This window comes from Amycolatopsis palatopharyngis (genome assembly GCF_003385185.1).
In the GTDB taxonomy this organism is placed as follows: Bacteria; Actinomycetota; Actinomycetes; order Mycobacteriales; family Pseudonocardiaceae; genus Amycolatopsis; species Amycolatopsis palatopharyngis.
This window is the reverse complement of sequence record NZ_PQHZ01000042.1, coordinates 1-57,383: the sequence shown is the minus strand read 5'-3', so window position 1 is coordinate 57,383 and position 57,383 is coordinate 1. Positions and strand designations below refer to the sequence as shown.

The following is a 57,383-nucleotide window of genomic DNA, read 5'->3' as shown; positions in this document are numbered from 1 at the left end:
CTCGGGGGCTGGGAGATGTGTGTAAGGGGCAGGCCCCGGCCAGGCCCCTCGCACTTTCCCGGGAAAGTGCGAGGGGGCGGGCCGGGGACGGACGCGAGAGCGGAGGCAGGAAAGGGCGAGGGGCGGGACGGAGACAGGGCGGGGCGGATCAGCAGGTGGATGTGGCGGGCTTGCCTGCGAATCGGTCGGCGAGGAAGGCGAGCGCGTCGGCACTACCGGTGTGCACCAGGGTGATGTGGTCGGTGTCGTAGGTCTTCCAGGTCAGCGACGTCCCCACGGCGCAGTAGTCATCACGCAAGGACTCGGCTTGGGCGAGAGCGACCAGTTCGTCGTTATCGGCGTGGTACTGCAGCACAGGTACCGCGATGGGGGAACCACCGAGCTTGTTCTCCCCCACCCTGGCCAGCCACGGCGGGGTGAGCACGGGGCTGCTGGTCGTGTACTCACTCAGCGAGTCCCCCGCGTAGTCGACTAGCAGTTCCAGGGTGCAGGCGTGCTGCTCCAGCTTCGCGAACTCCGTGCGACCCCGTTCGTTGAGATAGGCGTCGAGATCCAGCTCGGGATAGGCGTTGTCCAGGCCGATCAACGCGTATGCCAGTAGGCCGAAACCAGACTCGCCCTCCAGCGGCAGCGCCACCTGGACCAGGTCGGCCGGGACACCGCCGCCTGCCACACCGACCAGGTCGAGTTCGGGCGCGTAGCCGGGTTGCTGCTGTCCAGCCCACATCACCGCTCCGCCTCCCTGCGAGTAACCGCGCAACGCGACGGGTGCCTGATCCGACAACCCTGCCTCCGGCAGGCGCAGCGCGGCGCGGACGGCGTCGAGCACCGCGTGACCCTCCGACCGGCCGACGATGTAGCTGGTGTCCGGTTCCGGGGAGTAGCCCTCGTAGTCCGTCATCGCGACGGCGTAGCCGCTGCGCAACAGGCCGTTGAGCGCTGGCTGCTCGTAGAACGATTGCCCCTGAAGCATTTTGGACGGCGCGCAGCGGAATGCGGGACCCTGTGTTCCGGCCGCGAACCCGACTACCGGCACGGTCGCCGGATTCGCGTTCTTCGGCACCAGCACGGTGCCGGTCACCGCGTTGGGTTCACCGAGCGCGTCGGTGGACCGGTACATCACCTGCCAGGCATCCGCCAGGTCTTTCGCGGTTCCCGGCCGTGAGGGGCGCGACCGGATGATGTCGCCCGGCACACCCGGAAGTTCGGCAGGCGGGACATAGAAGCTGTCGTCGAGTGACGCCGCATCGGCCGGAACGGCGCCGACGGGCGTCAACGACCCCGCGACCACCGAAAGAACGACGACTGACGCTGCGGCCCAGATATGCCGGAAACGGCGCGGAGAATTGAACATGCGGCATAAAGTAATAGCAAAAAGTTGCTGCGGCAAAAATTGTTATTCCATTAACGGATTCTGGATTAGTGACCATGAACCAGGTGACAGAAGAATGCGCGACCTCAGCGGACGAGCATCTGCACGACCGCCGCGAGCCCGACGACGATGATCACTCCGCGCAACACCTTCGGCGAGAGCTTGCGGCCGATCTTCGCGCCCAGAATCCCGCCGATGACCGAGCCGACCGCGAGTAGCCCGACGACGGGCCAGCTGATCGGTGCGATGAACGCGTAGATGGTTCCCGCGACGACGTTGACGATCGCCGAAAGGACGTTCTTGATGCCGTTGAGCCGCTGAATCGAGTCGGACAGCAACATGCCCATGACCGCCATCAACATCACGCCCTGGGCAGCGGTGAAGTAGCCGCCGTAAATGCCGATGAGGAAGATCAGGAACAGCAGCAGCGGACCATAGCGGCGCACCTGCCCCCCGTTGCGGCCCGCGACCCATGCCGATACCCGCGTCTGCACGATCACCAGGACTACGGCGAGCCCGATGAGCACCGGAACGACCGCCTCGAACGTGTCGCTCGGCAACGAGAGCAGCAGAATGGTCCCGCCGATCGCCCCGAGGAACGACGCGCTGCCGTAGACCAGCAGACGTCGCGCCTCGCCCTTGATCTCGTGGCGGTAGCCGATGGCACCGCTGATCGTCCCCGGCGCCAGGCCGATGGCGTTCGAGGTCGTCGCGGTGACCGGCGGGTATCCGAGCGCCACGAGGACCGGGAACGTCACCAGGGTCCCCGAGCCGACGACGGTGTTGATCGTGCCTGCCCAGATACCGACCAGGCCGATCAGAACGGCGTGCCACCAGATCATCGCGCAATCACGTTAGCGAGCCTAAGCAACGGCAATGGAATCGCAGAAGGGGGTGTGGCGGGACAGACAGTGGGTTTGGTCACCGTTCATGTACAGGCAGTGACGGGCCGGTGGATCGGCTGGGGAAGTTTCGCCGCGCCACGCTCGGGGTACACGGCCGTGCACGACAGGGCCGGAAGCGAGGAGGATCTGTGCAAACTACGGGGTTCCGCGACCTGGTGAACATCGAAGGACCGTTCGACTCCGTGTACTTCGAGGACACCTACCAGACGGAGGACGCGGAGAAGCAGCTCGAACTGAAGTGGCGCGAGCTGCGGGAGCGCCTCAGCGAACAGGGAGCCTCAGAGTCCACATTGGACGCGCTTGATTCGGCTGTGCGGCAGGGCGAACGTCCTGTCGGACAAGGCGGTAGAGCACTCATCGCGGCGAATGACCAGATCCTGCTCGATCGGCACCTGCAGGTCCCACCCGCGTTCGCGGAGGCCCGGCACTCGGAACTGCCGTTCCTGCTGCCACTTGCCCGCTACGGGGAAGTGGCACCACCGCACGTGGTCGTCGTTGTCGACAGCGTCGGTGCAGAGATCACGGCAGTGGACCGGTTCGGTTCCGTGGTCGCCCAGCGCACCACCGAGGGCCGGGAACACCCGGTGCACGCCGTGACCCACGCCGGCCAGGTCATGGCCCACCTGCAGGAGCATGTTGACGAGATCATCAAGCACAACATCAATGATGTCGCCGAGGAGGTCGCCAAGCTCACCCAGAGCACTGGGGCCCAGCTGGTGATCGTCGCGGGCGAGGTGCAGTCCCGCACCAAGCTGCACGAAGCGTTGCCCGAGCAGGCACGCAGGCTGGCCACTGAGGTGGAATCGGGTACCCGAGCATCCGGCTCCGACCCGGACCAGTTGCGCGCGGCCGTACGTGAGGTCGTCGGACAGGCCCGGCGAGCCCGGCTGGACGACGTCGTCGATCGGTTCAGGGCCGAAGAAGGCCGGGACCAGGGCCTTGCCGCGCAGGGTTTGCGGGCCGTGGCCGCGGCTTTGCGCGAGCGGAAGGTGGACACACTGCTCGTGGGCGACGTCACCACCGCCGACGTGCTCATCGGGCCGGACCTCACCCAGATCGCCACGAAATCCGGCGAACTGGCCGGCTCTGGGGGCGCTCCGGCAACCAGCAGGCGCGCCGACGAAGCGCTGGTGGTCGCCGCTGTCGCCACCGGCGCTGACCTGGTGGACGTGCACGACCGCCTCGAACTCACCGACGGAGTCGGCGCTCTGCTCCGGCACACCTGATGCGCGTGCGGCAGGTGCACACGCGGCGAAAACCCGGGAAAGGGTCGACAATGTCAGAGAAGCAACGGGAACGGGAGCTTGACAAGTGACCGCGAGGTGCACTGGGGTCTGCTCGCGAGACATCGACCAGTCAGCAGAGGTGACGCGTGAACGAGATGGGTCCGCCGTCGCAAGGCATCGCAACTAAGGACGACATCGAACTGCGCCTTGGCGCCGAGCTTGAGCACCTGCCGCTGATCCGGTCGCTGGCCTCCAGCATCGCGATGCGGGCCGACTTCGACCTCGACATGATCGCTGACCTCAAACTCGCCGTCGACGAGGCGTGCTCCACCCTGATCATGCGCGCCGTGCCGGAAACTCGGATGGTGTGCCGGTTCGGCCTCGACAAGGGTGAGCTGCGGTTCACGGTGTCGGTCGTTACCGCACGCGACACCCCGCCGAGCACCAATTCCTTCGGTTGGCAGGTACTGACGACATTGACCGACTCGGCTTCGTCGTGGATCGAGGGTCACACGGGAAACGGGCAGGCATCGTGGGTGTACGTAGAACTGACCAAAAGGCGGCCGGAGACCAGCGGGTGACGGTGGCCGAATCCGGAACACCCCCGTCACCCAGAACGCCATCGTCTCGCTCCTCTTCGGACGACTACGGCTATCTGGCACCGCTGTTCGAGAAGCTCGCCGCACTCGGCGAGGACGATCCGGAGCGCTCGCGATTGCGCGATCGCCTGGTAACGGGCCATCTTCCGCTGGCCGAACACATCGCTCAGCGGTTCTCCGGGCGAGGTGTGGCCAAAGAGGACCTGATCCAGGTCGCCAGGGTCGGACTTATCAACGCGGTCGACCGGTTCGACCCGGCCCGTGGCTCGGACTTTCTCTCCTTCGCCGTACCGACGGTCATGGGCGAGGTGCGCCGGTACTTCCGGGACACGGGCTGGACGGTGCGCGTCCCGCGCAGGCTCAAGGAACTGCACCTGTCGATCAGCAGTGCCAGCACGACGCTGTCCCAGCGGCTCGGGCGCGCGCCAGCCCCGAGTGAGATCGCACAGCACCTCGGACTCACGGAGGACGAGGTCTACGAAGGACTGGAGGCAGGCAACGCCTACAACTCGATGTCCTTGGACGAGGTGCTCTCCGCGGACACCGAAAGCCGTTCTCTCGGCGACACCCTGGGCGAGGAGGACAGCGCGCTCGAGGGAGTCGAGAACCACGAGGCGTTGCAACCGCTGGTCCAGCAGCTGCCGGAACGGGAACGCAAGATCCTGGCGCTGCGGTTCGTGCACAACCTGACCCAGACCCAGATCGCCGAGCGCATCGGAATTTCCCAGATGCACGTATCCCGATTACTGGCCCGGACACTCATGCAGTTACGCGAGGGCCTGACCGAGTCCTCGGACTAGTACTGGCGAGTGGTTGGTCGTTCCGGGCCGCGGGAAAACCCGGAACGACCAACTCGCATTCCTGCACGACCAGTTGGCTGAGGGACGCCGATCAGGGCACGGACAGCGCCTCAACTAGGTCCCCCACCTTTGGCTCCTTCAGTGCACGAGCCGCGTCGGCCTGCGCGACTATCCCGACGAGGGTGTGCCCGTCGATCACCGGAAGCCGGCGGACCTTGTGCCGCGACATCGTGTTCAGCAGCTCCTCGACGTCGTCGTCGGCCCCGATCGTCACAGCTTCACCCTGCGCCAGCTCGCCTGCGTGCACCGCGCGCGGGTCCTTGCCCTGCGCCAGCACCTTCACGACGATGTCGCGGTCGGTGAGCATCCCCTTGAGCTTGTTGTCCTCACCGCAGATCGGCAGCGCCCCCACCGAGAGATCGCTCATCCGCTTGGCGGCGTCGAGCACTGTGTCGCTTGCCGAGACGCAGGCGGCGTCCGGGGTCATGATGTCCCTTGCCTTGGTCATGTCCGCTCCTTTCTTGATGGCCGCCTATGGCTTACCCGCGGGACGACCGGACAAACTTCGCCCGCCCGCTACCAGCACTGATCGTTTCGCCAGGTGCGAGCGCGGGTAACCAGCAGGTCATGACGGACCCGCGTGCGCCCTCGGCCCGCCCAGGCTGGCGGGCCCCGATGCTGGCGACGCTGACCGAGGACCGTTTCTCCAGCGATCATTGGTTGTACGAACGCAAGCTCGACGGTGTGCGAGCCATCTGCTCACGGGACGGGGGCGAGGTGACCCTGTGGTCGCGCAACCAGAACGCGATCGAGCGCAGCTACCCGGAAATCGCCGAGGTGCTCACCGCACAGGGCGGGCCGCGGTTCGTCGCGGACGGGGAGATCGTGGCGTTCGACGGCAGGCAGACGAGTTTCGCCACGTTGCAGGGCCGTATCCACCTCACCGATCGTGACCGGATCGAGGCGACCGGTGTACAGGTTTTCTACTAAACCGGAGCACGCACGGGTTCCCAGGGCGCCTTCGGCGGGTCAGGTTCGGGTCTGAACAGGTCAGGCTCCGCCCAGCCCTGTCAGCTCTGTGGCGTGAGATTCCGATAGCCACTCGCAGAATCTGCGAGTTGATCGTCTAATCTACGTGTTCGTGAGGGATTCTGACACTCGGCTGCGGGTCGCTGGCGAGGAGGTGCTGGCGGGCAGGGACGAGGCCGCCGGGTCGGGTTTGGCCGATGTGTTCACCTTGCAGCGGCGCCAGTCCGCCGCGATCGCCCCGGAGGATGAGCGCTCGTTCTATCTGGACACGTTGGCGGAGTATCAGTGGGCGCGTGATGCCGCCGGGCTGATGCCCGGCACGATCGATCAGCTGGTCAAGCCGGTCATCGAGCTGTGCGAGTACTACGACACTGTGCCGTGGCGGCTGCAGCCCAAGCAGTTGGACCACTACTTCGCTGGTCCGGGGAAGCGGGCGCGGGCGACCGTGCGCGCGAAGATCACGAAGATCGACGGATACTTCGCGTTCCTGGAGCAGCGCTACGCGAGTGAGATCAGCCGCTTGTTCGGCGCGGCGGTCGAGTCTCCGGTCGACCCGTTCAACAGGCCCCGTCACCGTGGAGACTTCGGGCTGCGAGTGCCGCCGTCGCAGACCGCGATGACACGGTTCTTCGCCGGGTGGCGCGACGTGCTGGCCGATGCCCGCAAGGAGGCCGTCGCCTGCCGCGATTACGTGATGGCCAAGATCGCCTACCTGTCCGGGGTCCGGGCGAGCGAGCTGTGTCGAGTACGGATCTCCGATGTGCACTGGGAGTCCGGGCAGTGGGGCCGCTTTCTGGTGGAGGGCAAGGGCGCGCGCGGCTCCGGCCCGCGTCAGCGGGAGGCGTTCCTGTTCGAGCAGGGCCGCGAGCTGCTGTGGTGGTATGTCGAGGACGTGCGCGGCCTGTTCCGCGACGACCCGGAGCACCCGCTGGCGCCGCTGTTCCCCTCTGAGCGGACTCCGCCTTTGGTGGCCGCGCTGAACATGCCGATCGCGCCCGCGGTGGTGCCAGCGACGTTCCGGCGGGCGTTGAAGACCGCCTCCCGCCGCTTTCTGCCCGGCCCGGTCGCCGAGCTGCACCCGCACCTGCTGCGCCATGCGTGCGCGACGCACAACTACGAACGGGGGATGACGCTGTGGGAGGTGCAGAAGCTGTTGGGGCATGAGTGGACCACAACGACCGTCCGCTATCTGGCCAGCGCGCAGGCCGATCCGGAACAGGCCGGCCGGGCGGCGGCCAGCCGAGCGACGCAGCGGCTGGTGCGCGACGCGGGGAGCCTGCGATGAACAGGAATCTGGGATGAAGTGGAATCTGCGCTGGGTCGCGGCCAAGCGCGACATCTGGCGACCGACCGACCTGCTGGCCGCGTTCCGGGAGGTTGGGTTCAACCCGTCTCTGAGCAAGGTCGCCGCGCTCTGGGGTGGCACCCCGGTGACGGTCCGCCTCGATGATCTCGACCGGATCTGTCAGGCCCTGCACTGCACGGTCGCGGACCTGCTCGAAGCCGAGCCGCTGACCGATCGACAAGGCAGCGAGCAGGCACCCCAGGCTGCGGCAGCCGGTGCCGAGCCCGGGCCGGTGCGCCCGGTGCCACGCAAGGACGGGCCGCGGCGACGTCGGCCCCCGAACTGACCCGAGGAGGCCATCGGGTGCGGTGGGCCCGCCAGTGCGAGACGTGCCTGGCCTGGGGCCAGATCAAGCTCGGCCGCGACGGCCAGTGCGCGAGCTGCCAGTCCTGGCAGGCGCACAGCGCCGGCCGGCGGGAGTGCCGGGGCTGCCTGCGGGTTCTGCCGGTCGACGGCGACGATCTGTGCCGGGGGTGTGTGATCGCCGCCCGCGCCGAGCTCAGCGCAGGGCGCGCAGTGGGCCTGCCATTCGCCAACCAGCTGCACCTGCACATCGTCGGGCTCGGCCTCGGACCGGTCTACAGCCTTCCCCGCAGCTCACGGCGAGACCCGGCTCCGGCCCTGACCCCGCGCGTCGTCACGGAGGCCCGCGGAGATCCCGGTTTTCTCCCGGCCGTCGTTCCCGGGCAGCTGAGCCTGCTGCCTTCCCCGCGTCGACGTCTCGTGCGGGCCGACCGCCACCGGATCGCCGAGCGCCGCTGGCCGGAGGAGGTGATGCTGGTCGCCCAGGCCGAAGCGATGGCCGCGGAAGCAGGTTTGAGCCCGACGTGGCCGCGGATGGTGATGAGCCTGCTCCGGCTCGCCCTCGCTGTTCGCGACGCCGACGGCGACACCCTGGTCAACGAGGAGGTACTCGACCAGATCGCGCTGCCGCTCAAGGCGGCGGGCGCCCAGGTGCTCGATCACGCGGGGCTGCTGCGGCCACGTCGGGCACTTGCTCCACCTCGCCACCCAGTGCGCGGCTGCGAGGACTGCCACAGCTGGGGGATCACCACACGCCGCTGCCGCGGCTGCGCGTGCTGGCGCGACGACCGCGTCCGCTATCCGCCGGGTCGATGCGGGCGCTGCCGGCGCGATCTCCTGCCCCTCCACGCTGAGGAGGGCCTGTGCCGGGGGTGTCTGCTGGTCGTGCGCGAGTTCGGCCCGCTGGCCGGGCGGGATACGCAGCTGACCTTCGCCGGCGATCTCGCCTTCCGCCTCTCGACCCAGGCCGGGGTGCTGGGGTTCACCCCACACAAGGAGTCCGGACCGACACTGCGGGAACGGGCACGACGCCGCGCCACCACGGCCACGGTCCGTCCACCGTCGCCGCATCTGGTTGATCCCGGCCAGCACACGCTGCTCACGGTCGATCGTGACTGGAGCGCGATCCGAGCCCTCACCGCGGATGAGCTGCCCGCGCTCACCGAGCTAGCGGCGGCGCTGCTCGCCGAGTTCACTGCTAACGCACCGGCTCGTAGCGGGGGTGGGGCGCCGGGCGGCACCGCGTTGTTGCGCACGTTACTGGCCTGGCTCGGCGCCCGGGCGCCGTTCCGAGAACGCGACGTGCGCGCCTTGGCCGCGAGCGCCACCTCGCCCTCGACCCGCCGCGTGCTCGACTTCCTCCACCAACACGGCCTCCTACAACCAGATGAGCCCGATCAACGGCTGCGGGCCGACCAGCAGCGGTATCCCAGCACCGCAGTCGCTGACCTGGACACCAATCGCCGCAATCGGCACCACCAACACGTCATCGCGGCCAGGATCGACACACTCCCGGAACCGATGGCCGGCCACCTGCACGCCTGGGTGCGGGTCCTGCGCGGCCAGGGGCGCCGCCGCCACCAGCCCGCCAGCTATGAGCGGATCCGCCGCTACCTCTCCCTCGCCCTACCCGTCCTGCTCTGCTGGGCCGAGGCCGGCCTGGATATGCGCCAGATCACCGCCACCCACATTCGCGAGGAACTCGCCCGCCGGCACGGCAGCCAAGCGCGCGACCTGCACCACGTCCTGCGCACGCTCTTCGCCGCCCTCAAGCAGGAACGGCTCGTCTTCCACAACCCGATGGCCAGGATCTCGCTCAGCACCCCGGTGCGCGTGCCGGCTCCGTTGCCCAGCGACCGGCTACGCGGGCTACTCGACGAGGTTGACGGTCCCCGCGCTCGGCTGCTGGTCGCGCTGGTGGCCGTCCACGGGCTTCGCCCGCTTGAGGTCACCCGGCTGCGCCTCGACGATCTCGACCTCATCCGGCTGGTCATCCGAGTCCCTCGCCGCGGGCACACGCACACCGTCTACCTCGACGAACTGACCGTGGATCTGATCAACGCCTGGCTGACCGAACGCCACCGCCGTTGGCTCGACACCACCAACCCGCACCTGTTCATCACCAGCCAGTCCGCCCACCACCCGGCCCGCCCGCCGTTGAGCTACTGCGGGCTGCGAGCCGCCTTCGACCAGGTCGGCCTGGTCCCCAAGCAGTTGTGGCGCGACCGCGTCCTGCACGAGGCGCAGCACACCGCCGATCCAGTTCACCTCATCCGCCTCTTCGGCATCCACCCCTCCACCGCGGTGAAGTACGTGAACGCGGCCCACCCCGACAAGGCGTTGCCCAAAACCCGATGACTAGCTCGGCCAGGGGACGACCAGTACCGCGATGCCGATCCGCGTGCTCACGACTCCCGGCACAGCGAGTAAACCCGAGCGTCATGGTGCCGATCATGGCGAGCAGCCATAACGGAATGATCCACGTCGAGCGCCGCGATCATGAGCTGCTGTCGCGTCCCGCTGATCAGAAGAGTGGCGCATAGTGCTAGCGGCATTTGTCTTCCAGGTACTCCGGGTGGTCAGCTCAGCCGTTCGAGGACCATCGCCATGCCCTGGCCGCCGCCGACACACATGGTCTCCAGGCCGATGGTCTTGTCGTGGGTGCGCAGGCCGTTGAGCAGGGTGGTGGTGATGCGGGCCCCGGTCATGCCGTACGGGTGGCCGAGCGCGATCGCGCCTCCGTTGACGTTCAGCTTCTCCTCGTCGACGCCCAGGTCGCGGGCCGACGGCAGGACCTGGGCGGCGAACGCCTCGTTGATCTCGACGAGGTCGACGTCGTCGACCGTCATGCCGGCTCGGGCGAGCGCCTGCTTCGAGGCCTCGACGGGGCCGAGGCCCATGATCTCGGGGGAGAGCCCGGTGACCCCGGTGGAGACCACGCGGGCGAGCGGGGTGATGCCGAGCTCGGCCGCCTTCGTGTCGGACATGATCACCAGGGCGGCGGCGCCGTCGTTGAGCGGGCAGCAGTTGCCGGCCGTGACGCGGCCGTCCGGCCGGAAGACCGGCTTGAGCTGGGAGACGGCCTCGTAGGTGACGCCGGGGCGCGGCCCGTCGTCCTTCTCGACCACGGTGCCGTCGGGCAGGGTGACCGGGCTGATCTCGCGGGCGAAGAAGCCGTTGGCGATGGCCTTCTCGGCGAGGTTCTGCGACCGGACGCCGAAGTGGTCCATGTCCTCGCGGGTGACGCCCTTGAACCGGGCGAGGTTCTCCGCGGTCTGCCCCATCGCGATGTAGATGTCCGGCAGGTGTTGGTCAGCGCGGGGGTCGTTCCACGAGTCGGCGCCGTTCTCGGCGATGTGGCGGGTGCGGTCCTCCGCGTCGGCGAAGACCGGGTTGTGGGTGTCGGGGTGGGAGTCGGAGTCGCCCTTCTGGAACCTGGACACCGTCTCCACGCCGGCGGAGACGAACACATCGCCCTCGCCCGCCCTGATGGCGTGCAGGGCCATCCGCGTGGTCTGCAGCGACGACGAGCAATAGCGGGTGATCGTCGTGCCCGGCACGGAGTCGTGGCCGAGCAGGACGGCGACCACGCGGGCCATGTTGAAGCCCTGCTCCCCGCCGGGCAGGCCGCAGCCGAGCATGAGGTCGTCGATGTCGGCCGGGTCGAGCTGCGGGACCTGAGCGAGGGCGGCGCGCACCATCTGCACCGTCAGGTCGTCGGGGCGGATCGTGGTGAGCGATCCCTTGTGTGCGCGGCCGATCGGGGACCGGGCCGCGGAGACGATTACGGCTTCGGGCATGGGTGCTCCTCGGTGTGGTGGCCCGCACCCTCGTGCGGGTTCTGGACATGCTGCCACTGTCCGAACTAACGTTAGGACGAAGTTGGGTTGCTGCCAAGACACTATGGAAGAAGGGCGCGGCGAGGTGCTGGTCCACCAGATCATCGAGCGGAACGCCCGACGCGCGCCGGACGCCGAGGCCCTCATGGGATCCGACGGCGCCGCGCTGACGTGGGCAGAGGTCGACGACCTCGCCGAGCGCCTCGCGACCGTGCTGGCGCAGCGCGGGGTCCGGCCAGGCGCGCGGGTGAGTGTGCTCGCGCGGAACGGCCTCGAGCTGGTACCCGTCTACGCCGCGGTGAACAAGATCGGCGCGGTCTACGCCCCCGTCAACTACCGCCTTGCCCCGGAGGAAATCGCCGCGATCCTCCGCGACTGCGCACCGTCTGCACTGCTCGTCCATGAGGAGTTCGCCGATGTCGTCCACGAGGTGGACACCGGTGGCGTGGAGCCGTGGATCTACGGGGCGCATGGTGGCGCGGGCGACCTCCGCAGCCAGTGTGAGGACGTCGCCCCATGTCGCCGCACGGGCGTCGAGACGGCGCCATCCGATCCGTCCTGGATCTGCTACACCGGTGGGACCACCGGTCGCCCGAAGGGTGTGGTCCTCACCCACGACAACATGCTCGCGACCGCCAGAGCCCTCGTGGAGGTCTGCGGGATCCGGCCCGACGACACGTACCTCGTGGCAGGTCCGATGTTCCATGTCGTACTCGCCGCTCCCGTCGCGTACTGGCTGCAGGGCGCGCGCACGGTCCTCATCAACTTCAACCCGGCTACCGCGCTGCGCGTGATCTCCGAGCAGCGGGTGACCCGCCTTATCGCCACGGGCACGATCTTCAAGGCGATCGTGGAGGAGCAGGAGCGTGCACCGCGCCCCACGGTCCTGCGCACCATCGACTTCGGCGGGGCACCGATACCGGAGTCACTCGCGCGCCGTGCCGCCGCGGCCTTCGGCTGCAACGTCGGTCAGATCTACGGCCAGAGCGAGACGACCCTCCTCACCACCTACCTGCAGCCGGCGGAGTACGCGACCGCTTGGGGCGGCACGGGCTGTGACCGCACGTCCTCGGTCGGCCGTGCCGTCCCCGGTGTGCAGCTGCGCATCCTCGACGATCGCGGGGAGGCGCTGCCTCCGGCACGGGTGGGAGAGGTCGCCGTGCGCGGGCCGGGCGTCATGCGGGGGTATTGGCGGAACCCGGAGCAGACGGCCGCCGCGCTGCGTAACGGCTGGCTGCGCACCGGAGACCTCGGACTGCTCGACGACGACGGCTACCTGCACCTGCGCGACCGCCTGAAGGATGTGATCATCACCGGCGGAGAGAACGTCTACTCCAGCGAGGTGGAGCTCGTCCTCGCCCGGCATCCCGACGTCGCCGAGGTCGCGGTCGTTCCGGTGCCGGACGAACACTGGGGCGAGCTGGTCGGCGCCGTGGTCGTCCCGATGACCGGCGCGGCCCCCGATCCCGCGGCGCTACGCGCGTTCTGCCGAGAGCGGCTCGCCGGCTACAAGCTGCCCCGGTTGATCTTCTTCCGGCGCGAGGTTCCCCGGCTGCCCACCGGCAAGATCGCAAAGTCGCTGCTCCGCGACGAGGTGTCCTCTCGCGCCCCGTGGACCACCTCCGACCTCTACCACGCACTCCCGAACGGAGCCGAGACCCCATGATCGAACGTCAGCGCGCCTACATCGACCGCAGGTGGGTGCCGTGCCCCGGGACCGGCGCGGTCCCTGTGGTCGATCCGACCACCGAGGAGCCGCTGGGGATTACCCCGGTAGCCGGCCCGGAGGTCGTCGACGCCGCCGTCGCGGCGGCGCGCGCCGCGCAGTCCGGATGGGCAGCGACGTCCCGCCGGGAGCGTGCCGCGCTGCTGCGTCGGGTCGCCGACGGCGTGCGGGAACGCACCGCGGAGTTGGCCGATCTGGTCACCGCGGAGCTCGGTTCACCGCTGGGCATCAGCAGGCGCGTGCACGTCGGGCTCGCGGTGGCGGACTTCGCCGGCGCGGCCGATGTGCTCGACGAGCCCGAACTGGCCGAGGAGGTCGGGCACTCCCTCGTCGTGCGCGAGCCGGTCGGCGTCATCGGATGCATCACCCCGTGGAACTTCCCGCTGCACCAGCTGGCCGCGAAGATCGCTGGAGCGCTGGCGGCGGGGTGCACGGTCGTCGCGAAGCCCGCGGAGCAGACGACGGGCACCGCGTTCCTGCTTGCGGAGATCCTCGACGCGGTCGGGGTTCCGCCCGGGGTAGTCAACCTGGTCCCGGGGGACGGTCCGACGACGGGGGAGGCGCTCGTTTCCCATCCGGGCGTCGACATGGTTTCGTTCACCGGGTCGACCGCCGCAGGACGGCGGGTCGCCCGGCTCGCCGCGGAGCGGGTCCGGCCGGTCGCCCTCGAGCTGGGCGGCAAGTCGCCGCAGGTGGTGCTGGACGACGCCGATCTAGACGCGGCCGTGACCGACACGGTCAACCGCTGCTTCCTCAACTCCGGCCAGGTCTGCTCGGCCTTCACCCGCCTCATTGTGCCGCGGGCGCGGCTGCGCGAGGCCGAGCAGATCGCGGAGCGCGTCGCAGTCATGTGGCGGCTCGGTGACCCGCGCGACCGGACGACCCGGATGGGCCCGGTCGTCTCCGAGCGGCAGCGGTCCCGCGTCTGCGAGCACATCGCGCAGGCCCTCGAGGAGGGCGCCCGGCTGGTCACCGGCGGTGCCGCGGCCCCGCCCGGCCTGGAACGCGGCTGGTTCGTCGCGCCCACGGTGCTCTCCGACGTCACGCCCGGGATGCGCGTGGCGCGCGAGGAGGTCTTCGGCCCGGTGCTCGTGGTGCAGGCGCATGATGGCGTCGACGACGCCGTCCGGTTGGCCGACGACTGCGATTACGGGCTCATTGCGGGCGTGTGGGCGCGCGACCCGGACGGCGCGCTCGCCGTGGCGCGGCGGTTGCAGGTGGGGCAGGTCGACATCAACGGTGCCCCCTTCAACCCAGCCGCGCCGTTCGGCGGTCGAAGGCTCTCGGGATACGGTCGCGAGCTCGGCCGCTTCGGGATCGAGGAGTTCCAGGTGGTCAAGGCAATCCAGCGGCCACCGGTGGTTACGGGCTGACCGGCTGCTCCCCGGTGCCGAGCCGGTCGCGGACCACCAGGTCGAAGAAGTGGTCCGCGACCGCCTCGGCCGACTCGGGGCCATTCGGGTCGAGCCACTGGCTCGACCAGTTCAACGCGGACAGGATGAGCAGCCGCGCCCACTTCACGTGCTCGGCGCGGAACTCCCCGCTCATCACGCCCGCGTCGAGAATTTCCTTCAGGAACGCCTCGTGGGCGTCGCGCATCCCGCGGATGTCCTTGTCCGACGCCCGCGACAGCTCGCGCCACTCCATGAGCAGCACGCTGGCCATCGCCCGGTGCTCGGCGACGATCCGCATATGGCCGCGCATGAACGCGCGCAGGCGGTCGTGCGCGGAGCCTTCCGACCGGGCGCTTCGCTCAGCGGAGTCGGTGAACATGCGCGCAACCCGCTCCACGATCTCCCAGAGGATCTCGTCCTTCGAGGAGACGTGGGTGTAGAGGCTCCCGGCTTTGAGGCCCATCCGCGCCGCGATGCCTCGCATCGAGGTCGCCTTGAAGCCCTGCTCGCTGAACAGCTGCTCAGCGATGTCGAGCACGTCCTCCAGTCGGGTGCGTCGCGGGCGTCCCCCTGTCTTCTCGGAAGCGCTCTCCTGCGCTCCAGCCATCCGTGCCTCCCGATCGTGCTCCCGCCGTTCCGAGCGACCGTAACAGGTCCGAACGAACGTTAGGACGATCCCTTGACAGACCCCTCTACCGCGATCCATCCTAACGTTAGTTCGGATGGAGGTGACGGGATGGCCAGCGGTGGGATCACCGAGGCGCGGTTCCGGCAGGTGCTCGGCAGCTTCGCGACGGGAGTCGCGCTGATCTGCACGACCGACGGCGCGGGTCAACCGCGCGGGGTGGCCGTCAACTCGTTCTTCTCGGTGTCGCTGCAACCGCCGCTGGTGGGGTTCTGCATGGCCCGTGGCTCGACCACGCTTCCGGCCATCCGGGAGAGCGGCCGGTTCGCGGTGAGCGTGCTGGCCGGTGACCAGGCCGAGCTGTGCCGGCGGTTCGCGCGCCCGGGCGTGGACCGCTTCGCGGACGTGGACTGGTGGCCGTCCCCAGACACCGCGTCGCCCGTCGTGGACGGTGCCCTCGCGTGGATCGACTGCCGCACGACGGCCGTGCACTCCGCCGGGGACCACCTGATCCTCATCGGGCTCGCCGCGGCGATCGGGGGCACATCGATCGGTGACGCGCTCGTGTTCGCGCGGGGCCAGCTGCTCTCCACATCCGAGCTCCGGGATCCCGCACGACGACGAGAGGACGACGCGCATGTCGCTCGCACGCATTGATCCGCCGGGATGGGCACCGGCGAAGGGCTACGCCTACGCCGTCCGGCAGGGTGACCGCCTCGCGGTGTCGGGGCTGCTGGGCTGCGACCCGGCCACCGGGGCCGTCGCAACCGACGCCGATTTCACCGCGCAGTGGACGGCGGTGTTGGCCAACCTCGCGCAGCTGCTCGAGGCAGCGGGCACCAGCGCGGGTCGGGTCGTGGCGCTGCGGATCTACCTCACGAGCCTCGACGCGTACCGCGGAGCCGTCCGCACCCTGGGCCAGCCGTGGCGCACGGTCTTCGGCGACCACCTGCCGGCCATCACGATGGTGCAGGTCAGCGCGCTGGTCGACGAGCACGCGCTGATCGAGGTGGAGGCCGAAGCCGCCGTCGGAGACCCGCGATGATCCACCAGGTGCCGGACGGGCCGGAGATCCACTACGAGGTCACCGGCAACGGGGCGCCCGTCGTCCTCATCGCCGGCACCGGGTGCGACGACACCTGGTGGGCGCAGCAGCGCGACGTGTTCGCCCGGCAGTACACGGTGATCACACCACACATGCGCGGCGCAGGCGCCTCGACGATCTACCGCGATCCGGAGTCGTACTCGTCGCAGGTGATGGCCGACGACGTCGCCTCGTTGCTCGGGGCGCTCGACCTCGGGCCGGCACACGTGGTGGGCCACTCGCTCGGCTCGTGCATCGCACAACAGCTCGCGATCCGCCACCCCGCCGCCGTCGCGAGCGCCCAGCTGCACGCTACGTGGGCGTACGCCGACGAGTGGCTGCGCTCGGCCTTCATCGCGACCACCGATGACGCGCTCGCCCGCGGCGACCGGCAGGCCGCGTTCCGGACGGTGAAGATGTGGGTCTTCAGCCCGCACTACCTCGCCACCCGCACGCCTGCGCGGGTCGCCGACACGGTCACCGCGGCCTTCATCACGAACCCGCACCTGGAGGCGGGCCCCGGCCTGCGCGGGCACCTGCACGCCGACCGCCACCACGACACGCGCAGTCAGCTCGCCGGGATCGACGTCCCGGTGCTGGTCACCGCAGGCGAGCTCGACGCATCGTTCCCCCCGCGCTACAGCCGGTGGGTCTACGAGCAGCTCCCGCGGGCCCGCTGGCACCTGTTCACCGGCAAGCGCGCCGCGCACGCCTTCAACATCGAGCTCGCCGAGGAGTTCAACCACGTCGCCCTCGGCTTCCTCGCCGACCAGGACCAGACCAAGGAGTGACCGACATGCGCTTCTACCTGCTGCAGATCCCCTACATGGCGAGCGCGGATGAGTTGCGCCGCGGCCTCGCCGGCCAGCCGCTGCCGGGCGCTGACCCGGAGCGCTTCTCGACGATGCTGGAGCGGATGACTGCCCAGGTCGTCCACGCCGAGGAGGTCGGCTTCTCCGGTGTGTGCTGGACCGAGCAGCACTTCCAGGCCGAGGGCGTCGAGGTCAACACCAACCCGGTCCTCTACGGCGCGCACATGGCGGCCCACACGACCACGATGACGGTCGGACAACTGGGCATCCCCCTGCCGTGCCGCAATCCGCTGCAGGTGGCCGAGGACCTCGCCGTCCTCGACCACATGACCGGCGGCCGCACCTTCTGCGGCTTCTCCCGCAGCAACACCCCGCGCTACGCGTCGGTGCTCGGCCAGCACGTCGGCGTCGGCGCCGCCACCTCGGACAAGTCCGCTGCCGACGAGCGCAACCGGGCCCTGCTCAAGGAGTGTTTCCAGATCATCCGCCGGGCCTGGACCGAGGATTGCTTCTCCTACGACGGCGACGTCTGGAAGGTCCCGCCCGCGGACGTCCCCTGGCAGTTCCCGCCCACCCTCGACTCCGGACGCGGCACCCGTGACGGGGTGCTCACCGAGATTTCGGTGGTTCCGAAGCCGAAGCAGCGCCCGCACCCGCCGCTGTACTCACCGTTCGCGTTCAGCATGACCACCGCGCGGTTCTGGGCGCAGGAGGGCGTCTCGCTCGTCTCCTTCGTCGAGGACGAGGAGTTCCTGAAGACGACGAAGCAGGTCTATGCGGAGGAGGCCGCCTCGGTCGGTCGCCTGGTCCCGGCAGGCGGCGGCCTCGCCGTCGGCGGTCACCTGCTGGTGCAGCCCACGCGCAGCGCCTCGGAGGCGTACGCCGAGCGGTTCCGCGACCTGTTCGCCTACGCCTACGACGTCACGCCCTACCACGTCCCCCTCGGCCGGCAGCTCACCGGCACAGGGGACGACGCGCTGCGCCAGCTCGAGCACCTGCAGGAAGAGCTCGGCGTGGAGGAGGTCTTCCTCTGGCACCACGCGAACTGCTTCGACCCCGGTGCCGAGCTCGAAGCGATCACCGAGTTCGGCGAGAAGGTCATCGCGAAGCTCGGCGACTGAGACTCACATACCCCGCCCACCCCAGGAGACCGCCGTGCAGAACGCCAGTCCCGCCGTTGCGACCGGCGACCGCAGCGCCGCAAGGCGCGCCGTCACGTCCAGCTTCCTCGGCACGACCATCGAGTGGTACGACTTCTTCCTCTACGGATCGGCGGCCGCGCTGATCTTCGGGCCGCAGTTCTTCCCTGCGCTCTCGCAGACCGCCGCGACCCTCGCCGCGCTGGGCACGTTCGCCGTGGGCTTCCTCGCCCGCCCGCTCGGCGGCGTGGTGATGGCCCACTACGGCGACCGGCTGGGTCGCAAAACCAGCCTGGTGGCCTCGCTCGCGCTGATGGGCGCGGCGACCGTACTGATCGGGCTGCTGCCGAACTTCGCCACGATCGGCGTCGCCGCGCCGGTCCTGCTGACCGTCCTCCGGTTCGTGCAGGGCATCGGCGTCGGCGGGGAGTGGGGCGGAGCGGCGCTGATGGCGGTCGAGCATGCCCCGCCGGGCCGGCGCGGGTTGTACGGCAGCGCGCCGCAGATGGGGGTGCCGGCCGGCCTCGTCCTCGCGACGCTCGCCTTCCTCGGGATGACGCTGCTGACGAGCCCCGAGCAGTTCGCCTCGTGGGGCTGGCGGGTGCCGTTCCTCGCGAGCGCCCTGCTCATCGTGATTGCGCTCGCCATCCGACTGCGAGTGGAGGAGAGCCCCGTCTTCGTCGCCGCCGAACGGCGCGGGGAGACCCGCGAGCACACCCCCGTATTGGAGCTGCTGCGCCGGCACAAGCGGACGGTGGCGATCGCCGCGGGCTCGTTCATCGCGACGAACGGCATCGGCTACCTCTTCATGGTCTACACGCTCTCCTACGGCACCAGCCAGCTGCAGGTGCCGCGGGGCGTGATGCTCTCCGCGGTCCTCGTCGGCGCGCTCGTGTGGTTCGCGCTGATCCCGGTGTACGCGGGGCTCTCGGACCGGATCGGCCGACGGCGCGTTTATCTGATCGGTTCGTGGTCGCTGCTGGTCTGGTCGCTGGTCTACTTCCCGCTGCTCGACACGCGGGCCCCGGTGCTCATCGTGCTCGCGGTGATCGGCATGGCCAACGGCCTCGCCGCGGCGTACGCGCCGCAGAGTGCGCTGTTCGCCGAGCTGTTCCCGACCGGCGTCCGCTACAGCGGATCGTCACTCGCCTACCAGGTCGGCGCGATCCTCGGCGGCGGGCTCGCGCCGCTCGTAGCCACCGCGCTGCAGGAGGCCGCCGGCGCCTCGTGGCCGGTTACGATCTACGTCGCCGGCATCTGCGTTCTGAGCCTGGTCTGCGTCCTGGCGTTCCGCGAAACGCGGACCGTCGAACTCGCCGCGGCGACGGAGGTGGTGGTGGCTCGTGAATGACCAGGACCGCGGCGAGGCGTCGCTCCGGCGCGCTACCGAGGACCTGCGCGCCGGACGCCCGGTTCTCGTAATCGACGACGAGGGCCGGGAGGACGAGGGCGACCTCGTCGTCGCCGCCGAGCTCGTGACGGCGCGGACGATGGCCTTCGTCGTCGCCCACACCTCGGGCTTCGTGTGCGTGGCGCTGGCTGGGGAGGCCTGCGACCGGCTGCACCTCTCCCCGATGACCGCGGCGAGCACCGAGCCGCGCGGCACGGCCTATCGGGTCACCGTGGACGCCCGGGACGGCGTCGGCACCGGGATCTCGGCCCGCGACCGGGCTCGGACCGCCCGGCTGCTCGCCGACCCCGCGACGGCCCCGGCCGAGCTCACCCGCCCGGGTCACGTCGTGCCGCTGCGGGCCCGAGAGGGCGGGGTCCTCACCCGGCCCGGTCACACCGAGGCGGCAGTTGACCTGGCTCGGCTCGCCGGGCTCCGTCCAGCGGCCGTGCTCTGCGAGGTGGTCTCGCCCTCCGACCCAACCAGGATGGCCGGGCCCGCCGAACTGGCCGGGTTCGCCGCCATGCACGGGCTCGCAACCGTGCACGTCGCCGACCTGATCGCCCACCGCCGTCAGTGCGCTGGCGTCGAACGCACCGCGACGGCGCAGCTGCCGACCCCATACGGGGTCTTCCGCACGGCCGTTTACCGCGACCACGCGAGCACCGAGCACCTCGCTCTCGTCATGGGCGACGTTGGCGGCCATCCTGACGGAGCCGATCCTGTGCTGGTGCGGGTGCACTCGGAGTGTCTGACCGGCGAGGCGCTGGGATCGCTGCGCTGCGACTGCGGCCCCCAGCTGCAGGCCGCCCTGCAGCGCATCGCGGAGCGGGGCCGGGGCGTGCTCGTCTACCTGCGGGGACACGAGGGGCGCGGCATCGGGCTCAGCGGCAAGCTGCGCGCCTACGACCTGCAGGATGAGGGCCTCGACACCGTCGAGGCCAACCTGCGGCTCGGCTTTGCGGCGGACGAGCGGACCTACGAGGCCGCGGCCGCGATCCTGCGGGAGCTAGACGTGCACCGGATCGAGCTGATGACCAACAACCCCGCGAAGCTGGATGCGCTGGCCGCTTCCGGCCTCGACGTCAGGCGGTCGCCGCACCAGCTGCCGGGCGGGCCGGCGAGCATCCGCTACCTGCGTACCAAGCGCGACCGGCTCGGGCACCAGCTCACGCACCTCGACCAGCCCGTCGACGACGCCGAGCGCGATGCCGGCTAGGAGGAACCGTGGACCACGTCGACCACGCGCTTGAGCGGCATCCGCTCGACGAGTTGCTGCCGCCGGTGCAGGCCGCCCTCGGGCAGTTCCTGACCGGTCTCGGCGGCGCGCCGGCCGACGGCCGTCGCCCCGCCGACCTCGAACCGTTCCGTCGGCCGCCCGGCGCTGCCCCCGCCCCGCTGCCGGAGCTGCTGGACACGGTCCGGTCGGCGGCTGCGCTCGCCGTCGAGACGGCGGGTCCGCGCTACTTCGGCTACATCCCCGGCGGCGGGCTGCCCAGCTCCGCGGTGGCCGAGCTGGTCGCCCGCGTTCTCAACCGCTACACCGGCCTCGCCGACCTCGCCCCGGGTCTCGTCGCGCTGGAGGACGGGCTGCTGCGCTGGCTGGCGTCGGTGTTCGGGCTGCCCGCCGGTGCGACCGGACTTATCACCACCGGTGGGTCGCAGGCTCTGCTCGCCGCCGTCGTGGCCGCGCGGGAACGGCACCTGGGCCGAACCGACCTCAGCCGGGCCCGGCTCTACCTGTCCGATCAGGCACACCACAGCGTCATGAAGGCCGCGCGGATCGCGGGCCTGCCGCGTTCGGCGGTCCGGCTCGTCCCCACCAGCGACGGGCGCCGCATCGACCCAGCTGCCGCCCGCGCCGCGATCGCCGCGGACCGCGCATCCGGCCTCACCCCGTTCCTGCTGGTCAGCACCGCGGGCACGACCAACGCCGGGGCGGTCGACCCGCTCACCGAGCTCGCCGCGATCGCGGCCGATCAGGAGCTGTGGTTCCACGTCGACGGCTGCTATGGCGGCTTCTTCCAGTTCACCGACCGCGGCCGGGCCCGCCTCGCCGGAGTCGAGCGCGCCGACTCGCTCACCCTCGATCCGCACAAGAGCCTCTTTCTGCCCTACGGCACCGGGGTGCTGCTCGTCCGTGACCCCGCCACGCTCGCGAGCGCCCTGACCGACGACGACCGGGGCGCGTACCTGCAGGACATCGGGGACACGGCGCTGCCCGACTACGCGCACCTCGGGTCCGAGCTCACCCGCGAGCACCGCGGGCTGCGGCTGTGGTTCCCGCTGCACCTGCACGGCGTCGAGGCGTTCCGCGCCGCGCTCGACGAGAAGCTCGACCTGGCCCGCCACGCCCACGCCCGGCTCGCCCAGCACCCGGACCTGGAACCGCTGGAGCTGCCCGAGCTCAGCACCGTGGTCTTCCGCGGGCCAGGTGGGGACCCGGGCAACCGCGCGCTACTCCAGCGGATCAACGCCACGCGTCGGGTGTTCTGCTCCAGCACCGTCCTTGACGGGCGGCTCACGCTCCGGCTGTGTGTGCTCAGCTACCGCACCCACCGCGCACACGTCGACGAGGCCCTCGACGTCATCAGCGGCGCCGTCCCCCGCTCGCGACAGCGCCGTTGCCGGTGACGGTAGGGACGGCGGCCCAACGGCCGACCTGCGTGCGCCGGCGATGGACGGCATGGACGGGACACGATCGGCCCCGGGCAGCGCGGCGGGCAGCGAGATCCTCTCCGCGCTGCAGCACCAGCAGACGATCGTGATCGCGCAGCTACAGATCCCCAGGCACCAAGGACCCCGCCCGGATCGCGGCACTCGTCCACGGACAGTTGGTCATTGATACCGCAGCCACTGGATCCGCGACGTCGTCTGGCAAGAACTCGACCAGCACGCCTACGCCGGTGGCGACGCTGAGGAAACTTGGCATGAGCCTGCTCCGCCTGGCCGGGAATCAAAGGTCAAACGAACCCTCGAACAGATCGCCGGCGAATGCGCCAGGTGCTTCCCGATCATGGGCGCTGCCGTCAACACGAAGACCCGACTTCGGCGAGCCTCTGCTCCTGAACGGCCGCCGTACTGGTCTCTCGGCTCTCCATCGCTCGAAGGTTCGAAGCATGGCAGGTGCGCGAGGTCCAGCGGGTCGCGGATCTCAGGAGCGCAGACGCCCGGAGGCAGGTGAAAGCCAAAGGGAATGGGGGTGTGGCTGCCGCGGCCCGGACACTCCGCCCACTGGGCCTTGGTCGATCGAGTTCCTCAGCGATGACCAGAATGAGGGGGCGACCGCGCCAGGCCAAGGCGGCCTGACGGACGGATCTTCACGCTCGCCCGACCTAACATGGCCGTCCCGTGATGGGTTCCCGCTCCAAGTAGCGTCAGATTTCGCGAACTCGTGTACTTTCCTGTTCGACTTGCTGTTCTTCGACGGGTCGGATGCCCGGCCGTTGCCGTTGCGGCAACGCAAGCGACTGCTGCGAGAGGCGTTCGACTTCACCGGCCCGTTGCGCTTTTCCAGTCACCGCAACGGTGACGGCGAGAAGTACTACCAGCTGGCTTGTGCGCGGGGTTGGGAAGGACTGATCGCCAAACGAGCCACCGCGCCTTACCAGGGCGGGCGCTCCAAGGACTGGCTCAAGTTCAAGTGCGTTCGCGAGCAGGAGTTCGTGGTCGGCGGTTTCACCGAGCCCAACGGTTCACGGATGGGCTTCGGCGCGCTGCTACTGGGCTACTACGACCACGGCAGCCTGCGCTTCGCGGGCAAGGTCGGCACCGGTTATGACACCGCGATGCTGCGGCACCTGCGCGGCAGGCTGGACGAACTGCGCGTCCCGGCAACCCCTTTCGCCGAACCGGTCCGGGAACGCGGAACCCACTGGGTGCGGCCCGAACTGGTGGTGCAGGTGACTTTCGCGGAGTGGACCGGCGACGGCAAGCTGCGGCATGGCCGCTTCACCGGGATCAGGGACGACAAATCGGCGGGCGAAGTGGTCCGGGAGGCCGGATGAACGAGATCGGTACAGCTGCTTGTCCACATGGGACTCGAGGAGGTTGGTGATGGCCAGGCCCATCTGGAGCGGGGCGCTGAACTTCGGCCTGGTTACCGTGCCGGTCGAGCTCTTCAGCGCGACCGAGGACCACACCATTCACTTCCGGCAGTTCGAACGCGGTACTTCCGACCGAATTCGCTACCGCCGCGTGAACGAGCGCACCGGCAAGGAAGTCCCGTACGAGGACATCGTCAAGGGCTACGAACTCGACAGCGGGGACTACGTCCTGGTGGAGCGGGAGGAACTGGAACAGATCGCGCCGGGCCGGTCGCGGACCATCGACATCGAGGCTTTCGTCGACCTCGGCGAGATCGATCCGATCTTCTTCCAGAAGAGCTACTGGCTCGCGCCGGCGAAGGAGGAGTTCAACCGGGCGTACAGCCTGCTCATCGAGGCCATGGCCAAGACAAACCGCGCCGGGGTGGCCACCTTTGTCATGCGTGGCAAGGAGTACGTGGCCGCCGTCCGAGCCGGCGAGGGTGTGCTGGCATTGGACACGCTGCACTTCGCGGCCGACATCAGGGACCCGGCCAAGGAACTGCGCAAGCTGCCCGAGCCCGCACAGGTGCGAGGCAAGGAAGTCGACATGGCGATAAACCTGATCGAGTCGATGAGCGAGGAGTGGCAGCCCGAGGAGTACCGCGACACCTACACCGAACGAGTCCTGAAGCTGATCGAGGACAAGAAGGCGGGCCGTACGGTCAGCGCCGAGTCCGCTCCGCCGGAGCCGACCACCGTCGTTGACCTGTTCGACGCGTTGTCGCGCAGTGTGCGAGGCCGTAAGGGCGGCGGCGAACGGGAGCGCGGTGGAAGCCGGAAACGTCAGGAGAAGCGTCAGGGGCAGCCGGAGCAGGCCGACTTCGGCGACATGACGAAGGCTGATCTGGAGGCCATGGCGCGCGATCTCGAGATCAAGGGCAGGTCGAAGATGAGCCGCGCCGAACTGGAGAAGGCAGTCAAGGCCGCCTCCCGGCCACGGCGCAAGCGCGCGTCCTGACCGCACTTTCCCGGGAAAGCGCGAGGTGGGGTGGTGGCGGGCCGGGATGCGCCAGCACCGTGACCGGGTGGTTGCGGGGAGTGCAGGCAATACGATCAGCGCGTGGCCAGGATGCGGTTGTCGGCGAGGTTGCGCACCGTCCTGCGCACAAGTCTCGGTTTCGCCGCGCTCGGGATCGGTTCGAGCGTCTGCGGTGCCGGGGTGGTGTTCCTGCTGCTCACCCTGCAGGGAATCCCCGGCGAGGTCGGCGGCAAGGAGTGGATCCTCGCCGTCTGCGCCGCGAGTTACGTCGCCCTGTCGCTGCTGATCGGTACCGTCTGGACGGCGATCCTGCAGCGGCGCACGGCTATCTGGTTCGTTCTCGGCCGGCCACCCTCACCCGACGAGGCGCGCAGGGCGCTACGGCTTCCGGTGGACATGACGCTGGTCAGCGGCACCCTGTGGTCGGTAGGCACGGTGGTGCTCGGCGTGCTGGCCGCCGCGTTCGGGTCCGGCTGGGACGCGGGCGGGGTGGCCCTGACCATCGCACTCGGCGGGCTCACCACCGTCGGCCTCACCTACCTGGCCGCCGAGTGGGTCGCCAGGCCGGTGATGACACTTGCCCTGGACGTGGTCCCACCCAAGGAAAACCTGCCGACCACCGTGCTCACCAGGCTTGCCGTGACCTGGGCGCTGTCCAGCGGTGTGCCGCTGCTCGGCGTGCTGCTGGTCGTCTCGCCACCCAATCTCGGCACCCGGGAGCCCTCCGCGAGTCTGGTGTTGCTGTCCGCGATCGGTCTCGTGGTGGGCGCCGTCGCGACCGCATTACTCGCGCGTGCCGTCGCCACTCCCCTGCACCGGCTACGGACCGCCCTCGACGAGGTGGCACGGGGGCGCACGGACGTGTCGGTGCCGGTGGACGACGCGAGTGAGATCGGCAGGCTGCAGACCTCGGTGAACGACCTGGTGGCCGGATTGCGCGAGCAGGAGCGGATGCGGGACCTGTTCGGCAGGCACGTCGGCGCGGACGTCGCCAGGCACGCACTGGAGTACGGAGCTTCGCTCTCCGGCGACGTCCGCGAGGTGACGGCCCTGTTCGTGGACGTGGTGGACTCGACAGCACTGGCCTACCGGATGCCGCCGGAGGAGCTGGTACGCAAGCTCAACCGCCTGTTCGCGAGCGTCGTGGGCGCGGTGAGCACCCATGGCGGCCTGGTCAACAAGTTCCAGGGGGACGCCGCGGTGTGCATTTTCGGCGCCCCGACCAGACTCGCCGACCCGGCCACCTCGGCGCTGCAGGCCGCGCGCCGGATTCGCGACGAGGTCCGCGCGGCCGGTGAGCTCGATCTGGGCATCGGAGTGGCGACGGGACCGGTCTTCGCAGGTCAGTTGGGTACCAGCAGCCGGATGGAGTACACGGTGATCGGCGACGCCGTGAACGAGGCCGCCCGGCTGACCGATCAGGCCAAGCGGGTGTCCGGCCGCATCCTGTCCAGTGACACCGTTCTCGAAGCCGCTTCGAAGGGCGAGCGCGCGCTCTGGCATCCGCACGAGACCGTGCAGCTGCGCGGCAGGCAGTCACCGACCACAGCCTGGGCAAACAGCGGCGCGTAGCGCCTCCGTGGGGGGTGGCGGCCGGGCGACGGGTGGGAAAACAGCGGCACGTAGTGCCTCGATGGGGGGTGGTGGCCGGGCGACGGGTGGGAAAACAGCGGCGCGTAGCGCCCTCCGTGGGGGGTGGCGGCGCGACGGTCAGTGCGCGGCTGCCTGCGCGATGCGTTGCTCGCGGTGCGGGGACTCGACGCCGGAGAGTTCCGGCCACCGCAGGACCGTGGAGCCCCAGGTGAGACCCGCACCGAAGGCGCTTAGCAGCACCTTGTCGCCGGCCTTGAGCGTGCCGTCCACACAGGCATCGGTGAGCGCGAGCGGGATGGAGGCAGCGCTGGTGTTGCCGGTGCGCTCGATGTTGACCACGACGTCCTCTCGCGGCACCCCGAGTTGCTTGGCCACGGCGTTGAGGATGCGGACGTTTGCCTGGTGGCCGACGAAGCTGTCCACCTCCTCGACGGTCCAGCCCGCCGAGTTCAGGACCGCCCTGGACGACTCCGCCATCCGGGCGCTGGCGTGGCGGAAGACCGCCGTGCCCTGCATGTCGAGGAAGTAGTCACTCGGATTATCCGACGTGCGCTGCTTCGCCCCGCCCGCGGGCACCACCAGCAGATCGGCGAGGTCCCCGTCGCTGTGCAGGTCGAACGGCCCGATCGCGCCGAGTTCGGTGGAGGTGCCCGCGCGGAGCACGACCGCGCCCGCTCCGTCACCGAAGATCGGCACGGTCCCCCGGTCGGCGGGTTCGACGAGGGTGCTGAACGTGTCGGCCCCGACGACCAGCACCCGGTCGGCGGCGCCCGCCGCGATCAGGCCGGTCGCGGTGGCCAGCGCGTAGACGAAGCCGGAGCACACGGCGTTGACGTCGAACGCCGCGACGCCGTTGAGGCCGAGCCTGCTGGCGACCTGCGGCGCGCTCGCGGGGCAGACGTGGTCAGGAGTGGCGGTCGCGAGTACGAGCGCGTCGACCCGGTCGGAGCCCGCCGAGCGCAGAGCCAGCCGCCCAGCCTCGGTCGCGAGGTCCACTGTGGACATCCCGGGGGTCACGATGTGCCGCTGGCCGATGCCGGTGCGAGTGCGTATCCACTCGTCGGACGTGTCGAGCCGCTGCGAGAGCTCGTGATTGTCGACGACGTGCGGCGGCAGCCAGGCACCAAGACCGGCCAGCACCGCAGCGCCACGCAATTCCTGCGTCGGCACCGAGAACTCCTCCACGGACCAGCGAAAGGGGTTAGCAAGGGCTGCGAAAAACCGGTCCACCAATACTTGTATGGCCTACCAATCGGTAAACCCTCGTCATTGTGACTTACATCTCAAAACGAACTGTTTGCACTGATCAGTGCGGGTTTTCACATTTCCCGGAGAAAGCGCTCGAGAATCGTATTAACCGACACGAGTGACGGAAAATAGGTTGGGGTAGAGTGCGATCCGGTCTCAAGCCTTTGATCACGAGCCATATGCGCGACGGGGGTCTGCGCGGGGGAAGTGGAGAACCGACTCGATGATGTCCGCCCGGAACGCGCACACCCGATCGCGCCTGCGCCGGATCACGGCGTGCCTGCTGATCCCGCTCACGGCAGGGGCACTGGTCACCGCCTGCTCCGCCGAGGAGGACGCGGCCACACGGTCCCTGGAGTCCTTCCTCGCCGCTTGGCAGGACGGATCCGTCGCAGGACACGACGAGGAGTACCGGAAGGTGACCGCCAGCCTGGGCGGACGCGCCCCGGAGCTCAACGCGGGCGACGTGAACGTCGACGAGGGTCGCGCGAGCGCGCCGGTCACCGTCGCCTGGCCGCTCGCCCCCGACGTGCGGTGGGAGTACGAGACCACGGTGTCGCTCGCCAAGAGCGGAGAGCAGTGGCAGGTCGAGTGGACGCCGTCGACCGTGCACCCGGATCTGCAGGCCGGTGACCGGCTGGTGCTGCGCCGGAGCCAGGACCCGCGCGGCTCTTTGCTCGACGCGGCTGGTGCGCCGATCACGCAGTCCCGTCCCGTGGTCCTGGTCGGTGTGCAGCCCAGCAAGGTGACCTCCGCCGAGGATCTGGCCGCCTCGCTCGGGTCCGCCCTCGAACCCGACGGCGTGGACACCGGCGACCTGCCGAAACGGATCAAGGAAGCCGAACCCGACGCGTTCGTACCCGTCGTGACGCTGCGCAAGGAGCGCTACCTCGAAGTGCGGCCGGACATCTACGAGCTACCGGGCACGGTGTTCCGGGAGGAGAGCCGGGTTCTCGCTCCAACCCGTGATTTCGCCAGGGCACTGCTCGGCACTGTCGACCCCGTGACGAGGGAGGACATCGAAGCCGATCCCGAACGTTTCCGGGTCGGGGACCAGAAGGGGCACAACGGGCTGCAGGAGCTCTACGACCAGCGGTTGCGCGGCGTGCCCGGGATGACGGTCAGCATCGGCACTACCGGCGACGCAGGGGCGAACTCCGGCAGGGAACTCTTCCGCAGTGAGGAGCGGCCGGGTGCCGCCGTGGCGACCACCCTGGACCCGCGTACGCAGAACGCCGCCGACAAGGCGGTTGCGGAGGCCACCAAGAACACGGCGGTCGTCGCGGTCCGGGTCTCCGACGGCTCCGTCCTCGCGGTGTCGAACTCGCCTGAACTGGGAGCCCAAAACCTCGCGATGAACGCGCAGGTGCCCCCGGGCTCCACGTTCAAGGTCGTCAGCGGGCTCAGCCTGCTCAACTCCGGGGCGGTCGACCTCGACACCTCGGTTCCCTGCCCGGTGACGACCAACGTGGGTGGGCGCGAGTTCAAGAACGCGTGGGACGGCGGGATCGAGAACGCCACGTTCCGCGAGGCGTTCGCCCAGTCCTGCAACACGGCGTTCGCGCTGCTCGCACCGAAGCTCGGGCAGGACGGACTGGCGAAGACGGCAGGGGAACTTGGCATCGGCCAGAAGTGGGACATGGGCATTCCGGCGTACACCGGCTCCGTCGGCAGCGGTGGCAAGCCCGTCGACCAGGCCGCTGCCGCATTCGGCCAGGGCAAGACCGTGGTCAGCCCGATGGCGATGGCGGCGGCCACAGCGGGGGCCGCACGCGGACAGTGGAAGCAGCCCTCCCTGGTCACCGATCCGGCGCCGGCCGCTCCCGCGCCCGATGGCCCGGAACTGGATGCCGCGGCTGTCGAGAAGCTCCGGACGGTCATGCGCGAGGTGGTCACCGACGGCTCGGGCCGGGCGCTGGACTCCGTCGCAGGCGATCCGGTCTTCGGCAAGACGGGTACGGCGGAGTACGGCACCGAGACCCCGCCGCGCAGCCACAGCTGGTTCACCGGCTGGCAGGGCGACATCGCGTTCGCCGTCTTCGTCGAGGACGGCGGAAACGAGGCCAGCCTGGCCCTCGCGACCACCGAGAAGTTCCTGCGGAATCTGACGAGCTGAGGACCAAATTCATGACTTCGCACGACTACTCGGGGCCCCTCGGTTTCGGCGTCCACACCGCGAGCGCGGGCCTGGGCGACGATGACCGGGCCGACTTCACCGTCATCGCGTCGGAGGTGCCCGCCGTGTCCAGCGCGGTGTTCACCCAGTCCCGGTTCGCTGGTCCCAGCGTCCTGCGTAGCCGGACGGCGGCAGCGGCGGGCCGGGCCAGGGCGGTGGTGGTGCTGGCCCGCAACGCCAACGTGGCCACCGGCAAGGAGGGCGCCGACCACGCGGCCGAGGTCCACACGCGCGTGGCCGAAGCACTGGGATTCGACCCTGAGGAAGTACTGATCGCCTCCACCGGGGTCATCGGTGTGAAGTACCCGATGCCCGGCGTGCGTGCCGCGCTGCAGGAGCTGACCCTGCCCTTCACCGGATCCGACTTCCGGGAGGCCGCAGGCTCGATCATGACCACCGACACCAGGCCGAAGGTCATCCAGCTGCCCTGCGGCGACGCGAAGGTGACCGGGATCGCCAAGGGCGTCGGCATGCTGGAGCCGAACATGGCGACGATGCTGGCCTTCTTCTGCACCGACGCCCAGTTGGAGCAGGCCGATCTCGATCGCGTCTTCCGGTCGGTCATGGCGCGCACCTTCAACGCGGTCAGTATCGACACCGACACCTCGACCAGCGATACGGCCGCGGTGTTCGCCAACGGCCTCGCCGGACCGGTGGACCTCGGCGAATTCGAGCGGGTGCTCGAGCAGGCCGCACTCCACCTGGTCAAGGAGATCGCCAGCGATGGTGAGGGAGCGAGCAAGCTGATCGAGGTGCGGGTCACCGGTGCCCGCGACACCGCGCAGGCCAAACGCGTCGGCAAGGCGGTCGTCAACTCGCCCCTGGTCAAGACCGCGGTGCACGGCAGTGATCCGAACTGGGGCCGGGTCGCCATGGCGATCGGCAAGTGCGAGGACGAGTTGGACATCGATCCCGAGCACACTCGCATCGGCTTCGGCGGCCGCGAGGTCTACCCGGCCGAGCCGAACGCGCAGGCGATGGACGCGCTCGTCGAGCATCTGCGCGGGGCGGAGGTCGTGATCGAGATCGACCTCGGCATCGCGGGCGGCGAGTTCACCGTCTATGGCTGCGACCTCACGGAGGGGTACGTCCGGCTCAACTCCGCGTACACCACGTGAGCGGGAGGTCGTGCTGATCGGAGTTCTCCGGCAGGCCTTTGGTACCGGCCACCCGATCAGCTCACGCCGAACGTAGGTCGGCAGGTTTACTGACCGTCACCTCCGCCATTACGCTCCGAGGGCAACGGTGGCGGCAGCCACGCATCCGGCGTCGAGGAGAGCGCCATGGTCACCACGCCTGGCTCTCGTCCGGCCGATCGTGCGGCTCAGCTCAGGGCGCTCGTCGATGCCCTTGAGAACCGCCCCGCGCTGGCCATGGTCGAGGGCGCAGCCGGACTCGGCAAAACCCACCTGCTCGAGGAGTTGCTGGGACGGACGCAGCTCGCATCCGTGCGGGTGTTGCGCGGCGGGTGCAGGCCGATGCGGGAACCGTTTCCACTCGGTCCCGTGCTCGACGCACTACGGGGCCTTGCCGGTGTGCAGCTCGGTGAGCTGACCGAGGTAACCGGCGTGCTGCGTCCACTGCTGCCGGAGCTTGCCGGTGTGCTTCCCCCCGAACCCGCCCCGGCGACGGGGGCCGCACTGCGGCACAGGGAGTTCCGCGCGATCCGCGACCTGCTCACCGCCACCGGTCCGGCACTGCTCGTGCTGGAGGACGTGCACTGGGCCGACGAGGGCACCCGGGAACTGCTGCGGTACCTGCTCGCCCCGCCCGTGTCCCGGCTCGGGATCGTCCTGACATACCGCCCGGAGGCAATGCCACCCGGCGGAGCGCTCGGCGCACCGGTCGGCGCGGACGTCCGGGTGCGGCTGCGGGCACTCGACCTGGCCTCGGTACGGAAACTCGCCTGCGAGGTCCTCGATGTACCAAGGATCGGTGGGGAGCGTGCGGCAAGGCTGCTGCACTGGACGGCCGGGATTCCGCTGGTGGTCAGGGAAACCGTGCGGGCACTGGCGGAACACCAACACTGGCCACGCGATCTGGACGAGCTCGAGGTGCCGGCGCTGCTGCGGGAGTCGATGCACGCGCGTCTCGCCGTGCTCACCCCGCCCGCACTACGACTTGCCACCGCCGCGGCAGTACTCGGCGCTCCGAAGGACGCCGAGGTGATCGGCGCACTCGCCGGCCTGCGCGGCGGACGCCTGTGCTCGGCTCTGCGCGACGCGCTGGACGCCGGAGTGCTGCACGAGTTCGCGAACGATCTGTACGGGTTCCGGCACGCACCCGATCGCCGCACGGTGTACGACACGCTGAGCGCGCCGGAACGAAGGTTGTCGCATGCCAAGGCGTTCGCTCTGCTCGGCCGCGATGAACCGCAGTGCCAGCAGGAGAATCCGGGCCCGCCAACTCATCCGCTGGCGGACCTGGCCAGGCATGCGAGAGCCGCGGGACGCCTGGTGGACTGGCAGCGTTTCGCGGAGGCCGCGGTCGAGGCTGCCGATGCCGCCGGCGAGACCGCGGTGGCGCTGGACGTGCTGCAGTCGATCCTGAACGGTCCGGTGAATCCGGCCGACGTCGAGCGGCTTGCGATCGATCTCAGCAGACTCGCGCTGCGTGAGCACCGCACGGAGGTCGTGGAGACACTGGAGCGAATCCTCGCCGAGGATCGCCTCTGCCGCACCGCCCGCGGCACGATCCGGTTGCAGGTGGGACTACTGCTGTGCCGAGGTCCCGGCAGACTCGCGCGCGGCCGCGCTCAGGTGGAGCAGGCCGTTGCCGAACTCGAGGATCATCCCGAACTCGCGGTGCGTGGTTACAACGTGCTCGCGGTGCCGATCGAGGGGCTCACTTCCCTGCGGTGGCACCGGCAGTGGATGGAGAAGGTGGCCGCGGTCCTCGACCGGGTCGAGGACCCGGAGTTGCGGCTGGCCCTCACGGGCGACCGGATCGCGGTCGGCGCGCATATCGGCGACGGCAGTGCGTGGGAGGAGTACACACGCATTCCCGGTTCGGCGCAGACGATGGGCGAACGGGTGCAGCTGGCGCGGTTCTGGTGCAACCTGGCCGACGCGCAGTCCTGGGTCGGCAGGCTGGACCGGGCGCAGCGGCTGCTCGACGACGGCCTGCGCATGGCGGAGTCGGCGGGTGCCCTGTTCGCGGCGAGTATCGCGCAGGGCACCCGGTTGCGGCTGGACTGGGCCGCGGGCAACTGGACCGGCCTTGCCGAGGCGGCCACAGCGGCCAGTGAGCGATACGACGACCTGGCGCCGGTGATCGTGGAGGCCGAACTCGTACTCGGTGCGCTCGCCGCGATGCGCGGCGACTTCGCGGACGCGGAACGCCACCTGCATGCCACCGGGCTGGACGATCCGCAGCACGCGGTGATTCCAGTCGTGCTTTGCGCGGCAGGATTGTTGACCAGGGTGCGACTGGCCACAGAGGACTTGGCCGGCGCGTGCGCGATCGCCGATCACGGCATGATCGTGGCCCGGCGTAAGGGTGTCTGGCTGTGGGGGGCCGACCTGGTTCCCTCGGCGACCAAGGCCTACACGATGGCAGGCAGGACCGGTGACGCCGAGGCTGTGGTCACCGAGTTCGCCGAGGGTGTTGCGGACCTCGAAGCTCCGTACGCTTCGGCGGCACTGGCGTCGGCGCGCGCGACGCTGCTCGGCGCGAAGGGCGAATACCGGGCGGCAGCAGCGGATTTCGCCTCGGCGGCTGCGACCTTCCGCGAATTGGGCATGCCCTATCCGGCGACTCAGGCGACCGAGGAGAGCGTGGGGTGCACACTGGCCGCCGGTGAGCGTGGCGCGATCGAGGATCTACGCGCCGCCGCGCGGGCGTACGAGGTGATGGGCGCCGTCCGCGACGCCGGGCGTTGCCATCACACGCTGCGTGAACTCGGGGCGTGGACGCCGTCGCATCGCGGACGGCGAGGTTACGGTGACCAACTCTCCCCTCGGGAACGGGAGGTCGCGTCGATGCTGGCGGCCGGCCGGACGAACCGGGAGATCGCGGACGGGCTCTTCCTGTCCCCCCGCACGGTGGAGCAACACGTCACCAGGGTGTTGCGCAAGCTGGGAGTGCGCTCCCGTACCGAGGTTCCAGTGCGCTTCCTCGGGAACTGACGGGGTCCTGGAAGTCAGCGCTGGGAGGTGAATCCCGGAAACATCTCGAACGCGGAGTCGGCGGCCTCGAAGGCAGGTTCCACGATGTCACGGACCTGCTTGCGCACCTCCCGCACCTGCTCGGGTTCGGCGTCCCGTTCGGAAAGGTCGAGACGGACCTCGGGGGTACTCACAGGTTCGGGCCTGGCCTGCAGTCGCTGGGTGACGGGCTCGGGTTCCGGTTCCGGTTCCGGCTCGGCCGCCACTGGCTCAGCCGCGACCGGCTCGGGTTGCTGAGTTGTCGGCCGGGGCTGGACGGGTGCGGGCTGGATGGGCGCCTGCACCTCGGGCGCGGAGGCCGGAGTCTCCTCGATGAGGCCACCGGCCGTCTCGACCGGCTCGTCGCGCTGGCCCAGGCCGTACATTCCGCCGAACGCCACCACGAGCATCAGCGCTCCGGCGACCCAGCCGAGTACCGCGGACCGCCCGACGCCACGGCTCGGCACGACGAGTTCGAACTGCTCGTCCTCGGCGTCGTCCCGGCGTCGCTGGCGGGGAATGCTTGCGGCGAGGATGCCGGTCCGGTCCAACAGTTCCGCGAGGTCCCCGGTGTCCTCGGGCCTGTTCCGCAGAACCGTGCGCACCATTCGAAACCTCCGTTGCGAGTGCAAGCCCACGGCGCTGCCGTGGTAAGTGTGCCGGACCGTCCTCCGGCGTTCCCCATAGCATCGGCAGAACGCGCCGAAAGCTAAACGTTGTGTACCGGCTACCGAGGTGGAAGTCACGAGCTGGCGCCCGTGATGGACAACATTGACTCGATCTAGTGAAACATCGCCGTACGCGGGACAAGGGTTACTGTCTATTCGTGGGTCCTGATCGGCGAACCGTGGCAGCACGAGGAACCCAACCGCGAGCAGCATGATCAGCACGGGGCCATGCACGAGTACCTGGCCGTGTTCGCGCAGGCCACGATCGCGCTTGCGGCCCTTGCCCTGCTTCTGCGTCCGCTACGAACAGCGCATGTCGTCGTGCTGGCTTCGTGCCGGCGCGCGAGGGCGCCCGATCCGGGTCCACGCGTTGGCGGACGTGCGATTCTGACGTCTCTGTGTGTTGCGGGTGTAGGAGGCCCACGGCTGACGACCATGCGGGTCGGCGGCCGCGCTGGTCCACCTACACCCAACACAAAGGACTTTCACCGATGAGAAGGACACTTCCGGGCTTTGCCCTGCTCACGATCGCTTTCGTGCTGTCGGGCTGCGGCGAGGACGCCAAAGCTTCCGCCGCGCATAACGAGGCGGATGTGGTGTTCGCGCAACAGATGGTGCCGCATCACGAGCAGGCGCTGGAGATGGCCGCACTCGTGCCAGAACGGACGGGCAGCGAAGCCGTCCGGGAGCTGGCGACTCGGATCGAGCGGGCACAGGGCCCCGAAATCGACCAGCTCGAAGCCTGGCTGACGAAATGGGACGAAGCCGCGACCGGTGGCGGCCGTTCCGAACACGGCGCGATGGCCGGCATGATGTCCGAAGTGGACATGCGGACGTTGTCCACCACGACGGGAGCCGATTTCGAATCCGCCTGGTTGGCGGGATCTGCTGGACAACCCGTGATACGGCCGGGCGCGGGACAAGTACGCCCCGCGCCCGGATCCCAGCACGAAGTCAGCCGCAGGCGTCCTTGGCCAGCAGCACGCGAGCGAGAGCCTCCCGCACGCGCGTCTCGGACAGTTCACCGCCGTCGAGCGCCGTCTCGAGGCGGTCCAGCACCTCGCTGGTTCGGCCGCCGGAGGACCACAGGGCCTGGTCGGCTCCGGCTTGGAGGGCGCGCAGCACCGCCTCGGGCAGGCTGTACTGATCGGCGATGGCCCGCATGGCACCGAGGTCATCGGTGATCACGGGACCGCTGAACCGGTAATCGGTGCGGAGCAGACGGTAGGTCTCGGCGGAGAGCGAGGAAGGCGCTCCGCCGGTGAGTCCGGGTACGTCGAGGTGCCCGACCATCACGCCGACCTTGCCGTAGTCCCCGATGCTTTCGTACGGCACAAGATCGTTGTCGCGCAGATCCGCCAACGGTGGCGTCCGGACAAGGGACTGGTGGGAGTCGCCGTCCGCGTGCCCGTGGCCAGGGAAATGCTTGAGCACCGGCCGCACCCCGCTCTCCTGCAATCCCTTCGCGAAAGCCAGCCCGTACTCGCGGACCACGTCGGGGTCGTCACTGAACGCGCGGTCGCCGATGACGGAGTCGGCAGGTTGGTCGCTCACATCGGTGTCGGGGGCGTAGTTCACGCTGATGCCCAGTTCGCGCAACTGCCTGCCGCGCTGCTCGCCGAGACCGCGGACCTCGTCGGGACTCATCGTCCTGGCCATATCCCGCGCACTGGGGATCGAGCCGACGATGGCGTCGATGCGTTGCACCCGCCCGCCCTCGTCGTCGACGGCGATCGAAACGGGCACCTCCGCCGCTTCCTGGACGTTGCCCAGCGCCCCGCCCTCGAACAGTGCGGTGTCGTTGCCGCCGATGAAGATCCCGCCGACCCCCTGGGTCCGGACGAGATCGGCAGCGGCGGCCGGATCGGCTGGGTCGACGCCGACGACGACGAGCTGCGCGAGCCGCTGTCGTGCGGTCATGCCGTCGATGACCGGCGCACAGTTCGGCCCGGACGCCTCACTGGTCGGTGCCGGCGTCGTGGTCGTGGTCCTGCTGCTCGACGGGGAGGCCGAGGTGGTGGCCGGTGCTGCCGGGGCGGGAGCCGCGCCCCCGGACGAATCCGAGTCGCAGGCGACGAAGAACGCGGCGATCATCGCGCCGATCGTGGCGGTCAGCAGCAATCGGAGGGTGAAGGGCCTGCGGGGGCGGTCGTGTGTCATCGAACCTCGGTGTCGGCGGAGCGCGGAAGCGGCTCCATCCCATCACGGCCCGCGTATGCCGGCAGTGTGCACGTCACGTCACCCTCCGTTCCGGCGAAACTGGCACGCGCCCGGACCTGCGGCGGTAACATTCCGTCGCGGACACGGCGCATTGCGTCGCCACAGGTATTTCACCGGGGAGGGTGAGAAAGTCCATGCCTGATTTCACCGTCGATATCGGCGGTCTGGACGCGCTCGGCAAGAACCTCGACCGCACGAGCGAGAACATCGACAACGCCACGAGGAAGCTGGCCGACGCCAGCCCGGGTTCGATCGGTTCGGACGAACTCGACGAGGCCTGTGCCGACTTCCGGGAGATCTGGGACGGCGGGCTCGGCGAGATCCGGGATGCGGTCGCGGCGATCAAGGAAGGCCTGGACGCCGCGATCAAGGGATACGCCGAACTCGAGAACGGCATCGAGGCCGAGTTGGCGAAGATGGCCACGAACCTCGAGTCGATGGGGGCCGGCTGATGAGTAACGAGAAGTACCCGAGCCTCGGGTTCGACCCGGCGCGCGGCGAGGTGGTCGCCGTGCGCGATCTGGCCGAACAACTGTCGGGTACCGGCACTTTCGCCGGGGAGGCGTACGACGTCCTGAAGTCCGTTCAGGACAACCGCGACATCTGGACTGGTGAAGCCGCCCAAGCCTTCGCCGGGAACCTGGACGAGTTACCCGGCTTCCTGGACGGTGCCCGTACGTCGATGCACGACGCAGGCAAGGCACTGGCCACCTGGGGCGATCGGCTGGAAGCGCACCAGGCACGAGCGCGAGAGCTCGAGGAGCTGACGAGGCAGGCGATCGCCGACGCGAAGGCCGCTGACGCGAAGGCGGCCGAGGCCAACGCGGCGAACGTGCCGATCGCATACGACACCAGCGATCCGGCATCAGCCAGGGCCGCGCAGCAACAGGCGCAGGCTACGGCCGATGCGGCGAAGCTGGCCACTGAGGCGGCGGGAACGGCCTGGGGACGGGTGGATGACCTCCGCAGGCAGGCCGAGGAACTGCGCAACACCTGGGAGGACGATGCGCGAATCTGCGCCGAGGCGCTGAACGACGCCGCGGAGAACGCACCGGACAGCGGCCTTTTCGACGCCATCGGCGACGGGATCAGGAACGCGGGCGAGTGGCTCGCGGAGAACCTAGGCGACATCGCCGGCATCGTGGCCGCCGTAGCGGGCGCATTGGCATTCATTCCGATACTCACGCCGATCATGGCGCCCATCGCCCTGGGCGCAGGCGCCATAGCACTCGCCGCCCACGGCACGGAGATGATCGTGGAAGAAAAATGGGATGACATGAGCGCGTGGGTGGAGCTCGGTGGTGATGTCGCCGGTCTCATTCCGGGGGTCGGTGCGCTCGGCAAAGGGTTCGGCGCTGCCTCCGACGTCGTCGCCGGAACGGACAAACTGGTTGATGTCACTCGGGTCGGCATGAGCGGTACGGCGAGCACTGCAGGAGAAGCAGCGTTCGCAGGCGGCAAGGCCTTCGCCCATGACATGTCCCAGCCGAGCGCAGCAGCGAAGTGGCTGGTCGAAAGAACCACTGGAGTCAGCATGGCAGAGGGCACAGCGGAAGCGGCTGAACTCGTCAACAGAGCCACGAATACCGCCCGCACGATCGAAGGCGGCACAAACGTGGCACTCCAGGTACCTTCAGCCGTCAGTTTCGCCGACCAGAGCTCAGAAGCCAGCTCGGCAAAGGACGCGGCAGGAGCTGGTTCGGCAGTTCTCGCCGGCATTACGGCTATGCCCAGAATTTCATGAGCATCGCGGGCGAACTCTCAGATGGCCGAACCGAAGTACCCTTGCGGTTCACAGTCCCCGAACAGCTACACGAGATCGATCTCGGTGAGGACCAGCAGCAACGAGTGCGGCGCACGTTCGAGAAGCTGATCAGATGCCTTCACGGTATCGATCAAACGAAAATTCTCGCGATGGTTTTCTCGCAAGAAGCAATGCTGGCCAAGCTCGTCCAGGAAGGCGCCGTCTACGTTGCGCAGTGCGTCGCCCGCTCCGAGTTCGAACCGACCCGGCTGTGTGTGGCCCAGTTCTCGATCCTGGTGAAAGATGCAGCTCTGCAAGGAGCGCAACCGCTGAAAACTATTGCCAGCGGATTGAGAACGCCAGGAGAGCCGCGGGAGATCATTTTTATGGACTTTCCAGCAGGAGAAGGCTTGGTCATCGGCGAAGAACTTGCCGTCCAACCGTACGCAGATGTCACCGGTCAGCGCACCGGCCGGAGCCATCGAGTGCGCCAGGCTCAGATCATCCTAGCCTTTCCCGATCGGCGTCGCCTCGCCATCCTCAACGTGTCCAGCGAAGGCATCGAGGATTGGCACCATCTTACCCGCACCCTCAATGAAATCGCACACAGTGTTTCATTCACGAAGCGGGCAGAGAATACGATCTCGATGCGACTGAACACCCTGGGCTGACGGAGGAAGTAGTGGGATATTTCGTTTTTGCGTGTGCTACCGCGTTGTTCGCCATATGGGTCGTTTGGTCTCGCATCCGTGACCGTCACCGGAGACTCGATACCGCCGTGGAATACGTGCGAAAGTCCCTGCCGAAGAATGCGACGGGTGATCCTGTTGTGATCCTCGCGAAAGCACATCCCTTGTCGGATCACATGATCAAGGAAGTTGCTCGGGCGCAGGGCTTCGAGTACGCCGGTCCCGGCTCCACCGGCAACGGCGTCCGGGCATTCAAGTTCACCCGACGTCCGCCCATAAGACGAAAGGCCCCTCGCAGTGTCCGATGAGCTGCTCAACACCATCACGATCTGGATTTTCGTGCCGTCTATGACGGTCATCGTTCTTGTGCAGCTCTCGCTGATCATTGGTCCCACGCGTGGCCATCGCCGGCGGCGCCGGGTTCGGCAGCTGGAGCGGCTGGAACAGGTTCGTGCCGCGCATCAGGGGCAGGATCTGGAAATCGACTGGATCGACTACAAGGAGATCCCCAAGTCCGAGATTCTCGACGTGCTCGGGAAACACGGCTGGCAGTTCGTCGATGAGCAGATCGGGGGCCAATCCTGGCTGCTGCGCTTCTCGCTACAGCCTGCTTCCCGCCGGATGCCCGACTCCCGAAAGCGGCTACACGAGGAACTCGCCGCAGCCAAGCCTGACGTCGAAGGCCGCTATCACCTCGATACCAACGAATATTTGGACGTGCCGATGGCGGAGATCGGGCGCGCCATCCGTTCCGCGGGGTGGAACGTCGAACACCTCTCTCCCGAAAGTCCCCGCAGCGCGGCCGTCATCACTCGTCCCGGGACAGTCACCACCAGCTACTCAGGTGGCCCGTTCGCAGGCACCAGCACGCCCGACGAACTGCGTGAGGATCCGGTAGTCGCAGCGCGCGCCGCAGAGATCGAACGGGAGAAGGGCTTCGATCCGCTGTCCCAGGTCGCTCTCAATCGTGCCCGGGAACGCCACAACCACTGGGCCAAGAAGTTCGGCAGGCAGGTCAGGCTCGCCAGCTTCTACTGGCTGGTCGGGCCGATCTTGCTTCTCGCCACTCTGGCCACCCAGCGCCCTGGCAAGGACGAGTTCCTCGTGATGCTCGTCATCTCGCTCATCCCGATCGTCCTCGGTGGTATTGCCACCTTCAAAGCCGTCCGCATCCGACGGGCACGCAAGGCCGAGATCGGCGATGTCCTCGCTGCCTACACGGAACTCGACAACCTGAGCCGAACGCGCCGAGCGAGCCGTACGTAGGACTACTCAAGTTTGTCCGGACCGCTCGCCGCCAGCGAGGAGTCGTGCCATGGTGTTCTCGACCGGTTACTCGGGGAGGGGTCCGGATGAGCGGCTACAAGGCCGAGATCGAGGCCATTCACAATGCGTCGGAGGCAGCAGCGAGTGCCGCCCAGCAGGCGCGTGCCGTGGAGCTGACGGATGGCGCTATCGCGCTCGCCACCGCACTCCCCGGTGGCCGAGCCGCATCCGCAGCCACGACACTGGCGGATTACTGGCAGAACCAGTTGACGACCTGGACGAGTGCCATGGGCAGCTACTCCGAGAAGCTCGGGTCGGCCGCCGAGAGTTACAGCAAGCACGAGGACGCCGCCGAGGCGGACTTCCGGCAGATCACCCCGAGCGGCAGAGCGAGGCCGGTCTGATGGTGAGCTGGGTCGACGTGCAGCGCTGGGACATCGACAGACTCGGTGCGGCTGTCGACAAACTGAACAAGTACTGCGACACGCTCACGGAACTGAACGACGAGGTGACCACCTCCTCGGCGCCACGAGAGTGGCATGGCGGAGCATCGCACGCGGCAGCCAGCAACCTCGGCACGCTCACCGACGATCTGGACGGACTTGTCGCGGGCGTCGGCGCAGTCAGACGTGCCGCACACGAGGCAGAAGGAGCCGTGAACGCACTCCTGCAGGCCATTGCCGAGGCCAAGGGACTCGCCGCCGCGCATGATTTCGTGATCAACGCCAGTGGTGCGGTCCAGTCCGTGAGCCCTGTCCCGGCGGCCGACCTGCCACCCGACGTCGTCGCCGAGCGGGACCGGGTCCAGGCCGAGGTCGCCGATCGGGTGGAGCAGATCCTGCGCAGGGCCGATGACGTCGACAACGACATCGCAGACGTCATCGGCAGGGCGATCCTCGGCACGATCAGCGAAGGCGACTCAACGACCCTCGCCCAGGCCGCTGAAGCAGGAGCTGCGCAGGGCGGCCTTTCAGTGCTCGGGCCGCCGCAGGGCGGCACGCCAGGCGACAACTCGGGCTGGTGGGCGTCGCTGTCCGAGGCCGAACGGCGTCAGATCCTGCGTGCCCACCCGGAATGGATCGGCAATCTCGACGGCGTCCCGGCGAAGTACCGCGACGAAGCCAACCGCGCCCGGCTGCCGATGGAGCGTGCCCGCCTCGAAGCGGAGGCGCAGCGACTCCGGGAGGAACTCGACGGCAACCTGTTCGGCGGCACATTCAGCGGCGCCGACGACCGGCTCGCCGAGGTGGAGGCGAAGCTGGAGTCGCTGAACGCGATCGAGACCGTGCTGTCCTTTCCCGACCGTCACCTGTTGAATCTCGACCTGTCGGACTCCCGAGCAGAGGCCGCGATCGCGAACGGCGACGTTGATACCGCAGATCACGTCTCGGTATTCACGCCAGGCTTCACTTCGACCGTGGATGGGAGCATGGAGCGGTACGACCAGAACCTCAACGACTTGCGCCTCCAGACCGAAGACGTTCTCAAGACGACAGATCCCGGCGCCACCGTGGCCACGGTGACCTGGATCGGTTACCAAGCTCCCCAGGCCACCCTTGAAAGCGTGGCCGGTCCTGGCTCCACGGTGCTCGGCGAGGAAGCAGCCCGGGCTGGCGCGAAGGAGCTCAACTCCTTCCTCAACGGGCTGGACACGGCGAGGACGGCGGATGCTCACCTGACCGCGCTCGGACACTCCTACGGATCACTCACCACCGGCCTTGCGCTGCAAGACAGCTCCGGAGTCGACGATGCGGTGATGTTCGGCTCCCCTGGTCTCGGCACCGGGAGCACCTCGGACCTGCGGGTTCCGGACGGACACGTCACTTCGATAGAGGCCAACGAGGACATGGTCGCCGACATGGGCCGTAGTGGCCATCTCGGTGAGGACCCGAGCACGATGGAGGGAATGCGTCACGGCGAGACTGGAGCTGTCGGCGCAGAGCGCAACATTTTCGGCAAAGGTCTGGTGGAAGTAACGGGACACAGCGGATACCTGACCCCCAACAGCACCAGTCAGTACAACATGGCGGTAATCGTCGCGGGAGAACAGGACCTGGTGATCGAGGGAAACAACACCGACATCGGCGATGCACTGGGCCAGACGGGCCGCGACTTCGCCCACGAAACCTGGGAGATCATGCCGTGGAACTGGGGCTGACTCGTGCACCACTGCGGAAGCTCGCGCTTGCGGTGGTACTGACCGGACTTCTATCCGCTTGTGTCTCGGAGGGCAGCAACATCAACGACGACCCCAACGCCGGAACCCAACAACAGCAGTACGACACGCTGCTGCAGCGTCCCGACATCGAACAAGTTACCGACACCTACCAAGCCGCACTTGACGAAATAAAGGGGACTCTCGCCAAGAAGTTCGGCCTGCCGGAGTGGGAACATGGGCCGTACCGAGAAATTGGGGAAGCTGCGTGTGGATTCGACTTTCCCGATGTCGACGGAAGACAAGGCATCACTAGGACAATCAGCGGAGGATTCAGCCGGTCCACTATTCCGGACGATCGGTGGGAAGAATCCGTTCAGATCATCACCGAGATCGCCAACAAGTACGGATTCAAGGGGCCCGAGCGCGTAGCGGACAAGCCCGGCAACCGGGAGATACGGTACTTTGACGCCGCCGGGAGCCGTCTCTCGTTCGGGCAGGTCAAGAACATGTCCATCAGCATCAGCACCGGCTGTCACTTGACTCCGGAAGCCCACCAGCGTGGCGGCCCGCCGCCGGAGGAAACCCGCTGACCTGCGGTCGAACCTCTCGCAGTTGCGCTTCGCACCTCGTACGCTCGTGTCATGTGCCGAAACATCACCGCTCTGCGTGGTCTTGAGCCTGAAGCGACAGCTGAGGAGATCGAGGCTGCCGCTCGCCAGTACGTTCGCAAGGTCAGCGGCGTTCAGTCGCTGTCGGACAGCACCCGTGACCCGTTCGAGGCCGCGGTCGCCGAGGTCACGGCGACGACCACCCGGCTGCTCGCCGAGTTGCCGCCCCGCCGGCAGCCGCCGAAGACGGTCCCACCACTTCGCCGCCCCGAGGTGCAGGCGCGGATAGCCGCACGGGCCAGCAACACGTAGTCATCCCGCAGGTCCGTGGTCGCACTTTCCCGGGAAAGTGCGAAACCAGGTCACGTCAGTTGGTGAATCCTGGTGCCCCGCAGCACTTCTTGTACTTGTGCCCGGAACCGCACCAGCACGGCTCGTTGCGACCGGGAAGTCGAACGATCGACCTCCCGGTGTGGTTCAACTCGGCCGCGTAAGTTGCTCTGGCGGAGGCCTCGGCGCCGTCGAGACCACTGTCCGCGACAAACTCGGCGAAGTGCGCGGCACTCCCTGTCGCCACCGTGGGCGACGTCCCGGAACGGGCGGCTCGAACCTCCCGCTCGACCTCGCGCCGGTGTTCGAGATGCGGATCCTCTTCGTCCCGCAATCCCGGATAGCCCTCTGGCCACCGGCGTCGGTACTCCGCCAGTTCCGCGGGTGGCCAGTACAGAACGGCGTGGCGGGCAGGCCGCCGCGTCTGTGCCTCGGTGTTGTCGTCCTCGGCCAAGTTGGCATTGAAGCTTTCGTGGGACTTCTCCCACAGCTCATCCCACTCGTCGGCGGGTTGGCCCATCGCCTGCCGGACCCGCTGCCTGGCGGCGAAAAGTGCTGGCAGTGACATGTCCTTGGCCAGCGCGTCCCCCGTGGGCGCGGCGCTGGTGTCGATCGAGCGCATGATTCCCCGGGTGTACCAGCGCAGTGCGGTCGCTGGGTCATCGAGTGCGAACTCGTAGACCTCACCACCGTCCACATGCGTCAGACCACCCAGCTCGTGGTCCCGCCACACCTGGTCCAACAGTTCGTGCGCCCGATCCGTCTCCGCCACCCCGAGCAGGAAGGTCGCATAAGCGATCCGGGGATCGGAGAACGTCCTACCGTCGGCATCGAGTACGTGCTCGAACAGCTCCCGTGCGCGCTCGTCGTTGCCCGCGATGTGCCAGGTCTCGGCCGCTTCGAGCAGGTACTGCCTGCTCTCCTCCGGCTCTTCCGCCGCAGCCCGCTCAAGGTCGCGGGCCGCGTCCTCCCGTGAAATGTTCACGGCGCCACCGTAGATGCTCACGCTAGGTGATCGCACTTTCCCGGGAAAGTGCGATCACCACGCACTCGGCGAACCGCGGCTGCCAGGTCGATGATGGTGGTGATGTTCGCATTCCCAGCCACGGAGGTCGCCCGATGAGCCTGACCATCTCCGACGGGCCGCTGTCCAGGCGCGCTCCTGACACGACCAACTACACGATCTCGGGGCCGGCACACAATCTGTTGATGCACCCCTTCCCCCGGCGGGTACGGGCCGAGTTCGGCGGCGAGACCGTAGCCGACTCGACGCGCGGGATGCTGCTGCACGAGACCGGCCTGCTGCCGCAGCTGTACTTTCCCGAGGAGGACATCCGCGCCGACCTCCTCGAACCCACCGAGCACACCACGCACTGCCCGTTCAAGGGCGACGCGAGCTACCGGACCGCCCGCGCCGGCGGCCGGGTCGCGGAGAACGCCGTGTGGAGCTACCCGCAGCCAACTGCCGAGGCACCATGGTTGGCGGGCTATGCGGCGTTCTACTGGGATTCGATGGATGCGTGGTGGGACGAGGACGAACAGGTCCACGGACACCTGCGCGACCCCTACCACCGGGTGGACGCCCGCGTCAGCAGCAGACATGTCCGCGTCCTCGACGGCGACCAGTTGCTCGCCGACAGCGACCGGCCGCTCCTGTTGTCGGAAACCGGCCTGCCGAACCGCTTCTACCTGCCACGCGCCGATGTCCGGATCGAACTACTGAAACCGACCGAAACGGAATCCGTCTGTCCCTACAAGGGAACCGCCACCTACGTGGGCCGCGACGGACAGGACCTCGCCTGGATATACGAGCGCCCGTTGGAGGACGCGACCAAGATCGCGGGCCACGTCTGCTTCGACCCCGGCAAAGTAAGGGTCGAGGTCGACGGCGCACTCGCCAGCTGACCACCCCGGTACCCGCACTTTCCCGGGAAAGTGCGGGTACTGACTGCGGAAGCGGAGGGATTTGAACCCCCGGTGGGTTGCCCCACGCTCGCTTTCAAGGCGAGTGCATTCGGCCGCTCTGCCACGCTTCCCTGGGTGTCGAGGGTAGCCCCTCAGCCATCAAGCTCCGTCAGGTGTTCGAGTACCCGGGAGAACGCCTCCCCCATCGCCACCTTCTCCTCCGTGGTGAGCAGATCGATCAGGTGCTTGCGCACGCCTTCCACGTGGGTCGGCGCCGACTGTTCGAGCACCGCGAAACCGTCGTCGGTCAGCTCGGCGACCACACCGCGCTTGTCCTCCGGGTCCTTCACCCGCCGCACCACGCCGTCGGACTCCATCCGGCCGACCTGATGTGAAAGCCTGCTCTTGGTCGAACCCAGCATGCTCGCCAGCTCGGTCATCCGCATTCGCCTGTCCTCGCGCGACGACAGGCAGACGAGGACCTCGTAGTCGGTGAGCGACACGTCATGTCGTTCCGCGAGGTCCCGGTGCAGCCGGTGGCGAAGCATCAGTGTCGAGACGATGTAGGAGCGCCACGCGCGCATCTCGGTTTCGGACAGCCAACGCACATCATCATGCACACTGCTCATTTCGCGAGCCTAGAACCTTCCTGTCGGCGACACCTGGTTCGGGACATCTGGCACTGCTTCACTCGATCATGAGCGTGTTCGTCAAACTGCGCCCAGACGAGGGATATCGAAACTGTTGTGACTTGGGTCTCAAAAGCGCATCCTGAACAGGACGGAGGACTTCGCCCGAGCCCAGGCACGACCACCCCGAGAGGTGCCGGTTCGGCTGGTCCAACCGGGAAAGGGAGCGGTGGTGCTGTGACCAATGATCCTTTGCGGTTGACTGCCGGTTGTGACCCCACGGCTGAGGCGGCATGATCCCGGCCCAGTCGTGATTGTGAGCAGCTCGGGTTTTCACCAGTGCGCTCGGCATTCCACCGTGCACGACGGCGTTGTTCCAGCCGGTCTCGGCGTGGCTTCTGCGCCCACGCCAACTGTGCTATTCGCCGGCCCGGTGCGCGGTCGACCGCAGTATCCGACAAACAACCTCGGTAGTCCTGGGTGCGGCGCCTGAACCGGCAGCCGCACCCAGGCTGTTGTCTGGGCAACGACGGATAGCCTGACGTGATCGTCGGCGAGGGCGCGAAGGAATTCCCGTGAGATTCAACGAAGGTGCCGGGCTGGACGTTTCCCAGGTGGAAGACCTGCGGGGCAGCGGTGGTGTCGGCGGACGCGTCGTCGCGGGCGGGGGTGGGCTCGGCGTGGTCGGGCTGGTGATCTACTTCCTCCTCGCCCAGTTCGGCGGTGTCGACAGCTCGGGCGTGGCCGGGTTCGGGCAGCTCGGCGAAGTCGGCGCGGGCCAGCAGGTGGACAACGGCGCACTCGAACAGACCTGCCGCACCGGGGCCGACGCGAACAGCAACCACGACTGCGCGATCGTCGCGACCGTCAACTCGATCCAGGACTACTGGAGCGACCAGTTCGCTCGTTCCGGCCGCACATACCGCGAGGCGCCGACGAACTTCTTCACCAGCGGCGTCAGTACCGCCTGCGGCACGGCAGGCTCGGACGTGGGGCCGTTCTACTGCCCCACCGACGCCGAGGTCTACATCGACCTGACCTTCTTCGAGGAGCTGCAGCAGCGATTCGGTGCCAGGGGCGGACCGTTCGCCGAGGCGTATGTGCTCGCCCACGAGTACGGCCACCATGTGCAGAACCTGCTCGGCACGTCGGCGCAGGTACGCGGCGGGAGTGGGCCAGAGTCCGACGGCGTCCGGCTGGAACTGCAGGCCGACTGTTATGCCGGGGTCTGGGCCAACCACGCCACCACCACTCCGACCGAGAACGGTCAACCACTGATCGTCGAGATCACCCGCGAGGACATCGCGAGCGCCCTCGACACGGCCGCTCGCATCGGTGACGACTTCATCCAGCGTGAACTCGGCGGTGGAACGGTTGACGAGTCCAGCTTCACCCACGGAACCTCGGCACAGCGCGAACAGTGGTTCACGACTGGATACAACACGGGCGACCCGGCCCGCTGCGACACCTTCGGCACCCGCGATCTCGGCTAGCCCACGGGGCGCCAGGATGTCCCCAATGTGGCATTCGGGACGTTGAACGTCCCCAATGCCACATTGGGGTACTCCCGCTAGCGCAGTTCCGCGTGCGGGTCGCCCGCGGTCTGCGCCGTGAACGCGCGCTGCGCGGCCCGCTGCTGAGCCGTCGCCTTCTTGCTCTTCGCCTCGAACGGCGAGACGCCGTTCACCTCCTCGGTGCTGATCGCGTACCGAGCCGTCACCCACGCGAGGGCGTCGGCGTTGCGGTCCAGCGCCGTACGGTCCACGTTGCCCAGGTTGTCGCACTCCTGGTGGTAACACGGGTCGTACGCGACATCCGCGCGTCCGCCCCACTTGGCGGCCTGCGCCTCGGTCTTGATGCCCTCGGCGCCGGTGAACAATCCGCCTGCCGGGATACCGACGGAGATGAAGCGGCCGTAGTCCGAGCGGCCGGAGAAGTCGGTGCCCTCGGTCGGAGTGCCGTTGCCCTCCAGGTACTCGACGAACGCGTTCTCGATCTGTGCCGAGCCGTACGGGCCGGCGCCCGCACCCTCACCGTCGGAGTCGTCACCGTCGTAGACGAAGAACGCCGCGTTCGGCGAGCCGATCATGTCGAAGTTGAGGTACATCGAGATGTCCAGCTGCTGCTCGAACGTCAACTGGTCGACGTAGTAGTTGGAACCGACGAGGCCGAACTCCTCGGCGCTCCACCATGCGAAGCGGACCGCGTTGTTCACCTTCGGGCTGCCGCCCAGCTGCAGCGCGGTCTCCAGCAGGCCGCCCGAGCCGGTGCCGTTGTCGTTGATACCCGCGCCGTGGGTCACGCTGTCGAGGTGCGCGCCGGCCATCACGACGTTGTCCTTGCGACCGGTCTTGGTCTCGGCGATGACGTTGTAGGTGGTGCGCTCCTCCTGCAGTGCCCGCAGTTCCAGCGTCACCGACGTGCCGTCCTGACCGGTCAGCGACTCACCGGCCGCCTTGCTGATGCCACCGGTGGGGATGCGCGCTCCGTCCGGATCGCCCAGCGTTCCGTTGAGGTCACCGTCCACGTTGTTGTAGATGACCGCGCCGACCGCGCCGGCGTCAGCCGCCGCCGCCTGCTTCTGCGCGAACGAGCAGGCGCCTCGCTGGATGAGCGCGATCTCGCCGGTCACATCGCCGTAGTCACCGACCTCGCAGCCCGGAGTCGCGTCCGGCTCGATCACCGCGAGCGGTGCCGTGATGCCGTCCTCGGGGGTGGAGGGGCTGTAGCTCATGATGATGATCGGCACGTCCGTGCCACCGGCGGTCAGGCTCTCGGCCAGCGTTTCCGTGTAGGTGAACGGGAACTCCTGCCTGGTGACGTCGTATCCCGCAGCCTCCAGCTTTCCGGCGACGTACTCGGCCGACCTGGCGTGCCCGGCGTTGCCCGCCGCACGGTTTCCGCCACTGCTGTCGGAGATGCGTTGCAGGGCGATCAGGTGCCGATTGATTTTGCGGGCGTCGACCTTCTTGACCAGTTTCTTGGCCAGTGCGGGCCCGCTCGGCGCGGATGGCGACACCGCCGCTGCGGGGGTGCTGGTGAGCACCAACCCCGCACAGGCCGCGATCGCGACCGCAGGCGCGAGTCTTTTCCTGACGGATGACATAGAAAGGTTCTCCTTCTCGCAGGATCCGGACGGGTGCCAGTCACCTCCCCGACACGGTGAGTCGCGCCCGGTAGCCGAACACCTTCGTTCGTTTCCACTGCTCGGTCAAGGGTCATTCGGAGGCATTACGACGGGTAAGTACAGACCGTTACCAGTCGGCAATCGTTGCCCGCGCGATCGACGCGGCGACCCGCTCTGCCGGCCGATACAGTCGGACCCATGTTTGCCATCACCATCCGTGAGCCAGGCGGCCCCGAGACCCTGGAATGGACCCAGGTCCCCGACCCGGTGCCCGCGCCGGGCGAGGTGTTGATCGACGTGGCGGCAAGCGCGGTCAATCGGGCCGACCTGTTGCAACGGCAGGGTCTCTACCCGCCGCCCAAGGGCGCCAGTGAGGTTCTCGGGCTCGAATGTTCCGGCACCATCGCCGAGCTCGGCGACGGCGTCCAGGGGTGGCAGGTGGGCGACGAGGTTTGCGCACTGCTCGCGGGCGGCGGGTATGCGGAGAAGGTCACCGTGCCCGCAGGACAGCTGCTTCCGGTGCCCAGCGAGGTGGACGTGCTGGCCGCGGCGGGCCTGCCCGAGGTCGCCTGCACGGTCTGGTCGAACGTCGTGCTGCACGCGGAACTCGGCGAGGACGAGGTGCTGCTCGTACACGGCGGCGCGGGGGGCATCGGCACCCACGCGATCCAGGTGGGCAAGGCGCTGGGCGCCACCGTTGCGGTGACGGCGGGTTCGGCCGAACGCCTCGAGCGATGCAGGCAGCTCGGCGCCGACATCGTGATCAACTACCGGGAGCAGGACTTCGTCGAGGAAATTCGCGCCCAGACCGGAGGTGCGAACGTCATCCTGGACAACATGGGTGCGGCATACCTTGGCCGCAACGTCGACGCGCTCGCGACCGGCGGCAGGCTGGTCGTCATCGGCATGCAGGGTGGCGTGAAGGGCGAACTCAACCTCGGCAAGCTGCTCGGGAAGCGGGCCAGTGTCGCCGCCACCGGACTACGCACCCGTCCCGATGAGGAGAAGGCGGCAATCGTCAGCGCCGTACGTGAGCGCCTGTGGCCGCTGGTCGAGCAGGGCACCGTGCTGCCGGTGATCGATCAGGTGGTGCCGATGGCGGAGGCTGGTGACGCGCACCGGTCCCTGGACGAGGGTGGCGTTTTCGGCAAGGTCCTGCTCGCCGCCCGGTCCTGAGCGTTACCGGAGTTCCTCGAGGACGCGCAGGAGCTGGTTGATTTCGAAGACGTTGGAGTAGTGCGCGAGGCCGATGCGCACGGCACCGCCGACCTCGCCGACACCGAGCGAGGCGAAGACTCCGGTGGATCCGTCGTCGGCGAAGGCGCACAGGCCCTGGGATGCCAGGTACTCGGCGACCTCCGGGGCTTTGCGTCCAGCCAGCGTGAACGCGAGCGCGGGGATCCGCCGCATCGCGTCGCCGATCACCATCACGTGCCGCAGCGAACGCAGGTCGGTGGAGAGCTGCGCCAGCAGACCCGCGTGGTAGGACTTCGCCGAGCCCAGCGAGGTGACGAGCCGGTCGCGGCGTGACCCGGTGGCGGCGTCGTCCAGTCCGGCGAGGTAGTCCACCGAGGCGATCAGCCCGGCGAGCAGGGGGTATGGGTGCGGGCCGAGTTCCAGCCTGCCGGGGCCGCGCACGTTCGACTCCAGCGCAATCGACGGCAGTCGCTCGATCATCTCCGGATCCCGGAAGACCAGCGCGCCGACTGAGGGCCCGCCCCAGGACAGCGCGGACACGACCAGCACGTCGGCACCGAGCGCATTGAGGTCCAGCGGCACGAACGGCGCGGCGTACGTCGCGTCGACGACCACCGTGGCTCCGACACGCTTGGCGAACTCGGCAACGGTCGGCACATCGGGGCGCGTGCCGACCGACCCGGACGCGGCCGTGATCGCAACGGCCTTCGTACGCGCGGAAACCAGGCTCTCGTACTGCCAGGCGGGCAGCTCGCATGTCTCGATGTCGATCTCGCCCCAGCGCACCACCGCGCCGACCCGCTTCGCCGCCTGCAGCCAGGGGGCGAGGTTCGCCTGCTCGTCGAGCCGGGAGACGACGACCTCGTCCCCGATGGTCCAGCGGTCGGACATGACGTCGGCGAGACGGCGGAGCAGGACCGAGGAGCTCGGCCCGAGCACGACGCCGGCAGGGTCGGCACCGACCAGGTCGGCCACTGCCTTCCTGGCCGCCGTCACGATGCTCTCCGCACGCTGTGAGGCCGGAAACGACCCACCGGGACCGGATACCGGAGCGCGCATGGCCGTTGACACGGCCGAGGCAACCTGCTCCGGCACGAGCATTCCGCCTGCGCCGTCGAAGTGAATCCAGCCGTCACCCAGTGCGGGAAACAACCCACGAATCCGAGCGACGTCAAACGCCATGAGCACACCGTACGGGCGTGTTGTTTTCCCCTCACGCCGGGGTTGACCTGGTGAGTACGGTCTGCGACCGCCCCGGTTACGGTGGGAGATGCCAAGGCGATCGGAGCCAAAGCGTGCCATTACTCGATCATCAGTGGGGTGCAGCGGGACGTATGCTGCGAACCACCGCGAAACCAGGCCAGGATGGAGAACATGACCGAGCCTAATTCGCCCAACTCCGGCATATCCGGCGCGTCTGACGCCGAGCAGTCCCACGTGGTCGTCGTCGGCCCGGACGGGTCACCGGTGGGCACCGCACGCATCGCCTCGGCCGAGGAGGCCGAGCAGAGTGAGACGGTCGGCGACCTCGTCGAGGAGCCCGCCAAGGTCATGCGGATCGGCACCATGATCAAGCAGTTGCTCGAGGAGGTCCGGGCGGCACCGCTGGACGACGCGAGCCGCAACCGGCTGCGCGAGATCCACGAGACCTCGATCAAGGAACTGGAACAGGCGCTGGCACCCGAGCTGCAGGACGAGCTGGAGCGGCTGGTGGCGCCGTTCACCGAGGACAGCACGCCGTCGGATGCCGAACTGCGGATCGCGCAGGCGCAGCTGGTCGGCTGGCTCGAGGGCCTGTTCCACGGCATCCAGACGGCGCTGTTCGCCCAGCAGATGGCGGCGCGGGTGCAGCTGGAGCAGATGCGCCGTGGTCTACCGCCCGGCAGCTCCGCAAGTGCCGCCGAACAGCCTGGCTCGGGCATCGGCAACACGGGCCAGTACCTCTAGCCCCTCCCGCACCTGGGTTGGTACGTCTGCAAGTACACCCAAGCAAGATCGACTGGGTCGTTAACTGCTACCAAGTGACCGTCGCTTGGTAGCAGTTAACGACGCTCCTGATCTTGCTTGGGTGTACTTGCAGGCGCTCCTACCCGCGCACTGGTCAGGGGCGCCTGAAGCGGGAAAGGTGGCGGCGGATACGGCCCGGGCCTGGCTCGGGCTCGCTCGGAGCCAGGTCTGCGTCTGGTTCCGGTTCGGGTGCCGATTCCGGTTCGGGCTTTGGTTCGGGTTCACGCAGGATCGGGGCGTAAATGGCCCTGGCAAGCGCGATTTTGCCCGCCCGGAACCGGTCCACATCGCCCACGGCGAACCCGCCTGCGCTGGGCCTTTCCGGCACTTCGGACAGGTCCTCGACCAGGGTCCAGTTCGATCCGAGGTCGGCCAGTGAGCGGTGCTTCGTGGCGTAGTAGTCCGGATGGACGGACACCGCGACCCCACTGGCCCCGGCCGCGGCTGCCATCAGGTGCGGATGGAACCGCGTGGTGATCCAGGTCTGCTCGGGCGACACCGGGAGGCCACTGCCCCACACCTCGGGGAACGGATAGAACCGTGCGCCGGGCAGATCCCGTTCGAGCAGCAGGTACACCTCACGGTCGGCCCGTGGAATTCCCTCGACGACTCCGACGTTCGCCGGGTCGATCTTCCAGGAACGCAGCATCGAGAGCACGGCGCCCGCGAGCCTGCCCGCGCCGACGTCCACCAGGTCGGACTGCAGACACAGCATGACCTCGGGCACGTCGCCCTCGGCGTACAGGCCCTGGGCACGGCCGGCGAGGAACGCGTCGTCAACGCCCATTCCGATGTCCAGGAGCTCGGCCGAACCCTGGTCCCTGACCTCCGCCACATCGAACTGCTCCACCAGCGTCCGCAGGAGCGGCGCCGCGTCGTCGCAGACGGGCAACAGCCCCTGACCGGTCATCGCCGCGCGTGCCCCGGAACGCGCCTTGGCCGCGGCCACCCCGGCGAGCAGCCCGATGTGCTGCGGCCACAGCTTGTTGATGTAACCACCGCCCAGCACGTGCAGTACGTCCACCTTGCCCAGCAGGTCGATCCCGTGGAACCAGCGCGGCGCGACGCCCGGATTGTTCACCGCGTCCCGTACCCACGCCGCGACCTGCCAGGGATCTTCCGACTGTGCGTCGGAGCACAGTCGCCAGAGCGTATCGGTGAAGCGGACGCGAGGATGCAGATCGGACAGCAACATGGTGCTGGGCCCTGGCGAGTGAGTGTCGACCCAGACGTCCGCATCCGGCGCGACGTCGGCGAGGTAACGCAGCCATGAGGCGGCGATCAACTCGTCCCCGTAGTTCGGAAAGCCCGCAGGGGCGACGAGGTAGTACACCGGCCGCCGGAATCTCTCCGCCTGCGCGTCCGTCACTGGGTCCATGGCGGAGAAAACTACCAGTTCGTGTCCTCTTTATGAGGGTTTCGGTTCTGCTCCGAAGGCCATTTATCCGCCTACCGGCGGGGTCCGGCGAGCTCCTGCACACACCGCAGTACCCTCATATCTCGTGCATGCCACCAGCACCGTTTCGGCGGGCGGCGATAGGGCCGCGTCCGCCTCGGCAACGATCAGGGTCAAGTCCGACAGCCGCTCCTGGGCGCGCGCGTTCGCCGACCTCAAGAACGGATTTCAGCAGCGCGAACTGTGGAGCCATCTCGGCTGGCAGGACATCAAACAGCGCTACCGCCGGTCCGTTCTGGGTCCCTTGTGGATCACCATCAGTATGGGCATCACGGCACTTGGTCTCGGCCTGCTGTACTCACAGCTGTTCGGCTCGGAGATCGCCGCGTTCCTGCCCTACATCACCACGGGCTTCATCGTCTGGCACTTCATTCTCGGCTGCCTGACCGAGGGCGCCGACACCTTCATCTCGAACGAAGGCCTGATCAAGCACCTACCTGCGCCGTTGTCGGTCTACGTGCTGCGCACCGTATGGCGACAGATGATCATGTTCGGCCACAACATGGTCATCTACGTGCTGGTGATCAGCGTCTTCTGGAGTGAGATCTCCAGGCCCGGTTACGTGATCACCGAAGGCGGGATCCCCCAGCCCGGCCTCAACTGGAGCGCGCTGCTCGCCATCCCGGGCTTCGCCCTGATCGCGATCAACGCCGGATGGGTCGTGCTGCTCTTCGGTGTTGTCTCGACTCGGTTCCGAGACATCCCGCAGGTCATCTCGAGCCTCATCAACCTGCTGTTCTTCATGACGCCGATCGTCTGGTCGACCGATATCCTGCAGAAGCGATTCGGGGACACGGTGAGCTGGCGGAACCTGATCGCCGAACTGAACCCGATGTACCACTTCATTCAGGTAGTGCGTGCGCCAATGATCGGCAACCAGCAGAGCTGGCATCACTGGGCGGTGGTGGGAGGATTCGCCATCGTCGGCTGGGCCCTGGCGCTGGTCGTGCTCCGCAACTACCGTGCCCGCGTCTCGTACTGGGTGTGAGGACGATGAAGAACTCAGGGTCGCGTGCCCGGAAGAGCGAGTGTGAGTGACATGGTCAGCATCGACGTCTGGAACGCCTCGGTCGATTTCCCGATCTTCGACGCGAAAAGCCGCTCGCTGAAGAAGAAGGTCCTCGGCAAGGTAGGCGGAAAGATCGGCACGCAGAGCCGCGTGCCGGTGATCGAGGCACTGCACGACATCTCGGTGTCGATCAACGAAGGGGATCGGATCGGGCTCGTCGGGCACAACGGGGCCGGCAAGTCCACCCTGCTCAGGCTGTTGTCCGGGATCTACGAGCCGACCAGAGGGTCCGCCAGAATCGTCGGCAGGGTCGCGCCGGTTTTCGATCTCGGTGTCGGCATGGACCAGGAGATCTCCGGGTACGAGAACATCATGATCCGCGGGCTCTATCTGGGGATGACCCGGAAGCAGATGGAGAAGCGAGTCGACGACATCGCGGACTTCACCGAGCTCGGCGACTATCTGTCCATGCCCCTGCGCACGTACTCCACTGGTATGCGAGTGCGCCTCGCGCTCGGCGTGGTGACATCGATCGACCCGGAGATCCTGCTGCTCGACGAGGGCATCGGAGCCGTCGACGCCGCGTTCCTGAACAAGGCACGTGACCGCCTGGTCGACCTGGTCCGGCGTTCGGGGCTGCTGGTGTTCGCCTCGCATCAGGACGATCTGCTGCTGGAGCTGTGCACCTCGGCCATCTGGATGGACGAGGGCAACATGAAGATGCAGGGCTCACTCCGCGACGTCCTCACCGCGTACAAGGGCAAGGACCCGTTCGAGAACCTCAGCGCCGAGGCCGCGGAGCGAATCGTCGCCGACAACTCGGTATCGGCCAAGGGCGGGGACTGACATGAGCGACCGGCACCGTGACCGAGCAGGGCACGGCACTGAGCGATGTGCAGCCCGCCGGCGAATGAGGCAGCAGACATGAGCCGCGAGCCCGAGGTGGCGCCGCTGGGCGCGGGTTCCGTCGTGGCCGTCGTGGTCACCCGGCACCGTCGCGAACTCCTTGCCGACTCGTTGAAGGTCATCGCGGCCCAGACGCACCCGGTCGATCAGCTGATCGTGGTCGACAACGGACCCGACCAGTCCGCACGCGAGGTCGTGGAAAGTGTCCCGCTGCCGTGCACCTACCTGCCGTCGCACCGCAATCTGGGCGGAGCGGGCGGTTTCGCGCTCGGCATGCTGCACGCGTTGGCGCTGGGCGCGGACTGGGTGTGGCTCGCGGACGACGACGGCAGGCCAGCCGACGAGAACGTTCTCGAGATTCTCCTGGACGAGGCCGATAAGCGAGGACTCGCCGAGGTCTCCCCCGTCGTGTCCAACATCGACGCACCGGACAAGCTGGCGTTCCCCCTGCGCAGAGGCCTGACGTGGAAGCGATCGACCGCTGAGCTCGGCGAGGACTTCCTGCCGGGTATCGCGTCACTGATGAACGGCGCACTGTTTCGCGCCTCGACCCTAGACGTGGTCGGGGTGCCGGACCTGCGGCTGTTCTTCCGAGGGGACGAGGTGGAACTGCACCGCAGGCTGGTGCGCTCCGGTCTGCCCTTCGGGACCTCGTTGAAGACCTCGTATCTGCACCCGAACGGATCCGACGAGTTCAAGCCGATGCTCGGCGGGCGGTTCCACGCGCAGGACCCGGAGAACGAGGTCAAGCGCTATTACACCTACCGCAACCGCGGCTACCTGCTCTCGCAGCCCGGCATGCGCAAGATCGGTGCGCTGGAGATCATCCGGTTCGGGCTGTACTTCGTGGGCGTCAAGCGTGACCCGAAGGCCTTCGCCCAGTGGCTGCGTCTGGTCCGGCAGGGTCGCAAGGAGAAGTTCTTCCGCTACTGATCGCGACCGGCCCGCCGGGATCCGGACCGCATCGCGATCAGGGGATCCCGGCGGCCGGAGTCACTCGCCGATGACCGGCGGGGCCGTGCGCTGGTCGGTGCCGAACACCTCGTCCGGGTCACCTTCGAGCAGGTAGGTCGGACGCTGGTGGTCCTCGTCCTCGCCGCCCTTACCGCCACGGCCACCACCCATGCCCGCGCCCATACCGCCGCCCATGCCACGGCCACCGGCCGCACCCATGCCACCGGCCCCACCGCGTCCAGCGGCGGCTTCCGCCGCGCCGACACCGCCGGGTTTCGCCGCGCCGGAGGCCGGACCGCTACCCGCACCGGCTCCCGCTCCGCCGCCGCCTCCAGGACCGAAACCACCGCCACCACGGCCGATCTTGCTGTTGTAGTCCGAGCCACCGCCCGCTCCACCGGCGCCGCCTGCCATGCCCATTGGCATGGGGCCCATGCCGCCGAACCCGCTGGTGTTACCGCCGCCGCCTCCGGAGCGTGGCCCGCTGAAGTTCGGCTGCTGGTAGCCGGAGGGGCGTGTGCTGCCGACGGGAACGGAACTCGTGCCGACTCCCGGGGCCCGCGTGACCGGCGGGGGCATCGGCGTGGGCGTGTAGCCACCGCCACCGCCGCCACCACCTCCACCGGGGATGCCGCCACCCCCGGCACCACCGCCACCCGGCGGGATCGAGGCGTTCGGAATGGACCCCTGGCC

50 protein-coding genes, 1 tRNA gene and 2 pseudogenes are annotated in these 57,383 nt (G+C 68.4%); 38 read left to right on the top strand and 15 right to left on the bottom strand.

Translation table 11 applies throughout. From position 1 onward, the window contains the following. Positions 1-148: 148 nt before the first annotated feature. Both D0C15_RS25830 and D0C15_RS25825 read right to left on the bottom strand, forming a co-directional pair. Complete coding sequence (locus D0C15_RS25830) at positions 149-1,354, bottom strand: lipase family protein (RefSeq protein WP_116050435.1); 1,206 nt, start codon at positions 1,352-1,354, stop codon at positions 149-151. A 104-nt stretch (positions 1,355-1,458) separates the two neighbouring features. After that, positions 1,459-2,214, bottom strand: coding sequence for a sulfite exporter TauE/SafE family protein (locus D0C15_RS25825; RefSeq protein ID WP_116050432.1), 756 nt, complete (start codon positions 2,212-2,214; stop codon positions 1,459-1,461). Positions 2,215-2,405: 191 nt separating this feature from the next. Between D0C15_RS25825 and D0C15_RS25820 the strand changes: the two genes are divergently transcribed. From D0C15_RS25820 to D0C15_RS25810, 3 genes are all read left to right on the top strand, one after another. Continuing rightward, complete coding sequence (locus D0C15_RS25820; protein ID WP_116050430.1) at positions 2,406-3,503, top strand: Rv2629 family ribosome hibernation factor; 1,098 nt, start codon at positions 2,406-2,408, stop codon at positions 3,501-3,503. Between the two features lie 146 nt (positions 3,504-3,649). Continuing rightward, positions 3,650-4,084 carry an ATP-binding protein gene (locus D0C15_RS25815; RefSeq protein WP_425455428.1) on the top strand — a complete coding sequence of 145 codons (435 nt, stop codon included), beginning with the start codon at positions 3,650-3,652 and terminating at the stop codon, positions 4,082-4,084. Further along, positions 4,081-4,902, top strand: a complete 822-nt coding sequence (locus D0C15_RS25810; protein WP_425455427.1) for a SigB/SigF/SigG family RNA polymerase sigma factor — start codon at positions 4,081-4,083, stop codon at positions 4,900-4,902. The genes D0C15_RS25815 and D0C15_RS25810 overlap by 4 nt, the downstream gene beginning before the upstream one ends. 91 nt (positions 4,903-4,993) lie before the next feature. Here D0C15_RS25810 and D0C15_RS25805 read toward each other — a convergent pair whose 3' ends face one another. After that, the gene (locus D0C15_RS25805; protein WP_116050428.1) at positions 4,994-5,410 is read right to left on the bottom strand and encodes a CBS domain-containing protein; all 417 of its coding nucleotides are present in this window, start codon (positions 5,408-5,410) and stop codon (positions 4,994-4,996) included. A 119-nt stretch (positions 5,411-5,529) separates the two neighbouring features. Here D0C15_RS25805 and D0C15_RS25800 point away from each other — a divergent pair, with 119 nt between their 5' ends. The 4 genes from D0C15_RS25800 (at position 5,530) to D0C15_RS25785 (ending at position 9,937) form a co-directional block, all read left to right on the top strand. Then, the gene (locus D0C15_RS25800; RefSeq protein ID WP_245976230.1) at positions 5,530-5,892 is read left to right on the top strand and encodes an ATP-dependent DNA ligase; all 363 of its coding nucleotides are present in this window, start codon (positions 5,530-5,532) and stop codon (positions 5,890-5,892) included. 151 nt (positions 5,893-6,043) lie between these two features. Beyond that, positions 6,044-7,216 carry a tyrosine-type recombinase/integrase gene (locus D0C15_RS25795; protein ID WP_211323322.1) on the top strand — a complete coding sequence of 391 codons (1,173 nt, stop codon included), beginning with the start codon at positions 6,044-6,046 and terminating at the stop codon, positions 7,214-7,216. Between the two features lie 13 nt (positions 7,217-7,229). Next, a complete protein-coding gene (locus D0C15_RS25790) occupies positions 7,230-7,562 on the top strand; it encodes a helix-turn-helix domain-containing protein (RefSeq protein WP_116050425.1) in 333 nt (110 codons plus the stop codon). Positions 7,563-7,579: 17 nt separating this feature from the next. Then, positions 7,580-9,937 (top strand): site-specific integrase, encoded by a 2,358-nt coding sequence (locus tag D0C15_RS25785; RefSeq protein WP_116050423.1) that lies wholly within the window; start codon positions 7,580-7,582, stop codon positions 9,935-9,937. Between the two features lie 221 nt (positions 9,938-10,158). On the opposite strand, the gene D0C15_RS25780 is transcribed toward D0C15_RS25785, so the two are convergent. After that, positions 10,159-11,379, bottom strand: a complete 1,221-nt coding sequence (locus D0C15_RS25780) for an acetyl-CoA C-acetyltransferase (RefSeq protein ID WP_116050421.1) — start codon at positions 11,377-11,379, stop codon at positions 10,159-10,161. Positions 11,380-11,482: 103 nt separating this feature from the next. Between D0C15_RS25780 and D0C15_RS25775 the strand changes: the two genes are divergently transcribed. Both D0C15_RS25775 and D0C15_RS25770 read left to right on the top strand, forming a co-directional pair. Continuing rightward, complete coding sequence (locus D0C15_RS25775; RefSeq protein ID WP_162830258.1) at positions 11,483-13,084, top strand: class I adenylate-forming enzyme family protein; 1,602 nt, start codon at positions 11,483-11,485, stop codon at positions 13,082-13,084. Next, a complete protein-coding gene (locus D0C15_RS25770; RefSeq protein WP_116050416.1) occupies positions 13,081-14,517 on the top strand; it encodes an aldehyde dehydrogenase family protein in 1,437 nt (478 codons plus the stop codon). Before D0C15_RS25775 ends, D0C15_RS25770 begins: the two co-directional genes overlap by 4 nt. Here D0C15_RS25770 and D0C15_RS25765 read toward each other — a convergent pair. Beyond that, positions 14,507-15,145, bottom strand: coding sequence for a TetR/AcrR family transcriptional regulator (locus D0C15_RS25765; RefSeq protein ID WP_162830257.1), 639 nt, complete (start codon positions 15,143-15,145; stop codon positions 14,507-14,509). The genes D0C15_RS25770 and D0C15_RS25765 overlap by 11 nt on opposite strands. Positions 15,146-15,274: 129 nt before the next feature. Here D0C15_RS25765 and D0C15_RS25760 point away from each other — a divergent pair, with 129 nt between their 5' ends. The 10 genes from D0C15_RS25760 (at position 15,275) to D0C15_RS25715 (ending at position 26,227) form a co-directional block, all read left to right on the top strand. After that, a complete protein-coding gene (locus D0C15_RS25760) occupies positions 15,275-15,820 on the top strand; it encodes a flavin reductase family protein (protein WP_116050412.1) in 546 nt (181 codons plus the stop codon). Continuing rightward, on the top strand, positions 15,801-16,208 hold the full coding sequence (locus D0C15_RS25755; protein ID WP_116050410.1) for a RidA family protein: 408 nt from the start codon (positions 15,801-15,803) through the stop codon (positions 16,206-16,208). The genes D0C15_RS25760 and D0C15_RS25755 overlap by 20 nt, the downstream gene beginning before the upstream one ends. Further along, entirely contained in the window at positions 16,205-17,038 is an 834-nt protein-coding gene (locus D0C15_RS25750) for an alpha/beta fold hydrolase (RefSeq protein WP_116050408.1), read from the top strand. The genes D0C15_RS25755 and D0C15_RS25750 overlap by 4 nt, the downstream gene beginning before the upstream one ends. 5 nt (positions 17,039-17,043) lie before the next feature. Next, positions 17,044-18,180 (top strand): LLM class flavin-dependent oxidoreductase, encoded by a 1,137-nt coding sequence (locus tag D0C15_RS25745; RefSeq protein ID WP_116050406.1) that lies wholly within the window; start codon positions 17,044-17,046, stop codon positions 18,178-18,180. Positions 18,181-18,214: 34 nt separating this feature from the next. Further along, positions 18,215-19,549, top strand: coding sequence for an MFS transporter (locus D0C15_RS25740; RefSeq protein WP_116050404.1), 1,335 nt, complete (start codon positions 18,215-18,217; stop codon positions 19,547-19,549). Beyond that, the gene (gene ribA / locus D0C15_RS25735) at positions 19,542-20,807 is read left to right on the top strand and encodes a GTP cyclohydrolase II (RefSeq protein WP_116050402.1); all 1,266 of its coding nucleotides are present in this window, start codon (positions 19,542-19,544) and stop codon (positions 20,805-20,807) included. Before D0C15_RS25740 ends, ribA begins: the two co-directional genes overlap by 8 nt. Positions 20,808-20,815: 8 nt before the next feature. Then, positions 20,816-22,222 carry a pyridoxal phosphate-dependent decarboxylase family protein gene (locus tag D0C15_RS25730; protein WP_245976228.1) on the top strand — a complete coding sequence of 469 codons (1,407 nt, stop codon included), beginning with the start codon at positions 20,816-20,818 and terminating at the stop codon, positions 22,220-22,222. A gap of 296 nt (positions 22,223-22,518) precedes the next feature. Next, a complete protein-coding gene (locus D0C15_RS25725) occupies positions 22,519-23,595 on the top strand; it encodes an ATP dependent DNA ligase (RefSeq protein WP_342768600.1) in 1,077 nt (358 codons plus the stop codon). 49 nt (positions 23,596-23,644) lie between these two features. Beyond that, complete coding sequence (gene ku / locus D0C15_RS25720) at positions 23,645-24,634, top strand: non-homologous end joining protein Ku (protein ID WP_116050398.1); 990 nt, start codon at positions 23,645-23,647, stop codon at positions 24,632-24,634. 111 nt (positions 24,635-24,745) lie between these two features. Next, positions 24,746-26,227: an adenylate/guanylate cyclase domain-containing protein gene (locus tag D0C15_RS25715; RefSeq protein ID WP_116050442.1), complete on the top strand. Its 1,482-nt coding sequence runs from the start codon at positions 24,746-24,748 to the stop codon at positions 26,225-26,227. Positions 26,228-26,365: 138 nt separating this feature from the next. Here the strand turns inward: D0C15_RS25715 and D0C15_RS25710 are convergent, their stop codons facing one another. Next, entirely contained in the window at positions 26,366-27,418 is a 1,053-nt protein-coding gene (locus D0C15_RS25710) for a beta-ketoacyl-ACP synthase III (protein ID WP_211323321.1), read from the bottom strand. Between the two features lie 301 nt (positions 27,419-27,719). Between D0C15_RS25710 and D0C15_RS25705 the strand changes: the two genes are divergently transcribed. From D0C15_RS25705 to D0C15_RS25695, 3 genes are all read left to right on the top strand, one after another. Next, positions 27,720-29,612, top strand: coding sequence for a penicillin-binding transpeptidase domain-containing protein (locus D0C15_RS25705; protein WP_116050396.1), 1,893 nt, complete (start codon positions 27,720-27,722; stop codon positions 29,610-29,612). A gap of 11 nt (positions 29,613-29,623) precedes the next feature. Beyond that, entirely contained in the window at positions 29,624-30,790 is a 1,167-nt protein-coding gene (gene argJ / locus D0C15_RS25700; protein WP_116050395.1) for a bifunctional glutamate N-acetyltransferase/amino-acid acetyltransferase ArgJ, read from the top strand. 165 nt (positions 30,791-30,955) lie between these two features. Then, positions 30,956-33,799: an ATP-binding protein gene (locus D0C15_RS25695; RefSeq protein WP_116050393.1), complete on the top strand. Its 2,844-nt coding sequence runs from the start codon at positions 30,956-30,958 to the stop codon at positions 33,797-33,799. Between the two features lie 14 nt (positions 33,800-33,813). Here D0C15_RS25695 and D0C15_RS25690 read toward each other — a convergent pair whose 3' ends face one another. After that, the gene (locus D0C15_RS25690) at positions 33,814-34,425 is read right to left on the bottom strand and encodes a hypothetical protein (RefSeq protein ID WP_116050391.1); all 612 of its coding nucleotides are present in this window, start codon (positions 34,423-34,425) and stop codon (positions 33,814-33,816) included. A gap of 551 nt (positions 34,426-34,976) precedes the next feature. Here D0C15_RS25690 and D0C15_RS35610 point away from each other — a divergent pair. Then, a pseudogene (locus tag D0C15_RS35610) lies at positions 34,977-35,306 on the top strand (DUF305 domain-containing protein); the annotation flags it as partial. Between the two features lie 133 nt (positions 35,307-35,439). Here D0C15_RS35610 and D0C15_RS25680 read toward each other — a convergent pair. After that, complete coding sequence (locus tag D0C15_RS25680; RefSeq protein ID WP_245976226.1) at positions 35,440-36,645, bottom strand: glycoside hydrolase family 3 N-terminal domain-containing protein; 1,206 nt, start codon at positions 36,643-36,645, stop codon at positions 35,440-35,442. A 194-nt stretch (positions 36,646-36,839) separates the two neighbouring features. Here D0C15_RS25680 and D0C15_RS25675 point away from each other — a divergent pair, with 194 nt between their 5' ends. From D0C15_RS25675 to D0C15_RS25640, 8 genes are all read left to right on the top strand, one after another. Then, entirely contained in the window at positions 36,840-37,157 is a 318-nt protein-coding gene (locus tag D0C15_RS25675; protein WP_116050387.1) for a hypothetical protein, read from the top strand. Further along, entirely contained in the window at positions 37,157-38,449 is a 1,293-nt protein-coding gene (locus tag D0C15_RS25670; protein WP_116050385.1) for a hypothetical protein, read from the top strand. Before D0C15_RS25675 ends, D0C15_RS25670 begins: the two co-directional genes overlap by 1 nt. Continuing rightward, positions 38,446-39,120, top strand: a complete 675-nt coding sequence (locus tag D0C15_RS25665) for a hypothetical protein (RefSeq protein ID WP_162830256.1) — start codon at positions 38,446-38,448, stop codon at positions 39,118-39,120. The genes D0C15_RS25670 and D0C15_RS25665 overlap by 4 nt, the downstream gene beginning before the upstream one ends. 315 nt (positions 39,121-39,435) lie before the next feature. Continuing rightward, positions 39,436-40,404, top strand: coding sequence for a hypothetical protein (locus D0C15_RS25660; protein WP_116050381.1), 969 nt, complete (start codon positions 39,436-39,438; stop codon positions 40,402-40,404). Positions 40,405-40,490: 86 nt separating this feature from the next. Further along, positions 40,491-40,808, top strand: coding sequence for a hypothetical protein (locus D0C15_RS25655; RefSeq protein WP_116050379.1), 318 nt, complete (start codon positions 40,491-40,493; stop codon positions 40,806-40,808). Next, on the top strand, positions 40,808-42,562 hold the full coding sequence (locus tag D0C15_RS25650) for an alpha/beta hydrolase (RefSeq protein WP_116050377.1): 1,755 nt from the start codon (positions 40,808-40,810) through the stop codon (positions 42,560-42,562). Before D0C15_RS25655 ends, D0C15_RS25650 begins: the two co-directional genes overlap by 1 nt. After that, a complete protein-coding gene (locus tag D0C15_RS25645) occupies positions 42,547-43,152 on the top strand; it encodes an LppA family lipoprotein (protein WP_162830255.1) in 606 nt (201 codons plus the stop codon). The genes D0C15_RS25650 and D0C15_RS25645 overlap by 16 nt, the downstream gene beginning before the upstream one ends. Positions 43,153-43,203: 51 nt before the next feature. Next, entirely contained in the window at positions 43,204-43,482 is a 279-nt protein-coding gene (locus tag D0C15_RS25640; protein ID WP_116050373.1) for a DUF2277 domain-containing protein, read from the top strand. 55 nt (positions 43,483-43,537) lie between these two features. Here D0C15_RS25640 and D0C15_RS25635 read toward each other — a convergent pair whose 3' ends face one another. Then, positions 43,538-44,485: an SEC-C domain-containing protein gene (locus tag D0C15_RS25635; RefSeq protein WP_162830254.1), complete on the bottom strand. Its 948-nt coding sequence runs from the start codon at positions 44,483-44,485 to the stop codon at positions 43,538-43,540. 134 nt (positions 44,486-44,619) lie between these two features. Here D0C15_RS25635 and D0C15_RS25630 point away from each other — a divergent pair, with 134 nt between their 5' ends. Then, the gene (locus D0C15_RS25630) at positions 44,620-45,405 is read left to right on the top strand and encodes a DUF427 domain-containing protein (RefSeq protein WP_116050369.1); all 786 of its coding nucleotides are present in this window, start codon (positions 44,620-44,622) and stop codon (positions 45,403-45,405) included. Between the two features lie 46 nt (positions 45,406-45,451). Here D0C15_RS25630 and D0C15_RS25625 read toward each other — a convergent pair. Further along, positions 45,452-45,536, bottom strand: a tRNA-Ser gene (locus D0C15_RS25625). 21 nt (positions 45,537-45,557) lie between these two features. Next, on the bottom strand, positions 45,558-46,034 hold the full coding sequence (locus D0C15_RS25620; protein WP_116050367.1) for a MarR family winged helix-turn-helix transcriptional regulator: 477 nt from the start codon (positions 46,032-46,034) through the stop codon (positions 45,558-45,560). A 575-nt stretch (positions 46,035-46,609) separates the two neighbouring features. On the opposite strand from D0C15_RS25620, the gene ypfJ reads away from it, so the two are divergent. Continuing rightward, a complete protein-coding gene (ypfJ, locus tag D0C15_RS25615; RefSeq protein WP_116050366.1) occupies positions 46,610-47,527 on the top strand; it encodes a KPN_02809 family neutral zinc metallopeptidase in 918 nt (305 codons plus the stop codon). Between the two features lie 77 nt (positions 47,528-47,604). Here ypfJ and D0C15_RS25610 read toward each other — a convergent pair whose 3' ends face one another. Next, positions 47,605-49,140: a M28 family metallopeptidase gene (locus tag D0C15_RS25610; protein ID WP_116050364.1), complete on the bottom strand. Its 1,536-nt coding sequence runs from the start codon at positions 49,138-49,140 to the stop codon at positions 47,605-47,607. Positions 49,141-49,359: 219 nt separating this feature from the next. Here D0C15_RS25610 and D0C15_RS25605 point away from each other — a divergent pair, with 219 nt between their 5' ends. Continuing rightward, positions 49,360-50,337, top strand: a complete 978-nt coding sequence (locus D0C15_RS25605) for an NAD(P)H-quinone oxidoreductase (RefSeq protein WP_116050362.1) — start codon at positions 49,360-49,362, stop codon at positions 50,335-50,337. 3 nt (positions 50,338-50,340) lie between these two features. On the opposite strand, the gene D0C15_RS25600 is transcribed toward D0C15_RS25605, so the two are convergent. Next, entirely contained in the window at positions 50,341-51,540 is a 1,200-nt protein-coding gene (locus D0C15_RS25600; RefSeq protein ID WP_116050361.1) for a cysteine desulfurase-like protein, read from the bottom strand. A gap of 192 nt (positions 51,541-51,732) precedes the next feature. On the opposite strand from D0C15_RS25600, the gene D0C15_RS25595 reads away from it, so the two are divergent. Then, positions 51,733-52,305 (top strand): bacterial proteasome activator family protein, encoded by a 573-nt coding sequence (locus D0C15_RS25595; protein WP_116050360.1) that lies wholly within the window; start codon positions 51,733-51,735, stop codon positions 52,303-52,305. A gap of 154 nt (positions 52,306-52,459) precedes the next feature. Here the strand turns inward: D0C15_RS25595 and D0C15_RS25590 are convergent, their stop codons facing one another. After that, complete coding sequence (locus D0C15_RS25590; protein ID WP_116050359.1) at positions 52,460-53,743, bottom strand: polysaccharide pyruvyl transferase family protein; 1,284 nt, start codon at positions 53,741-53,743, stop codon at positions 52,460-52,462. Positions 53,744-53,927: 184 nt separating this feature from the next. Here D0C15_RS25590 and wzm point away from each other — a divergent pair, with 184 nt between their 5' ends. The 3 genes from wzm (at position 53,928) to glfT1 (ending at position 56,669) form a co-directional block, all read left to right on the top strand. Then, the gene (wzm, locus tag D0C15_RS25585; protein WP_245976232.1) at positions 53,928-54,809 is read left to right on the top strand and encodes a galactan export ABC transporter permease subunit Wzm/RfbD; all 882 of its coding nucleotides are present in this window, start codon (positions 53,928-53,930) and stop codon (positions 54,807-54,809) included. A 51-nt stretch (positions 54,810-54,860) separates the two neighbouring features. Further along, positions 54,861-55,676 (top strand): galactan export ABC transporter ATP-binding subunit Wzt/RfbE, encoded by an 816-nt coding sequence (gene wzt / locus D0C15_RS25580; RefSeq protein ID WP_116050357.1) that lies wholly within the window; start codon positions 54,861-54,863, stop codon positions 55,674-55,676. Positions 55,677-55,754: 78 nt separating this feature from the next. Next, positions 55,755-56,669 (top strand): galactofuranosyltransferase GlfT1, encoded by a 915-nt coding sequence (glfT1, locus tag D0C15_RS25575; RefSeq protein WP_116050356.1) that lies wholly within the window; start codon positions 55,755-55,757, stop codon positions 56,667-56,669. A gap of 60 nt (positions 56,670-56,729) precedes the next feature. Here the strand turns inward: glfT1 and D0C15_RS34290 are convergent. Then, a pseudogene (locus D0C15_RS34290) lies at positions 56,730-57,383 on the bottom strand (hypothetical protein); the annotation flags it as partial.

Coding starts and splice junctions, on each gene's coding strand:
- D0C15_RS25830 (WP_116050435.1), bottom strand. CDS start 1,354: ATGTTCAATTCTCCGCGCCGTTTCCGGCATATCTGGGCCGCAGCGTCA.
- D0C15_RS25825 (WP_116050432.1), bottom strand. CDS start 2,214: ATGATCTGGTGGCACGCCGTTCTGATCGGCCTGGTCGGTATCTGGGCA.
- D0C15_RS25805 (WP_116050428.1), bottom strand. CDS start 5,410: ATGACCAAGGCAAGGGACATCATGACCCCGGACGCCGCCTGCGTCTCG.
- D0C15_RS25800 (WP_245976230.1), top strand. CDS start 5,530: ATGACGGACCCGCGTGCGCCCTCGGCCCGCCCAGGCTGGCGGGCCCCG.
- D0C15_RS25790 (WP_116050425.1), top strand. CDS start 7,230: ATGAAGTGGAATCTGCGCTGGGTCGCGGCCAAGCGCGACATCTGGCGA.
- D0C15_RS25780 (WP_116050421.1), bottom strand. CDS start 11,379: ATGCCCGAAGCCGTAATCGTCTCCGCGGCCCGGTCCCCGATCGGCCGC.
- D0C15_RS25775 (WP_162830258.1), top strand. CDS start 11,483: ATGGAAGAAGGGCGCGGCGAGGTGCTGGTCCACCAGATCATCGAGCGG.
- D0C15_RS25770 (WP_116050416.1), top strand. CDS start 13,081: ATGATCGAACGTCAGCGCGCCTACATCGACCGCAGGTGGGTGCCGTGC.
- D0C15_RS25765 (WP_162830257.1), bottom strand. CDS start 15,145: ATGGCTGGAGCGCAGGAGAGCGCTTCCGAGAAGACAGGGGGACGCCCG.
- D0C15_RS25760 (WP_116050412.1), top strand. CDS start 15,275: ATGGCCAGCGGTGGGATCACCGAGGCGCGGTTCCGGCAGGTGCTCGGC.
- D0C15_RS25755 (WP_116050410.1), top strand. CDS start 15,801: ATGTCGCTCGCACGCATTGATCCGCCGGGATGGGCACCGGCGAAGGGC.
- D0C15_RS25750 (WP_116050408.1), top strand. CDS start 16,205: ATGATCCACCAGGTGCCGGACGGGCCGGAGATCCACTACGAGGTCACC.
- D0C15_RS25745 (WP_116050406.1), top strand. CDS start 17,044: ATGCGCTTCTACCTGCTGCAGATCCCCTACATGGCGAGCGCGGATGAG.
- D0C15_RS25725 (WP_342768600.1), top strand. CDS start 22,519: ATGAGCCTGCTCCGCCTGGCCGGGAATCAAAGGTCAAACGAACCCTCG.
- ku (WP_116050398.1), top strand. CDS start 23,645: ATGGCCAGGCCCATCTGGAGCGGGGCGCTGAACTTCGGCCTGGTTACC.
- D0C15_RS25715 (WP_116050442.1), top strand. CDS start 24,746: ATGCGGTTGTCGGCGAGGTTGCGCACCGTCCTGCGCACAAGTCTCGGT.
- D0C15_RS25705 (WP_116050396.1), top strand. CDS start 27,720: ATGATGTCCGCCCGGAACGCGCACACCCGATCGCGCCTGCGCCGGATC.
- argJ (WP_116050395.1), top strand. CDS start 29,624: ATGACTTCGCACGACTACTCGGGGCCCCTCGGTTTCGGCGTCCACACC.
- D0C15_RS25695 (WP_116050393.1), top strand. CDS start 30,956: ATGGTCACCACGCCTGGCTCTCGTCCGGCCGATCGTGCGGCTCAGCTC.
- D0C15_RS25690 (WP_116050391.1), bottom strand. CDS start 34,425: ATGGTGCGCACGGTTCTGCGGAACAGGCCCGAGGACACCGGGGACCTC.
- D0C15_RS25680 (WP_245976226.1), bottom strand. CDS start 36,645: ATGACACACGACCGCCCCCGCAGGCCCTTCACCCTCCGATTGCTGCTG.
- D0C15_RS25675 (WP_116050387.1), top strand. CDS start 36,840: ATGCCTGATTTCACCGTCGATATCGGCGGTCTGGACGCGCTCGGCAAG.
- D0C15_RS25670 (WP_116050385.1), top strand. CDS start 37,157: ATGAGTAACGAGAAGTACCCGAGCCTCGGGTTCGACCCGGCGCGCGGC.
- D0C15_RS25665 (WP_162830256.1), top strand. CDS start 38,446: ATGAGCATCGCGGGCGAACTCTCAGATGGCCGAACCGAAGTACCCTTG.
- D0C15_RS25655 (WP_116050379.1), top strand. CDS start 40,491: ATGAGCGGCTACAAGGCCGAGATCGAGGCCATTCACAATGCGTCGGAG.
- D0C15_RS25650 (WP_116050377.1), top strand. CDS start 40,808: ATGGTGAGCTGGGTCGACGTGCAGCGCTGGGACATCGACAGACTCGGT.
- D0C15_RS25640 (WP_116050373.1), top strand. CDS start 43,204: ATGTGCCGAAACATCACCGCTCTGCGTGGTCTTGAGCCTGAAGCGACA.
- D0C15_RS25630 (WP_116050369.1), top strand. CDS start 44,620: ATGAGCCTGACCATCTCCGACGGGCCGCTGTCCAGGCGCGCTCCTGAC.
- D0C15_RS25620 (WP_116050367.1), bottom strand. CDS start 46,034: ATGAGCAGTGTGCATGATGATGTGCGTTGGCTGTCCGAAACCGAGATG.
- D0C15_RS25610 (WP_116050364.1), bottom strand. CDS start 49,140: ATGTCATCCGTCAGGAAAAGACTCGCGCCTGCGGTCGCGATCGCGGCC.
- D0C15_RS25605 (WP_116050362.1), top strand. CDS start 49,360: ATGTTTGCCATCACCATCCGTGAGCCAGGCGGCCCCGAGACCCTGGAA.
- D0C15_RS25600 (WP_116050361.1), bottom strand. CDS start 51,540: ATGGCGTTTGACGTCGCTCGGATTCGTGGGTTGTTTCCCGCACTGGGT.
- D0C15_RS25595 (WP_116050360.1), top strand. CDS start 51,733: ATGACCGAGCCTAATTCGCCCAACTCCGGCATATCCGGCGCGTCTGAC.
- D0C15_RS25590 (WP_116050359.1), bottom strand. CDS start 53,743: ATGGACCCAGTGACGGACGCGCAGGCGGAGAGATTCCGGCGGCCGGTG.
- wzt (WP_116050357.1), top strand. CDS start 54,861: ATGGTCAGCATCGACGTCTGGAACGCCTCGGTCGATTTCCCGATCTTC.
- glfT1 (WP_116050356.1), top strand. CDS start 55,755: ATGAGCCGCGAGCCCGAGGTGGCGCCGCTGGGCGCGGGTTCCGTCGTG.